Source organism: Halomonas elongata (assembly GCF_029081005.1).
In the GTDB taxonomy this organism is placed as follows: domain Bacteria; phylum Pseudomonadota; class Gammaproteobacteria; order Pseudomonadales; family Halomonadaceae; genus Halomonas; species Halomonas elongata_B.
Genome location: NZ_JAJQTQ010000021.1, coordinates 1 through 57671, shown reverse-complemented (window position 1 = coordinate 57671; position 57671 = coordinate 1). Strand labels below are relative to the sequence as shown.

General features: G+C 62.3%; 24 protein-coding genes (1 of these 24 running past the window's edge). 16 read left to right on the top strand and 8 right to left on the bottom strand.

Annotated elements, in window-relative coordinates:
• Positions 1-480, bottom strand: partial view of a LysR family transcriptional regulator ArgP gene (locus tag LU493_RS14635; protein WP_275288531.1) — the 5' portion only. The gene continues 390 nt to the left of window position 1, outside the view; 480 of the gene's 870 nt are visible here — the first part of the coding sequence; its start codon is at positions 478-480; its stop codon lies beyond the left edge, outside the window.
• A 383-nt stretch (positions 481-863) separates the two neighbouring features.
• Here LU493_RS14635 and LU493_RS14630 point away from each other — a divergent pair, with 383 nt between their 5' ends.
• The 3 genes from LU493_RS14630 to LU493_RS14620 all read left to right on the top strand — a co-directional run bounded on the left by LU493_RS14630 (position 864) and on the right by LU493_RS14620 (position 5578).
• Positions 864-1481: a LysE/ArgO family amino acid transporter gene (locus LU493_RS14630; RefSeq protein ID WP_275288530.1), complete on the top strand. Its 618-nt coding sequence runs from the start codon at positions 864-866 to the stop codon at positions 1479-1481.
• A gap of 152 nt (positions 1482-1633) precedes the next feature.
• A complete protein-coding gene (locus LU493_RS14625) occupies positions 1634-4690 on the top strand; it encodes a sensor domain-containing protein (protein ID WP_275288529.1) in 3057 nt (1018 codons plus the stop codon).
• Positions 4691-4804: 114 nt separating this feature from the next.
• Positions 4805-5578: an META domain-containing protein gene (locus LU493_RS14620; RefSeq protein ID WP_275288528.1), complete on the top strand. Its 774-nt coding sequence runs from the start codon at positions 4805-4807 to the stop codon at positions 5576-5578.
• Positions 5579-5727: 149 nt separating this feature from the next.
• On the opposite strand, the gene LU493_RS14615 is transcribed toward LU493_RS14620, so the two are convergent.
• Positions 5728-6447, bottom strand: coding sequence for a YebC/PmpR family DNA-binding transcriptional regulator (locus tag LU493_RS14615; protein WP_275288527.1), 720 nt, complete (start codon positions 6445-6447; stop codon positions 5728-5730).
• Positions 6448-6604: 157 nt separating this feature from the next.
• Between LU493_RS14615 and LU493_RS14610 the strand changes: the two genes are divergently transcribed.
• From LU493_RS14610 to LU493_RS14595, 4 genes are all read left to right on the top strand, one after another.
• Entirely contained in the window at positions 6605-7795 is a 1191-nt protein-coding gene (locus LU493_RS14610) for a M24 family metallopeptidase (protein WP_275288526.1), read from the top strand.
• Positions 7796-7910: 115 nt separating this feature from the next.
• Positions 7911-9809: an ABC transporter ATP-binding protein gene (locus tag LU493_RS14605; protein ID WP_275288525.1), complete on the top strand. Its 1899-nt coding sequence runs from the start codon at positions 7911-7913 to the stop codon at positions 9807-9809.
• 107 nt (positions 9810-9916) lie between these two features.
• The gene (locus tag LU493_RS14600) at positions 9917-10195 is read left to right on the top strand and encodes a YrhK family protein (RefSeq protein WP_275288524.1); all 279 of its coding nucleotides are present in this window, start codon (positions 9917-9919) and stop codon (positions 10193-10195) included.
• A gap of 221 nt (positions 10196-10416) precedes the next feature.
• A complete protein-coding gene (locus LU493_RS14595) occupies positions 10417-11100 on the top strand; it encodes an outer membrane protein assembly factor BamE (protein ID WP_275288523.1) in 684 nt (227 codons plus the stop codon).
• 17 nt (positions 11101-11117) lie between these two features.
• On the opposite strand, the gene LU493_RS14590 is transcribed toward LU493_RS14595, so the two are convergent.
• Both LU493_RS14590 and LU493_RS14585 read right to left on the bottom strand, forming a co-directional pair.
• Positions 11118-13460 (bottom strand): CHASE2 and HATPase_c domain-containing protein, encoded by a 2343-nt coding sequence (locus LU493_RS14590; RefSeq protein WP_275288522.1) that lies wholly within the window; start codon positions 13458-13460, stop codon positions 11118-11120.
• Positions 13441-14706, bottom strand: coding sequence for a FecR domain-containing protein (locus LU493_RS14585; RefSeq protein WP_275288521.1), 1266 nt, complete (start codon positions 14704-14706; stop codon positions 13441-13443). Before LU493_RS14585 ends, LU493_RS14590 begins: the two co-directional genes overlap by 20 nt.
• A gap of 519 nt (positions 14707-15225) precedes the next feature.
• Between LU493_RS14585 and LU493_RS14580 the strand changes: the two genes are divergently transcribed.
• Both LU493_RS14580 and bamE read left to right on the top strand, forming a co-directional pair.
• On the top strand, positions 15226-28383 hold the full coding sequence (locus LU493_RS14580; RefSeq protein WP_343076095.1) for a YadA-like family protein: 13158 nt from the start codon (positions 15226-15228) through the stop codon (positions 28381-28383).
• Positions 28384-28401: 18 nt separating this feature from the next.
• Positions 28402-29214: an OmpA family protein gene (gene bamE / locus LU493_RS14575; RefSeq protein WP_275288519.1), complete on the top strand. Its 813-nt coding sequence runs from the start codon at positions 28402-28404 to the stop codon at positions 29212-29214.
• A gap of 106 nt (positions 29215-29320) precedes the next feature.
• Here the strand turns inward: bamE and LU493_RS14570 are convergent, their stop codons facing one another.
• A complete protein-coding gene (locus LU493_RS14570; protein ID WP_275288518.1) occupies positions 29321-30064 on the bottom strand; it encodes an EAL domain-containing protein in 744 nt (247 codons plus the stop codon).
• 402 nt (positions 30065-30466) lie between these two features.
• Between LU493_RS14570 and LU493_RS14565 the strand changes: the two genes are divergently transcribed.
• From LU493_RS14565 to LU493_RS14555, 3 genes are all read left to right on the top strand, one after another.
• Positions 30467-31210: a response regulator transcription factor gene (locus tag LU493_RS14565; protein ID WP_275288517.1), complete on the top strand. Its 744-nt coding sequence runs from the start codon at positions 30467-30469 to the stop codon at positions 31208-31210.
• Positions 31211-31926: 716 nt separating this feature from the next.
• The gene (locus LU493_RS14560) at positions 31927-42321 is read left to right on the top strand and encodes a YadA-like family protein (protein ID WP_275288516.1); all 10395 of its coding nucleotides are present in this window, start codon (positions 31927-31929) and stop codon (positions 42319-42321) included.
• Positions 42322-42338: 17 nt separating this feature from the next.
• The gene (locus tag LU493_RS14555; protein WP_275288515.1) at positions 42339-43157 is read left to right on the top strand and encodes an OmpA family protein; all 819 of its coding nucleotides are present in this window, start codon (positions 42339-42341) and stop codon (positions 43155-43157) included.
• 84 nt (positions 43158-43241) lie between these two features.
• Here the strand turns inward: LU493_RS14555 and LU493_RS14550 are convergent, their stop codons facing one another.
• From LU493_RS14550 to LU493_RS14540, 3 genes are all read right to left on the bottom strand, one after another.
• Positions 43242-44156: an SH3 domain-containing protein gene (locus tag LU493_RS14550; RefSeq protein ID WP_275288514.1), complete on the bottom strand. Its 915-nt coding sequence runs from the start codon at positions 44154-44156 to the stop codon at positions 43242-43244.
• 126 nt (positions 44157-44282) lie between these two features.
• Positions 44283-44690, bottom strand: a complete 408-nt coding sequence (locus LU493_RS14545; RefSeq protein ID WP_275288513.1) for a hypothetical protein — start codon at positions 44688-44690, stop codon at positions 44283-44285.
• 457 nt (positions 44691-45147) lie between these two features.
• A complete protein-coding gene (locus LU493_RS14540; protein ID WP_275288512.1) occupies positions 45148-45531 on the bottom strand; it encodes a hypothetical protein in 384 nt (127 codons plus the stop codon).
• Here LU493_RS14540 and LU493_RS14535 point away from each other — a divergent pair.
• The 4 genes from LU493_RS14535 to LU493_RS14520 all read left to right on the top strand — a co-directional run.
• Positions 45518-46849 (top strand): TolC family outer membrane protein, encoded by a 1332-nt coding sequence (locus tag LU493_RS14535; RefSeq protein ID WP_275288511.1) that lies wholly within the window; start codon positions 45518-45520, stop codon positions 46847-46849. The genes LU493_RS14540 and LU493_RS14535 overlap by 14 nt on opposite strands.
• A gap of 260 nt (positions 46850-47109) precedes the next feature.
• Entirely contained in the window at positions 47110-49287 is a 2178-nt protein-coding gene (locus LU493_RS14530) for a type I secretion system permease/ATPase (protein WP_275288510.1), read from the top strand.
• The gene (locus LU493_RS14525) at positions 49284-50708 is read left to right on the top strand and encodes an HlyD family type I secretion periplasmic adaptor subunit (RefSeq protein ID WP_275288509.1); all 1425 of its coding nucleotides are present in this window, start codon (positions 49284-49286) and stop codon (positions 50706-50708) included. The genes LU493_RS14530 and LU493_RS14525 overlap by 4 nt, the downstream gene beginning before the upstream one ends.
• 94 nt (positions 50709-50802) lie before the next feature.
• On the top strand, positions 50803-57671 hold a 6869-nt coding region (locus LU493_RS14520; RefSeq protein ID WP_275288508.1), incomplete at its 3' end, for a VCBS domain-containing protein.

Below are 57671 nucleotides of genomic sequence, written 5' to 3'. Positions count from 1 at the left end.
CGTGCCCAGTGGCACGCAGCGCGCTCCGGCGATCGGCTGGTCGCTGGCACACAGGCAGGCGGCCACGTCGCCATCGCGTAGTCGCTTGAGCCCGACGTCCTGATCCTCGACCACCAGGTCCAGCAGCACATCCTCGCGCCGGCAGAAGTCGCTGACCGCCGATGCCCACCAGGTCACCAGGCTGTCGGCGTTCAACGCGATTCTCAGGCGTGGCGAGGCGACCTCCAGGGTCGGCAGGGCACTGCCCAGTTCGCGCTCCAGCAGGCACACCCGTTGATAGTGATTGAGCAGCCGCTGGCCGGCCGGTGTCGCCGCCAGGCGGGGATGGCGGACCAGCACGGGCTGGCCGAGCCGCACTTCCAGTGCCTTGATGCGTTGCGAGATTGCCGATTGCGATAGCCCCAGCACGTCGCCGGCACGTTCGAAGCCCCCGGATTCCAGCACCGTGGCCAGGGCCTCGAGCAGTTTATAGTCGAGCATAAGCTCTGCTGATGCAGTATTAGTAGAATGATTTTTTAGTATAACAGCATATCGTTAATCTGGCGTCGCTATGGAAGCGCTGCACAAATCGACGAGCGGAGCGAAGCGCAAGGCGCACGGAGCACAGCACCGAGCGGAGCGACAAACATCCGAAGGATGGCCCCGAAGGGGCGAGAAACCGGAGGTTTCGAGTCAACCGGAGCCTATGGGGTATAGGTGAGGATTCCGAGCACCGCGCACAAATTCGCCGGGAGCGAATTTGAACCGCCTTTAGGCGGGCCCGCAGGGTAGCCGCCAGGGATGGCGGCTATAGCGAAGTGATTTGCCCGCGCAGGCATTTGTGCAGTGTTTCCCTATTCGCAAGCCAGTGAAGGACGATATCAATGTTCGAGAGTTATTTGACCGGGCTGTTGGTGAGCGGTGGCATCATTATCGCCATCGGCGCCCAGAATGCTTACGTACTGGGACTGGCCGTACGGCGTGAATACCACTGGTGGTCGGCTGGGCTGTGCATGAGCACCGATCTGTTGCTGGTGACCGCTGGCATGTTCGGGGTCAGTGCCATGCTGCTGGCGGTGCCGGATGCCTTGACGATAATGCGCTGGCTGGGCGTGACCTTTCTCGCCTGGCTGGCACTGCAGGGGCTCTATCGTGCCATCACCGGACGCCAGGGGCTGGTGCGTGCCGAGGCCGAAAAGCGAGGCCTGGTCCAGGTACTGCTGGCCACGCTAGGGGTGACGGTGCTCAACCCTCAGGTGTATCTGGATACCCTGCTGCTGATTCCTTCGGTGGGGGCTCAGCAGGAAAGTGCCACCGCCTTCGTCGTCGGCGCCGGTAGCGCCTCGGTATTGTGGTTCAGCCTGCTGGCCTGGGGGGGAGCCCTGCTGTCGCCCTGGTTATCTCGGCCCCTGGCCTGGCGCCTGATCGACGGTGGTATCGGCGTGATGATGGCTGCGATTGCCCTTCAACTGGCGGGGAAGGGGCTGGGGCATGTCGCCTGAGGGAAAAAAGCTGCTACAACACTCATTCAACGTTGAGTTTGTTGCTTTTTTTATCAGCACTATCTTAACTCTGGAGGGGGAGCGAACAGACAGGTAACCGACATGGGAGGACCGACGGATGCAGGCGGGAGATATGGAGCATCGAGTCGCGCATGAAGGATAGCCGAGTGCGTAGCTGGCGTTTTTCCAGTGCGGTGCTGGTTCTCGGGGTTGCGTTCTTGACGTTGACCTCCGCCATTTTGCTGACAGCGGCCTACATGGGGTCGGAGAAGGCGTTGCATGAGGCGATGGCGCGAACCCAGGAGCGTGATCAGCGCCGGCTCGATGAGGTGTTGGCCGAGCGTTTTCGTGCCATCCGCTGGCAGGGTCTCGAAGTAAGTGGTGATCCCGGTCTGCACCGAGCATTGCGTACCCAGGACATGCCAGCCGTGTCGCTGGCATTGAGTGAGCAGTTGGAGGGGACGCACCGGCACCCTGTCGAGGCACTCGTCGTCGAGCAAGGCGACGAGTTTGCCGCCGCATCCCGAGAGACCGATGCCGATGTCCTGCGCGAGATGGTGTCTGATGATGCATCGCCTCAAGGTGTCTGGCGTACCGTTTCCCGATCGGGGCGAGAAGGCCTGGATGACTGGTTGACGCTGGCGCTGCGCATCTCCGATACGACGTCGACCGCCCCGATCGGGCGCCTGCATGTTTTCGTCAGGCTCAACGACAATGCCTGGCTGGCGGATACCCTGCGCCGGATCTTCGGTGCCTTGGCGGTGTCGATGGGGCGTGACGGCGAGCCGCTGTTGGGTAGCCAGCAGGCCGAGGGACAGCTGGCGGCCATGAGAGACATGGATGATCCGTCGCCCCGGCCCCATGCCACCGAGGCCGGGGTGTGGCGCGAGCATCGCTGGCGAATCGACGATAGCGCCGACTACCATGTCCGCTCCCTGCTGCCCGATACCGCCACGCCGGCGCTTCGCGAGACCTACTTATCCACCTTGCTGATCGCCGGCCTTCTGGTGATCGTGCTCGGCGTGGTCTGGATGCTGGTCATGCGCCACCTGGCCGGCCGTGCCCTGAACAATCTGGTGAGTTATGCCAAGCGAGTCTCGGAGCCGGGGGAGCCGCCTGCTTTCCGGGGTGGTCCCTTTCAGGAATTCAATCGCGTGGGCCGAGCCTTCGAGTCGATGCTGCAGCAGGCTCGCGAGCAGGAGAAATACCTTTCCGGCATCATCGAGCATTCGCCTGATCTGATCTTCGCCAAGGATACCGATGGCTATCACCGTCTCGCCAACCGGCAATACGCGCGTGCCTTGTGGACGACGCCGGAGGCATTGACCGGCAAGTGCGACGAGGCGTTGTTGCCGGAGGCGGTGCTGGGCCAGGCGAGGGCGTCCGACCATGAGGTGTTCGAGGGTGGCGAAGCGGTCAAGTATGAAACGACCCTGCGAACGCCGGACGGCGAGCAGAGTTTTCTGGTGACCAAGTTTCCTATCGGCGATGATCCGGAGTCGCCTCGCTTGGTGGGGGGCATCGCGACCGACATCACCGATCTCAAGGAGACCCAGGAGCGGCTCGGACTGGTACAGCGGGTCTTCGCCGAAACCGGGGAGGCGATCATCGTGCTCGACGAGCAGCGTCGTGCCCTGATTGCCAATCGTGCCTTCAGCGAGATGAGCGGCTATGACCAGGTGCATACCACCGAGGCGATTCGGGCTTTCCTGTTCGAGCATCCGGAAGTTGCCAATCAACTCGGCAGGGAACGTCGCTGGCAGGGGCAGTGTATCTTCGCGCATCGCGAGGGTGGCTCCTTGCCGGTGCTGGTGTCGGTGACCTGCCTGCGACAATCCTCGGGGGTCGCGTACCATGTGCTGCTGTTCAACGACATCACCGAGCTCAAGCTGGCCGAGCATCGTCTCGAACATCTGGCCTGGTACGATCAATTGACCGGCTTGCCCAATCGCAGCCTTTTCGCACTGCGCCTCGACGAGGCCCTGCAAGGGGTGAGCACGATGACGGCCGTGCTGTTCATCGATCTCGATCACTTCAAGGACATCAACGATACGCATGGCCATTCCCTGGGCGACCAGTTGCTGTGTCAGGTGGGGGAACGGCTGCGTACCTGCATTCAGGCCAAGGATCTCGTCTCGAGGTTCGGTGGCGACGAGTTCACGGTGTTGTTGCGTGATATCGATAGCGAGACGCAGGTGATGTCGATCGCCAACCGGATCATGCATACCCTGGGATGCCCGTATGAGCTGGGTGAAGTGGAATGTGGCAGCACCGCCAGCATCGGCATCACGCTGTCCATGCGTCATGGCGGGACCGCCGAGACGCTGCTGCGTAACGCCGATCAGGCCATGTACGAGGCCAAGGCGCAGGGTCGCCAGCGTATCGTGCTCTTCGAGCCGGACATCGATGCCCGACACCAGCAGCGCTTGAGTTATGAGACGGGACTGCGCGAGGCGATCGACAAGCGGGAGCTGTTCGTGCGTTACCAGCCGCGTTTCGATATTTCGGGACGGCGGGTCGTGGGTGCCGAGGCGCTGGTGCGCTGGCAGAGCCACGAGCACGGGCTGGTGCCACCCGATACCTTCATCCCCATTGCCGAGGGCACTCGGCTGATCGTCGAGATCGGTCGCTTCGTGCTCGGCGAAGCCTGCCGGCAGGCCGCAGCCTGGGCCGAAGCGGGTCATGCGGTACCGGTATCGGTCAATCTTTCGCCGCGCCAGCTTCGCGAGGAGAGCCTGTGGCGCGATATCCGTCAGGTATTGCGAGAGACCGGGCTATCCCCGCGGATGCTGGAGCTGGAGCTGACGGAGACCATGCTGGTGGACAACATCGACAGGGTGTTACCGCTGCTTCAGCGTATTCGTGCCATGGGCGTGCGCGTGGCAATCGATGATTTCGGCACGGGCTATTCGTCGTTGACCTACCTGAAGCGCCTGCCCATCGATGTGGTCAAGATCGACCGGACCTTCATCGTCGATGTGCCAGGCGATCGCGACGACGAGACGCTTCTCGAAGCCATCGTCGGCATGGCGCGCAGCCTGAATTACCGGGTCGTGGCGGAAGGCGTGGAAAGCGAGGAGCAGCGCGTCTTTCTGGAGACGCTGGGCTGCGACGAGCTGCAAGGCTTCCTGCTGGGGCGGCCGGAGCCTCCCGACAAGTTGTTGACCCGACTCGGTCGATCCTTGCGAGTTGCCTGGGGAGGAAGGTAGAAGGCTGTCCCGGTGGGGCCTGACCCCATGCCTTTTCTCGTCAGCCTGTGTTCGAACCTTTTGCTGCCTTGAGGTCCAAGGGGCGTCACATCACCATTACTAGGATGATCTACCATGAAACGGATGTTTCTTTTTTGCTATTTCCTGCTGGCTGCCGTATTTCTGGTCGGGTGTGCTGCGGCGGAACGCTCGGGGACAGAGAAGGCCGAGGCGACGCTTGGTGAGTTGCCGGCCAGTTTCCGGGGGGAATTGCCATGCGCCGATTGTGCCGGCATTCGCTACCATCTATCGCTGTTCGAGGATGGCGTCTACACCCTGGAGACGGTCTATCTGGGCAATGATGAGGGAGGTCGCTTCCACGAGAAGGGCGAGTGGTCGCTGGATGGCTCAGGCGATACCCTGATGCTGACGGACGATGAGGGCCCTCGCCTGTGGCGGGTGCGTGATGCATCCACCCTGGAGGCGCTCGATCTGGAAGGCAATGAGATCGAATCGTCCTTGAACTACACCCTGAAGCGCACCGATGGCTTCGTCACCGAGACACTGGAGAACCGCTACTGGCGGCTCACCGAGTTGAAGGGCGAGCCCATCGAGGTGGCACAAGGACAACGCGAGGCGCACCTGGTACTGCACACCGAAGAGAATCGGGTGGCCGGTGCCACGGGGTGCAATCGGCTATCGGGCAGCTATCGACTGGAAGGGGATCGGCTGAGTTTCGGCCCTCTGGCGACCACGCGAATGGCCTGCATGAACGAGGCCAATGTGGAGCCGCGTTTCCTGGCGGCGCTGGAAGAAACGGTGTCCTATCGCGTGCTGGCCGACCGGCTGGAACTCTACGATGACAAGGGTGAGCTGCTGGCGCGGTTTGTGGTGCAGCACCTGACTTGAAAGCTACGCGTTGCCTGAAAACTGGCCACGCTTGCCCGTCCCGTTTTCAGACAAGACTGACCTGTCGATTTCGACCCGGCCGGCCCAGGTGGCCGGCCATCCTGTGTCGGCAGCCCGGGACCCAGGCGTAGACACGGTGCGGGCAATATCTACGGCAACTCGCCGCCATGATAAACGTTCTGCACATCGTCCAGATCGTTGAGCATGTCGAGCAGCTTCTCGAACAGAGCGACATCGTCGCCTTCCACCGGAGTGGTGGTCTGGGGCACGAACTGAATCTCGTCGACTTCGAGTTCCAGTTCGCCGAAGGCGTCGAGCAGTGCCTGCTTGGCCTTGGCATATTCGGTGTGAGGCGCGAAGACGGTGACGCGACCTTCCTCGTTCTCGATGTCGGTGACATCGACGTCGGCGTCCATCAGCGCTTCGAGGGTGCCTTCCTCGTCGTCGCCGTCGAAGGCGAGAATCGCGCAGTGATCGAACATGTGGCTGACGCTGCCGGGCGTTCCGATCTTGCCCTTGCACTTGGTGAAACAGGTGCGGACATCGCCGATGGTGCGGTTGGGGTTATCGGTCAGGCACTCGACGATGACCATGACGTTGCCCGGGCCGAATCCCTCGTAGCGTGCCGGCGAATAGTCCTCGCCACCCACGCCATTGGCCTTGTCCAGCGCCTTGTCGATGACATGGCCCGGAACCTGGGCTTTCTTGGCACGCTCGATCAGGCCGCGTAGCGCCAGGTTGGCGTGAGGGTCGCTTCCCCCCTGCTTGGCGCAGACATAGAGCTCGCGCCCGAACTTGCTGTACACCTTGGTTTTCGCGTCGGCCGTCTTGGCCATGGATTCCTTGCGGTTCTGGAAGGCCCTGCCCATTGCGTTGTCCTGTTACCTGGATTCTCGTGCAGGATTCTACGAAACCGCAGGAAGTGGGAACAGTCTTATTTCGGCTTCCTGAAACGACCGCCTACACTGGGAAAGCTCGTGTGCCTCTCGGCACACAATGCCTAGGCACCATCTCAGGAGCGTTGCCATGGACTATCAGGCCTACCGTCATGCCCTCGCCGCGACCCAGAAGGGAAGCGAGTTGCCATTCGCTCCGGAGGAGTTCGAGACGCGTCGCCGCGAGGTGCGTCGGCGAATGCGCGAGACGGGCTTCGATGCCCTGTTGCTCACCGATCCGGCCGATCTGTACTACCTGACCGGTTATCACACCTTCGAGGTCTCGGTGCATGCCTGCCTGGTGGTGACCGATGACCGCCTGGTGCTGCAGGTGCCGTCGATCGAGACCGGGCCGGCGGTAGTCACTGCCATGGTCGATGAGATTCTCGGCTACCGCTGGGAGAGCATCGACGAGGTCGTCGAGCCGTTGGTCGAGACATTGGCGCCGCATGGTGTCATCGGTCTGGACGCTTTCAACGCGGGGCTGCGCTTCGGAGTGATCAGCGAGCTTCAGGCTAGATTGGGGAGGGCGCGTTTTCGCAACGACGGTGGTGATCTCCTCGATCGGGTGCGGATCGTCAAGAGTGCGGCGGAGCTATCGTGCTTGCGCGAAAGCGCTCGGCTGACCTCCCTGGGGCTGCACGCGGCGGAGGCGATCATCGAGCCGGGTGTCACCGACAATCAGGTAGCAGCCGAGGGTGCCAGGGCCATGCTGGCGGCGGGCAGCGAGTTCATGAGCCTGCAGCCCATCGTCACCAGCGGGCGGCGCATCGGCACCATCCACGTCAACCACAAGCGCCAGACGATCGGAGCGGGCGAGCCGGTGTTTCTGGAATTCGGGGCGGCCTTCCAGCGTTATACTGCGCCGATGATGCGGACCGCGGTAGTGGGAGAGCCAAGCCGCGAGATGCGCGAACTCGGCGAGCTATGTCGGACGCTCGGCGATACCCTGTGCACGGCCATGCGGCCGGGCAATACCTTCGATGATGCGGCGCGTGCCGCCGAGACGGTGCTGGCCCCCCATGCCGAGCGGGTGTTCTTTTCCGGGGTGTTCGGTTACGCCGTGGGGGCTCAATTCCCGCCAAGCTGGGTCGAGGGAACGGGGTTCATCGCGCGAGGACAGACTCGCATGTTCGAGCGCGACATGGTCTTCCATCTACCGCTTTGCCTTCGCCTGCCGGGGGAATGGGGCATCGGACTGAGCGATACCGTCAGGGTCACGCCCGAAGGAGGCGTGGCCTTGACCGATAATAGCTGGAGGATCGCGACGTCGTCGTCCTGAGCGGGCGAGGATGGATCATGACGGAGTCTGGTGAAGCCCTTGACCTAAAGTTAAGTTGAGGAATTATCTTGCAGGCTCGCCTTGTCCATCCTGTCCTTCTTTCAAGAGTGTCGCCATGTTCCGTTACTTCGAAAATCTGGTGAATCCCTACCCCGAGGACGAACCTCGGGTACCACCACGGGGGCTGCTGCCCTTCATCGTGCATTTCTCTCGCCCGGTGGCCGGCCTGTTGTTGGCCATGTCGCTGGCCACCGCCCTGGTATCGGCCGCCGAAGTGGTGTTCTTCCACACTATGGGCGAGCTGGTCGACTGGCTGTCCAGCGCCGAGCGCGACGGCTTTCTCGCCGAGCACGGCTGGCGCCTGGCCGGCATGGGGCTGCTGGTCGTCGTGGGGCTGCCCTTGCTGGTGCTGTTGCAGTCGCTGCTGACCCATCAGGGCATCTTCGGCAATTATCCGATGCTCGGCCGCTGGCTATCGCATCGCCATATGCTGCGCCAGAGCATGGCGTTCTTCCAGGACGAGTTTGCCGGACGTGTGTCGCAGAAGGTCATGCAGACGGCACTGGCGATACGCGAGACGGTCATGAAGCTGATGGACCTGCTGGTCTATGTGGCCGTCTACTTCACCGGGGCCATGCTGTTGCTGGGTAACGCCGAGCCCTGGCTCATGGCGCCCCTGGTGGTATGGCTGGCGGGGTACGTCGGCATCATGGCGTACTTCGTGCCCCGGTTGCGCAATGTCTCCATGGCCCAGGCCGATGCCCGCGCGCGCATGACGGGCCGAGTGGTGGACAGCTACAGCAATATCCAGACCATCAAGCTGTTCGCCGACACACGCCGCGAGCAGGCGTATGCACGTGATGCCATGGAGACTTTCATGGTCACCGTGCATCGACAGATGCGTCTGGCCACCCGGCTGTCGGTGAGTCTGACGCTGCTCAACTCGCTGCTGCTCGTGGGTATCGCCGCGATGGCAGTAGGTGCCTGGTATCTGGAGGCGGTGTCACTGGGCGTGATCGCGGTAGCCATCGGGCTGGTGATGCGTATTCGCTTCATGTCCGACTGGATCCTGTGGGAGGTGGCCAGCCTGTTCGAGAATATCGGCACCGTGCAGGACGGCATCAATACCATCGCGCGGACACCGGCAGTGCTGGATGCGCCGGATGCCGGCGAACTCGATGTGCCCCGGGGTGAGATTCGTTTCGAGGCGCTGCGGTTCGGTTATGATCTGCCCGATGGCGAGGCGCGTCGCGTCTTCGACGGCCTGGACCTGGCCATCGCACCCGGCGAGAAGGTCGGCATCATCGGCCGTTCCGGCGCCGGCAAGTCGACGCTGGCCAACCTGTTGTTGCGTTTCTACGACCTGGAGAGCGGGGCGATCCGTATCGATGGTCAGGACATTGCCGGCGTGACCCAGGAGTCGCTGCGCCGTCGTATTGGCATGGTGACCCAGGATACGTCGCTGCTGCACCGCTCGGTGCGTGACAACATCCGTTACGGCAGCCCGGAAGCCAGCGAGGACGCCATTCAGCAAGCGGTGCGTCAGGCCCATGCCGACAGTTTCCTCGATGACCTGATTGACCCTCAGGGGCGCCGGGGGCTGGATGCGCATGTCGGCGAACGTGGCGTGAAGCTGTCGGGTGGACAGCGGCAGCGCATCGCGATCGCTCGGGTATTGCTCAAGAACGCCCCGATCCTGGTACTCGACGAGGCGACTTCGGCGCTGGACTCCGAGGTCGAGGCGGCCATTCAGGAACAGCTCTATGCGTTGATGGAAGGCAAGACGGTCATTGCGATCGCACATCGCCTGTCGACCATCGCCATGCTCGATCGCCTGGTGGTGATCGACGACGGACGCATCGTCGAGACCGGTAGCCACGAGCAGCTACTGGCCCAGGATGGGCTCTATGCCGCGCTATGGCAGCGGCAGTCGGGCGGCTTCCTGGGACTCGATGCCGCCTCGAGGGCCGCCGAGCGGGATGATCGTCAGCCCATGGAGACGGCGACGTCATGATACGCGAGTCGAGCCACTCGATTTGCTGTCGCCGGGCACCCACCAGCCAGGACGTCAGCCGGACGATGTCTACCATCCGTGGAGTGTGAGGAAACGAGGAGACCCACATGGAGAAGTCCCCACGCATCGATGATCCGCTGACGCTCAGGATCGGCCACGAGGAACTGGTCATTCGCAGGCGCTATGAGACACTCAGCATCGCCAATGACTTCCTGATTGCCATCTGGTTTCTCGTCGGCAGTGTGCTCTTTCTCTACCCGAGCCAGGAAACCCTGGCGGTCTGGATGTTCATCATCGGCAGTTTCCAGTTTCTGGTGCGCCCGGCCATTCGCTTGGCCAGCCATCTTCACTTGCAGCGCATCCCCGATAGCGATTGGCAGAAGTAAAACATTCTGACCTGGAAAGAGGCTGGGTAGGGGAAAGAGGTTGTGTGGAGTACCCTGAAGCTAAAAGGTGGAGACGAGTTGAAGTGAGCACCATGAAAGCTATCAGGGAAACGCTTGATGACTTGCCCGGCACAACGCATTCCAGCGACCGAAACGCGCGGGGAGTGCCTCTGTGCTCGATCAGGGTAGTGCCACTTGGTATCGCTCTCTCGATGTTACTGATGTTGAACGGCTGTTCGGGGATGGGAGGTGGCGATCGTTTCCCCGATCCCCATGACGCCTACATGCAGGGCGGAACCCTCGAAGCATCCCGCGCGATCCAGACGGTCCACTCCGGCATGACCAAGGATCAGGTGCGGGACCTGCTGGGCAATCCCCATTTCTCCGAGGGGCTGATCAACGTCCGGACTTGGGACTACCTGTTCGATCTCAGTGACCACGGTCGTCTGGGCAGCATGATGTGCCAATTCCAGTTGTTGTTCGATGAGTCAATGCGCGTCGAGAGTATGCAGTGGCGAACGGCCAGGTGTGCCACGCGCTTTTCGGCCATTGAGGCCGAGCCGATCGAGGGCAAGAGCGTGCTTCAGCATTACCGCCTGCCTATCGCCGGCGTATTTTCGGCGGAGGGCGACTTGACCGATGAAGGCCGGCGGTTGCTGGATGAGTTCGCGAGTCTCCTGCAGCGTGACTTCCGGACCCCGTCACTGTCCCTGGCCAGTTATCCAGATCCGGGGCGGTACCGGATGCAGCGCCAGGCCGTTCGGCGTTTTCTGCTGGCTCGAGATGGTGCATCTGCCGAGGACGTGACACTGACCTCGGAGTCGACTTCGCCCTGCCGAGAGGATGACGGCGTCGATCAATGTCGGCGAATGGAGCAAATCGTCATCGAGGTTCGCGAGTCCTGAGCCGCGAGTGATGTTACCTATCGGGTCTGGTGCTCGGTCTCCAGGCCATTCAGGTTTTCTTCATCCAGCCGGTCCGTCTGGGTGGGGAAGGTGAGCTGGAATCGGGTACCGAGATTCTCGGTACTTCGACATTCGATAGTCCCGCCATGTCGTTCCACTACCGACTTCACCAGCGACAGACCCAGGCCATAGCCCGATGACAGGCTGGCACCGGAGCTGCGCTGATAGCTGTCGAAGATATACGGCAGATCCTGTTCGGGAATGCCGACGCCCTGATCCTGGATGACGACGCGAATGTCTTCCGGTGTCTCCCGAGCCTCGATCGATACCCGGGTATCGGGCGGGCTGTACTTGATGGCGTTATCCAGCAGGTTGTAGACGGCTCTCAGCAGATAGGCACGATCGCCCTCCATGGGGCACTCATCCTCGGCGTCGCATTCGATGCCGATGGACCGTTGCTGTGCCGCCGGCCAGGCTTGGTCGATGGCTTCCAGAATCACGTCGGAGAGCAGCACGAAGTTCTTCTCCATGGCGCCGAACTCGACCTTGGTCAACTGCATGAAGCTGTCGGTGAGCGTCAACGCATTGCGAGCCTGCTGTGCGACACGATCGAGAAGATCCTGCTCGGACAATCGTGAAGATGAGGTGCGCTGAAGCTGGGTCAGGGCCAGGATACTGGACTGGGGGGCCTTCAAGTCATGGGACAGGAAGCGCAGCAGGCTGGCACGTTGCTCTTCCGCCTGTCGTTCGCTGGTCACATCCACCAGGCCGACCAGCCAGCCAACCTCGAAGGCATCGACAGCGGTCACCAAAGGCGAGACCTTGAGATGATAGTGGCGTTCGTCGTTGCCCTTGTAGAGCGTATCGTCGAGTTCGCCAAGCCCGTCGTTATTGGTCTGCCTGCTTTTCTTGGCGACGGTCTGCCCTTCAGGGATCATGACATCCAGCAATTCCTTGAGCGTACTCCTGTCGTCGATACGATAGCGCCGAAGCAGTTGCCTGGCCTGGTCACTGGAGAGAATGATATGACCCTGCATATCCACCACCAGGGTAGCGATGGGCATGGAATCCATCGAATCGGCAATGAACTGACGGGTATTGTGGATACGTGTGATGGCTCGCTCGAGTGAGAGGAGTCGTCGATGCAGCATGAGCCCCCATTCCCTCGTCCGGTCGGGGGCGGGTTCCGGAATGAGACTGGGCTCCTTCTCGAGGCGTGTGATTTCCCGTTGGAACCAGAGCAGGGCCGTGGCCTGGCAGCGCCAGCTGATGAGCACGCAGGCTGCGATGACCGAGCACAGGCTGACCGTAACCGGCCACCACCACCCCATGGCCAGCAAACCCCAGGCGCCCAGCAACGCCATGGCCAGCACGACCAGGGTCAGCTTGGCCATATGGCGGAACTTGAATGCCCAGACAAGCGCCATGAATCCCAGCAAGGGAAGTATGGAGAGTATCGAAGCGATCCAGTCGGGCACTTCCTGAATGGTGTCGCCCTGCAGGAGACCGTCCAGCAAGTTGGCCTGAATCTCGATGCCGGGCATGCCTCCCGCGGAGCCACCGAAAGGTGTCGGATGGCGGTCTCCCAGCCCCTTGGCCGTGGCGCCGATCATGATGATGCGATTTTCCAGCAAGGAGCGGGGAAGTCGTCCTTCGAGGATGTCGACATAGGAAACGCGCGGATAGTGGTATGTCGGGCCTCGGTAGGGAATGCGGACGTCGATATCGGGGTTGTTGCTGGCCAGGAGGCGTTGCGTGGTACCGGAAGGCGTCGTGTCGTTCCACGCCGCCAGGTCCTGATAGAGCCGCAGCGTCAGTTGGGGGATGTGGTTGTCCCGCAACTTGATGTGGCGCACGACGCCGTCGAAATCCGTCCGGATATCGATATGCCCGATACCGCGGGCCGCGTCGCGAAGGGGAGCAACCGGCGGCAAGCGGCGAGAATCCGCCGAGAGGCCATTCGTCTCGACATGGATCACGGGCAGGAAGACATGACCATGGCGCTCGATGGCCCGGGCGAGATGCTGGTCGTCATGGGCCTCTCGTGCGGGCTCGGCAAATACCACATCGAAGAGCACGGCGCTGGTGCCGGCATCGGCAAGGCGGTCCAGCAGGTCAGCGTGCACATCGCGCGGCCAGGGCCATTGGCCCAGGGTTTTCAAGCTTCGTTCATCGATGGCCGCGATCAGGATATCGTCGCTTGGCGGTAGCGTCTGGGTCGTCAGCAATCGATCATAGATGTAGGCATCGGTGAACCAGGAACGCTGCCCGGCCCACCAGGTAAGCACCACCAGCAGGATGCCGATCAACAGCCAGGTTCTGGTCAGACCACGAAGCAGGCTATGGCTGGCGTGCGGCACCTTGCCTCCCGGAGGCCACTATGGTCGGGGACGCGAGTTCACCATTCGCGCTGGACACCTGCAAACGCCAATGGAAGTCGTCCGTGGGCAGGTTGCGCAAGGTGACGCCCTGGCTTCCCGAAAATGACCGGTTCATGAAAGGGTCGCTGAACGAACTATCTTCGGACAACTGTAGGCGATATTCCAGGCGGGGGATATCGGTCCAGTGGAAAACGTAGCCGTCATCGATGGCTTCCAGGCTTGCCTCGATCGGGCGGTGCAGGATCAACCGGCGATCATATCGGCCCTCGATGCCGAGGGCGTCGAAGGCCGATCCTCGCGCATAGTAGAAGCCTTGCGGTACCGAGTCGAAGGTAATGGAGCTCGAGTCATCCCGTTTGTCACGGAAGATGGTCTGGAAGTTGGGGTCCCGCGCCAGTTGCACGCGATAGGCTTCGGCCTCCGGTACGGTCGCAAGATCAATTTTCAGGGGTTGGTCGAAGGCTTTATCGCGTCCCTGCAGGAGCGGCGCGGGCAGCAGGCGGGTCAGCCGGAGGTCCGATGTCGAGCTCGCGAGAGCCCCCCGGCCGGCGGGCACGCTGGTGGTGCTTGCGTCCTGGCTCAAGGCCACTTCCCCTTCCAGGGTGCTGATGCGGGTTTCCGTCTCGGCTTGCGTTACCCGGAAGTGCGTGCCGCGCACGCCGACGATGCCCGTCGGGGTATCGATACTCAGCACTTCCCGGTGATCGCGCTGGGCCGGTACTCGAGCTTCCAGTTCTCCTTGTTCAAGATAAAGCCGGGTACTGCGACGATCCTGCCGCTTCAGGATCACCCGGGTGCTGGAAGGCAGTACCACGTCTTCGCCATGCGGGAGGCGGAGCGACACGAAAGCCTGGCTCGAGGTTTCCACGGCATCGCCGGGGAGCAGTTCCATGTCCGTGCGCAGGGGAAGCCGCTCGCCACCCTCCCTGATCAGCCAGGCGCTGCCTTCACGATGGCGAACCTCGGCGGACAGATCGGGCAGGGGCGGTAGGTCCAGAACGTCACCGGGCTGTATATGGCGGGGCTCTTCCACCCGATTGGCCTTCCGGACAATCGGCCACTCCTTGGCTTCGCCGCGGTAACGCTCCGTGATGTCCCAGAGCGTATCGCCCGGTTGCACACGATAGCGCTCGGTCGAGACGGGCTCATCGGCAGGCACCGCCGAACTCAGCAGCAAGGCGGTGCAGCATAGGCCAGTCAGGCCGTATCGATACCATCCATTCATCTGTTCACTCCTGCGCTCGACATCACCTGAAAGAGACAGGCCATTCACTGGATGGACCCAGCATACGCGAAAGCACGATTCGGTACGGCCTGTCAGTGACATTTGTTCATTATAGTACCGTGGCCTCGAGCATGTTCATATTCTTTTGGTAGTCGGGAGTGCTCTGTTTCTATCTGTGGTGTGAGTTAAGGGAGGTTTCGATATGTGCTGAAGTTCTGTTTTTTAGCTATGTGGATTATTTGTTTTGTATCAATGAGTTGTGGGTTCGTGGGTATTAATTTTTGTTGTTTTTTACACGGGCGTTTGTTTGTGAGGTTTTCTGGTGTTCATGTTTTTTTATGGTTTGTTTGGCGAAATGTTAACTCCCCTGGTGAAGTTTTAAATAAAGTGAAGTGTTGGTCGCTGATGTGGTGGGTGAACTTTTGTTAATCCCGGTAGTTAAGTGTTGCCGCTGTGGTAATTTCTCCTCGCAACTTAATTCTATTGTTTTCTCATAAAATCAGGGCAAGGCCTGATCTGATGTCTTGTTCGTCCTGTCAAGCAGGTCGATTCCAGGCGACCAGGCCCGGTGTCCTCAATGGCAACCTTTTTCAGCGCCGATATGCCCGCAGGCGCTGGAGAGCGGGGAGAGCTGTAATGAACAACGTGTTTCGCCTGATCTGGAATCGTACTCTTGGTCGTCTGATCGTCGCGTCTGAAACGGCCCGCAGCCGTGACAAAGCCGCGACACGGCAACAGGTGGTCGGCCGGCTGTCGGCGCCAGGAGCCACCACTACCGGCGGTCCTGTTCTGCTTCGCCCAATGACGGTAGCCATCGCGTTGGCCGCTGGCTCGCTGGTACTGATTGCGCCAGACGTGGGCGCCAACGCCTTAATGGATGCCGATGATTGCGCCAATAACGGCAATAATAATACCCGGGTGGGCATTGGGTTTAATGCTAAGGCTTGTCAGGATGGAGCTATCTCCATTGGCTGGGGGAGTGAGGCAGCTAATGCTGAAATTACTGGTGCGCCTGTGCCATCCCAGCCGTTCCAGAGTGGGGTGGCAATCGGCCGTATAGCCTCAGCAAATGGCGGTGTGGCTGTTGGGCATGAGGCCAGGGCCGGTGGAGTTAATGCGGATGGAACCAACCGGATTGGTACAGCGTTAGGTGCTGGTGCTTGGGCGGATGCGCATCGTTCTATCGCTATTGGCACTGCCCGTAACAGGATAACCAAGGCTGGAGGGTTCCAGTCTATCGCTATCGGTAATGATAGCCTGGCGTCCGGGAATCGATCAGTTGTCTTAGGCAATTACTCCGCGGTATCAGGTAAAAGGGCGATTATCCTGGGTGATGACTCTACGGTGTCAGGTGAAAGGGCGCTTGCAATCGGTTCTGATACCGCGGTCTCGTCTCTTGCTGGCATCGCGATCGGAAACCAGGCCGAGTCGACAGGCACGAGCGCGCTGGCCATGGGCGATACCGCCCAGGCGGGCGGTCCCAATGCCGTCGCCTTGGGGAGCGAGGCCACGGCAGCGGCAGAAGGCATGGTCTCCATCGGCCATGGTGCCGGAGTAGGGGCGTCGGGCGATCGCAATATCTATATCGGGAGAGACGCAGGGCAGGCCGTGTCGGGCGTCGACAATGCCTTTATCGGTTTCGATGCGGGCATGGGCTCGGCGGGGCGTGACAATACCGGCATGGGGCATTTCGCCTCGCAAAACGTGCAAGGAGACCTGAACACGGGCTTCGGTGCCTGGGCGGGCCATGATGTTGTGGGCAACTCCAACACCGGGGTCGGTCAAGACGCTGGTCGACAAGTCGAAGGGGATTCCAACTTTGCCGGAGGGAATAGCGCGGGCTCGAACGTTACCGGTAGCTACAACGTTGGCGTCGGTTATTTCGCGGGAAGCGCGATTACCGGCAGTGATAACATTGCGATTGGTCGCAATGCCGGTAACAACGCCACTGACAGAACCGTGTCCGTCGGCTATCAAGCCCAAGCGACGGGGCAAGATGCCCTGGCCATTGGGAGTAATGCCACGGCGACCGGCGACCAATCGATCAGCATCGGTACGGGCAACCAGGTCAGTGGTGTCGGTTCCGGTGCCATCGGCGACCCGACCACCATCACGGGGGATGGATCCTACTCGGTAGGGAACGACAACACCATCGACGCCGATGAGGCGGGAGTGTTCGGTAACCGTAACGTACTGGACGCGGCGGCCACCAGCAGCCGGATCATCGGCAACGACAACGACGTGGACGTGCCCGATGCCTTCGTGATGGGCAACGGGGCGGACGTCACCGTGGCCGAAGGGGTGGCGTTGGGCAACAGCTCCCTCGCCGATACCGGCGCGGGCGTGGCGGGCCATAACCCCACCACCGGCGCCGCCGATGGGCTGGATGCGGATATCGCCGCCACCCAGAGCAGCACGGGTGCTGTGGCCGTGGGCGATGCCGGCAATGACGTCTATCGCCAGATCACCGGCGTGGCCGCGGGCACCGAGGACAGCGACGCGGTCAACGTCGCCCAGCTGAAGGCCGGCGAGACCCATTACTACAGCGTCAACGATGGCGGCACCCAGGGCGGCAACTACGCCAACGATGGTGCCACCGGCGTGAATGCGCTCGCAGCCGGGGTCGGGGCCAGCGCAACCGACGATAGCGCCGTTGCCGTCGGCGATAGCGCGACAGCTTCGGGAGTCGGTGATGTGGCGATCGGGCACGGTGCCTATGTTGGGATTGGCGATGCGACGGAAGGCCTCAGCGATAACGTGGGTGTCTCGATCGGTGCGGGAACCCAGGTGTCCTGGGGGGTGGCGATTGGCGATCAGGCCAAGACACTGAGCGGCAGCTACGGCATTTCGATGGGCCGGAAGACCAGCGCTGGATTGCGCAGCACGGCGCTTGGCTTTCAGGCAAACGCAAGTGGCGTGGGCTCCATCGCCATCGGCGATGTGATCAATTCAGGCGCGACGGCCTCGGGCGATGCGTCGGTCGCGCTCAATGGCATCGTATCGGCAGATGATGGTGTGGCGATCGGCTCCTCGGCGAATGCTTCTCAAGAAGGGGGGGTTGCGCTTGGTGCCGATTCGAGAGCCGATACCGGCGCGGGCGTGGCAGGCTATAACCCCACCACCGGCGCCGCCGATGGGCTGGATGCGGATATCGCCGCCACTCAGAGCACCACCGGAGCGGTGGCCGTGGGCGACGCCGGCAATGATGTCTATCGCCAGATCACCGGCGTGGCTGCGGGCACCGAGGATAGCGACGCGGTCAATGTCGCGCAGTTGAAGGCCGGCGAGACCCATTACTACAGCGTCAACGATGGCGGGACCCAGGGCGGCAACTACGCCAACGATGGCGCCACCGCGCAGAACGCGCTGGCGGCGGGTGTCGGGTCGCAAGCCACGGGGGAGTCTGCCGTGGCCATCGGGGGAGAGTCGTCGGCCGATGGGCCGACCCAGGCGCTGGCCCATTCCGCGATTTCTGTCGGAACGGCGGCGGTCGCGGATGCCGATAACGCAACCGCCATTGGCTTGAGATCATCGGCAAGCAATACGTTTGCGGTCGCACTGGGCAGCGATACGGAGGCGACCGGCACCCAATCAGTGGCAATCGGCAGTGTGGCCCGCGCATTGGCGGATAATGCCTATTCACTGGGAACGAACAGTACTGCCTCCGGCGTGAGTGCGGCGGCCCTGGGGCACGATGCCGTTGCCGGTGGCGACAACGCCACTGCTGTCGGACATCTCGCCCGGGCGAACGCCGAGAATGCTACGGCCCTGGGCGAGAGCGCCTTGGCTGCGTCCATCGCCAGCGTCGCGATCGGCAACCAGTCCGAGTCGGCGGGCACGAGCTCGCTGGCCATGGGCGATACCGCCCGGGCGAGTGGCCCCAATGCCATCGCGATCGGTACCGGGGCGGTGGCCTCGGTCGAGGACAGTATCAGCATCGGTACGGGTAACCAGGTCGACGGCGTCGGTTCCGGGGCCATCGGCGATCCGACCACCATCACGGGGGCGGGTTCCTATTCGGTGGGTAACGACAACACCATCGATGCCGACGAGGCGGGAACCTTTGGCAACCGCAACGTACTGGCCGACACTGCCGACGGTAGCCGTATCATCGGTAACGACAACGATGTCGATGTCCCCGATGCCTTTGTGATGGGTAACGGGGCGGATGCCACCGTGGCCGAAGGGGTGGCGCTGGGCAACGGCTCCATCGCCGACACCGGTGCGGGTATCCAGGGTTATAACCCGGCCACTGGTGCCGCCGATGGTCTGGATGCGGCCATCGCCGCGACTCAGAGCACCACCGGCGCGGTGGCCGTCGGAGATGCCGGCAGTGACGTCTATCGCCAGATCACCGGCGTAGCCGCGGGTACCGAGGACAGCGATGCGGTGAACGTTGCCCAGCTCAAGGGCGTCAGCGACGTGGCCAACACCGGCTGGGATCTGACCGCCCAGGGCGCCGATCCCACCAATGTGGCGCCGGGCGACACGGTGGATCTGTCCAACACCGACGGCAACCTGGTGATCGGCAAGAACGCCACCGACGGTGCCCAGGAAGACGTGACCTTCGAACTGGCCGATGACATCACGGTGAATAGCGTCACGGCAGGTGACAGCGTGATGGATACCACCGGCCTGACCGTGGACGATGGCGCGGGCAACGTGACCACTACCACGGCCACCGGCACCACGGTGACCGACGGCACCACCACCACGGCGATGACCGCCGGTGGGGTGACCAGCGGCAACATCAACATGGACGGCACCGCCGACGAGATCACCGGGCTGTCCAACACCGATCTCAGTGCCGGGGACTTCGCCACCGTGGGCCGGGCGGCCACCGAGGAGCAACTGGATCTGGTCAATCAGGACCTGACGGCTCAGGGCCTGGACTTCGCCGGCGACAGCGGCACCGACGTGCATCGCGACCTGGGGCAGACACTGAACGTGGTCGGTGGCGCGGATGCCAGCGGCAACACCAACATCAGCACGGTGGCCAATGGCACCGATGCCCTCGAGATCGTGATGACCGATCAGCCGCAATTCGGCAACGTGACGGTCAACACCGGGGGCGGCGACACCATCAATGGCCTCTCCAACCTGACCTTCGACCCGGATAACTTCACCTCCGGCCAGGCGGCCACCGAGGACCAGTTGGCCGAGGTCAGCGACGTGGCCACCACCGGCTGGGACCTGACCGCCCAGGGCACCGATGGCACCAACGTGGCCCCGGGTGACACGGTGGACCTGAGCAACACCGACGGCAACCTGGTGATCGGCAAGAACGCCACCGACGGTGCCCAGGAAGACGTGACCTTCGAACTGGCCGATGACATCACGGTGAATAGCGTCACGGCAGGTGACAGCGTGATGGATACCACCGGCCTGACCGTGGACGATGGCGCGGGTAACGTGACCACCACCACGGCCACCGGTACCACGGTGACCGACGGCACCACCACCACGGCGATGACCGCGGGCGGAGTGACCAGCGGCAACATCAACATGGACGGCACCGTCGACGAGATCACCGGGCTGTCCAACACCGATCTCAGTGCCGGGGACTTCGCCACCGTGGGTCGGGCGGCCACCGAGGAGCAGCTGGACCTGGTCAGTCAGGACCTGACCAGTCAGGGCCTGGACTTCGCCGGCGACAGCGGCACCCCGGTGCATCGTGATCTCGGCCAGCAACTGAACGTGGTCGGCGGCGCGGATGCCAGCGGCAACACCAACATCAGCACGGTGGCCAATGGCACCGATGCCCTCGAGATCGTGATGACCGACCAGCCGCAATTCGGCAACGTGACGGTCAACACCGGGGGCGGGGACACCATCAATGGTCTCTCCAACCTGACCTTCGACCCGGATAACTTCACCTCCGGCCAGGCGGCCACCGAGGACCAGCTGGCCGAGGTCAGCGACGTGGCCACCACCGGCTGGAACGTTCAGACCAACGGCGATACCGCCACCAATGTGGCGCCGGGAGATACGGTGCAGTTCCTCGATGGCCAGAACATCGAGATCGAACGTACCGGCACCGATGTGACGGTCGCGACCAGCGCCGATCTGACAGCCGATAGTTTGACGGTCAACAACGGCCCGACGCTCAACGACAACGGCATCGACATGGGCGGTGACACCATCACCAATGTCGGCGGACCGGTGAACGGCGGCGATGCGGTCAATCTCGATTACTTCAACGAGAACAAGGCGCACTACTACAGCGTCAATGACGGTGGCACCCAGGGCGGTAACTACGATAACGACGGCGCTACCGGGGTGAACGCCCTGGCCGCCGGAGTGGATGCCACCGCCGGTGGGGACGGCGCCGTGGCCATGGGGTATGGGGCCAGTACCGATCAGGCCGACAGTGTGGCCATCGGTACCGATGCCTTATCGCGTGGGATCTCTTCCGTTGCTCTGGGACATGGTGCCAGCAACGACGTGTTCGGCGATCGGCAGATCGCCATCGGCAATAATGCGGCCACCTTTGGCTCGGATGATCTGGCCATCGGTACGGGCGCTCAGGCGCAAGGACAGCGTAATATTGTCCTGGGCTCTTCGGCGTCAACCGGAGCGGGCCAACTGGATGGTATTGCGATCGGTTCGAGTGCGAGCGTGACGAACGATGAAAGTGTCGCGCTGGGCGCGGGATCGATTGCCGATGGCAGCACTCTGGGGTCTGCCGCCTATCAGCCGCTGGATGCGGATGGCAACCCGATTGCGGTGGCCGCACCGACGGCAACCAGCGAGGTCTCGGTGGGTAGCGCCGGTAACGAGCGACGCATCATCAATGTGGCGGCCGGTGCCGAAGACACCGATGCCGTCAATGTCAGCCAGCTCAAGGCCGTTGAACAGGTAGCCGCCACCGGCTGGGACCTGACCGCCCAGGGCGCCGATGGCACCAATGTGGCGCCGGGTGACACGGTGGATCTGTCCAACACCGACGGCAACCTGGTGATCGGCAAGAACGCCACCGACGGTGCCCAGGAAGACGTGACCTTCGAGTTGGCCGACGATATCACGGTGAACAGCGTCACCGCGGGCGACAGCGTACTGGGCACCACGGGGCTGACCGTGGATGATGGCGCGGGCAACGTGACCACCACCACGGCCACCGGCACCACGGTGACCGACGGCACCACGACCACGGCGATGACCGCCGGCGGGGTGACCAGCGGCAACATCAACATGGACGGCACCACCGACGATATCACCGGTCTGTCCAATACCGATCTCAGCGGTGGGGACTTCGCCACGGTCGGTCGGGCGGCCACCGAGGAGCAACTGGACCTGGTCAATCAGGATCTGACCAGCCAGGGCCTGGACTTCGCCGGGGACAGCGGCACCGACGTGCACCGCGACCTGGGGCAGACGCTCAACATCAACGGCGGCGCGGACGCCAGTGGCAACACCAACATCAGCACGGTGGCCAATGGCACGGACTCGCTCGAGATCGTGATGACCGACCAGCCGACCTTTGGCAATGTGACGGTCAACACCGGGGGCGGGGACACCATCAACGGGCTGTCCAACCTGACCTTCGACCCGGATAACTTCACCTCCGGCCAGGCGGCCACCGAGGACCAGCTGGCCCAGGTCAGCGACGTGGCCACCACCGGCTGGGACCTCACCGCCCAGGGTGTCGATGGCACCAATGTGGCGCCGGGCGACACGGTGGACCTGAGCAACACCGACGGCAACCTGGTGATCGGCAAGAACGCCACCGACGGCGCCCAGGAAGACGTGACCTTCGACCTGAATGATGACGTGATGGTCAACAACAGCGTTACCGTGGGTAGCGTGGTGACGGACGCCACCACCAACGACATCACGGGGCTGTCCAACACCGATCTCAGTGGCGGGGACTTCGCTACTGTGGGCCGGGCGGCCACTGAGGAGCAACTGGACCTGGTCAATCAGGACCTGACCGGCCAGGGCCTGGACTTCGCCGGGGACAGCGGCACCGCCGTGCATCGCGACCTGGGGCAGACGCTGAACGTGGTCGGTGGCGCGGATGCCAGCGGCAACACCAACATCAGCACGGTGGCCAATGGCACCGATGCCCTCGAGATCGTGATGACCGATCAGCCGACCTTTGGCAATGTGACGGTCAACACCGGGGGCGGGGACACTATCAACGGGCTGTCCAACCTGACCTTCGACCCGGATAACTTCATCTCCGGCCAGGCGGCCACCGAGGACCAGCTGGCCCAGGTCAGCGACGTGGCCACCACCGGCTGGGACCTCACCGCCCAGGGCGCCGATGGCACCAATGTGGCGCCGGGCGACACGGTGGATCTGTCCAACACCGACGGCAACCTGGTAATCGGCAAGAACGCCACCGATGGCGCCCAGGAAGACGTGACCTTCGACCTGAATGATGACGTGATGGTCAACAACAGCGTCACCGTGGGCAGCGTGGTGACGGACGGCACCACCAACGACATCACGGGGCTGTCCAACACCGATCTCAGTGCCGGGGACTTCGCCACGGCCGGTCGGGCGGCCACCGAGGAACAGTTGGACCTGGTCAATCAGGATCTGACCAGCCAGGGCCTGGACTTCGCCGGGGATAGCGGTACCGACGTGCACCGCGACCTGGGGCTGACGCTGAACGTGGTCGGTGGCGCGGACGCCAGCGGCAACACCAATATCAGCACGGTGGCCAATGGCACGGACTCGCTCGAGATCGTGATGACCGACCAGCCGACCTTCGGCAACGTGACGGTCAACACTGGGGGCGGGGACACTATCAATGGGCTGTCCAACCTGACCTTCGACCCGGATAACTTCATCTCCGGCCAGGCGGCCACCGAGGATCAGCTGGCCCAGGTCAGCGATGTGGCTACCACCGGCTGGGACCTGACCGCCGAGAGTGCCGATGGCACCAATGTGGCGCCGGGCGACACGGTGGATCTGAGCAACACCGACGGCAACCTGGTGATCGGCAAGAACGCCACCGATGGCGCCCTGGAGGAGGTCACCTTCGACCTCTCCGACGAGGTGACGATCGGCGACACGACGATCAATGACGACGGCATCGACATGGGCGGTGACACCATCACCAATGTTGGCGGACCGGTGAACGGCGGTGATGCGGTCAATCTCGACTACTTCAACGAGAACAAGGCGCACTACTACAGCGTCAACGACGGTGGCGTTCAGCAGGATAACTATGCCAACGACGGCGCTGCGGGCGTGGATTCCCTGGCCGCCGGGGTGGCGGCATCCACCGGCGCTGGTGCCGAACGTGCCATATCGCTGGGCTATGATGTCACCGCGAATGGTGTCGATAGCATTGCCATTGGACAGGGTACGTTGGCCGACACCGAGGGGGCCGTCGCCATCGGCCGCAACGCAACGGCCAATGGTGGGCGTTCCACGTCGATCGGTGACGGCAATACTGCGACAGGTGATGGTGCCGTGGCCATCGGCGATCCGAGTACCGCCATCGGCGATGGTGCCGTGGTGATGGGCAAGGACAACTATGCCGAAGGTACCGGGGCGGTGTCCCTGGGGAACAACAACACCTCCGAGGGCGATGGTGCCCTGGCGATCGGCGACACCAATACCTCCGATGGCAATGGCGCGATCACCATGGGCGTCAACAACCAGGCTACCGGCAATGGCGCCGTGGCCATGGGTAACGACAACGTGGTGACCGGCGACGGGGCCTTCGCGGTGGGCAACAACGCGACGAGCAATGCCTTCGATACCCTGGCCCTGGGCACCCAGGCTGCGGCCACGGCGGATCATGCCATGGCGCTGGGCAATAGCTCTGAGGCGTCCGGGTTGGCAGCCTTCGCCGCCGGTAATACGGCGGTGGCCTCGGGGGATGGGGCCATGGCGCTCGGCCAGATTTCCACGGCGTCGGGGCTGCGCTCGTCAGCGATCGGTCTTGCCTCTCAGGCCATTGCAGAAGATGCCTTGGCGGTGGGAACGGAAACGGAGGCCAGCGGCCTGCGTAGCACGGCGCTTGGTAACTACAGCTCTGCTGGTGGTCAGGGTGCCATGGCATTGGGTTCGAACGCTCAGGCCAACGTCGAAGGCAGTGTCGCCCTGGGGGCACGTTCCGATGTCCTGCACGAGCAGAGTGTGGCTCTGGGGGCTGCGACGGAAACCGTACGGGGTGCCCAGACCGGTTACAACGGCTATGGCAAGGACATCACCGAAGACTCGATAGGTGAAATCGCGATCGCTCAGGTGGCCCGCTTCGATGATGATGGCAATCAATTGACGGTGCCGGGCAATCGCCAGATTACCGGGTTGGCGGCCGGTGTCGAGGATACCGATGCGGTGAACGTCTCACAGCTCAAGGCGGTGGATGAAACGGCCAATGCCGGCTGGAATCTGAGTGCTCAGGATGATGCGGCCAGCAATGTGGCGCCTGACGGCGAGGTCAACCTGCGCAACGAAGATGGCAATCTGGCGATCAGCCAGGCGACCGACAATGGGCGCGAGGAAGTGACCTTTGACTTGGCCGATAATGTGACCATCGGCGATAGCCTGACGGTGGAAGGCGATACCACGGTCAACGGCGACACCCTCCTGGGCGACAATTTCACCGTCAACCAGGACGGCACCACCGAGTACGACGTCACGATCGATGACTCGACCGGCGATAAGAGCATCGTCAACAAGGAGTATGTCGATCAAGCGGGTGACGCCATCGTCGACACCGGCTTCAACATCACCGCGGACAACGCCGATCTGAACGATCCGGCAGCGACCGAGGATAATGTCAAGCTGGGCGAGACCGTGGCCTACACCAGTGAGGACGGCAGCATCGTCAGCACGGTGAAGGACAACCAGATCGACCTCGCGCTGGGCAGCGACCTGAGCGTGGGTGGTCCGGGCGAAGACGGTGCGCCTGGCGAAGACGGCTATATCGGCGTCGACGGTGCGGACGGCGAGGCCGGTGTGGGCATCGACGGCGCGGACGGCTCGATCGGCCTGACCGGGCCGGCGGGCGCCGACGGCGTCAGCCCCGAGCTGACCATGCGCCCGAGCATCGAGCCCGGTGATGTGGTCGCCGACGCCACCGACGTGACGCGTCTGACCTACCAGGATGGCGACGGCAACGACAAGACAGTCGCGACACTGGAAGACGACGGCCTGCGCTTCTCGGGCAACGACAACACCGGCACGGCCAACGGCCAGTACCTGACGCGCAACCTGAACGAAGACATGCCGATCGTCGGCGGCGCCAATGCCACGAATGCCGATGGCAGTGACTCTGCGTACTCCTCGGATAACATCCAGACCGTGGCGACCCAGGACGGTGGCATCGAAATCCAGCTCGCCGAGTCGCCGACCTTTGGCGGTGACCTGACGGTGGAAGGCGATACCACGGTCGAGGGCGACACCCACCTGGGCGACAACTTCTCGGTGGTCAACAACGAAGCCCACTACGACGGTCCGATCGACAGCGACACCAGCGTCGTCAACAAGCAGTACGTCGATGACGCCGGCGGCGAGCTGATCGACACGAACCCGCTGACCTTCGCCGGCAACACCGGCAGTGTCGAGAAGCGATTGGGCGAGACGGTCAACATTGTCGGTGAAGGCACCAAGGCCGACGGCGAATACTCCGCCGAGAACATCAAGACCTTCGTGGGTGCCGACGGCGACCTGGTGGTGGCGATGGACAAGAACCTGGCTGCCGACTCCGTCACCCTGAATGGGGACGACGGCGACGACGGTCTGACTATTCGCGGTGAAGCCGGTGCGCCTGGCGTCGATGGCCAGGACGGCATCACTCGCATCGTCTACGAAGATCCGGAAACCGGCGACTCGCAGGAAGTGGCCACGCTGAACGACGGTCTCAGGTTTGCGGGCAACACTGGGGAGCCCATCGCCAAGAAGCTCAACGAGACGCTGACCGTCTCCGGTGAGCTGGCAGAAGGTGAAGACGCCACGGGGGCCAACTTGCGGGTCGACAGTGATGGCGAGCAACTGAACCTGGTAATGGCCAAGGATCTCGAGGATCTCAGTAGCGTCACCGTGGGGGATACCGTCATCAATGAGGATGGCCTGGCGATCAATGATGGTCCAGCCATCACCAGCGACGGGGTCGATGCAGGTGGTGAGACGGTTGCCAATGTGGCCGATGGCGATGTTGCAGAAGACAGCGCCGATGCCGTGAACGGCAGCCAGCTTTGGGAAACTCAGCAGGCACTTGAAGCCGGCCAGGTCCATTACTACAGCGTCAATGACGGCGGCACCCAAGGCGGCAACTACGACAACGATGGCGCGACGGGGGTGAACGCCATCGCTGCGGGCGTGGATGCCACGGCCACGGCGGACAGCGCCATCGCCATGGGGGATGGCGCGACCGCCAGCGATGCCGATAGCGTGGCGCTGGGGGCCGGGGCGACGACCCAGGTGGCCGTCGGCACGGCTGATGTCACACTCGGCGGCCAGACCTATGCGTTCGCGGGCGCCTCGCCGATCGGCACGGTCAGTGTCGGTTCCGCCGGGGCCGAGCGGACCATCACCCATGTCGCCGCGGGTCGACTCTCGGCCGACAGCACGGACGCCATCAACGGCAGCCAGTTGCATGCCACCAACCAGGCGGTGGAAAACGTGGACGGTCGAGTGACCAACGTCGAAGGCGACGTCAATGAACTCGACGGCCGGGTGACCAACGTCGAGGGGGACGTGAGCAACATCAGCAACGACTTGGCGGATCTGGACGACCAGGCGGTGAAGTACGACACCAACGACGACGGCAGCGTCGACTACGATTCCATCACCCTGGAAGGTGATGGTGGCACGACCATCACCAACGTGGCCGATGGCGAGATCGCCGAGGACAGTTCCGATGCGGTCAATGGCGGCCAACTGTGGGAGGTGCAGGAGCAGATCAGCAATATCGAAGTGGAGGAGACGAAGTACTTCAAGGCCAATTCCGAAGCGACCGAAGCCAAGGCCGAGGGTGCCGAGAGTGTTGCCATGGGGCCGGAGAGTGTGGCCTCGGGCGATGACAGCGTGGCGACCGGCGATGGAGCGGTGGCCGAGAGCGAAGGTGGGGTGGCCCTGGGGGCCGGCTCCCAGGCGACCCGCGAGGGCATGGATGGCGCCGAGGAAGCCTTCTCCAACGAATCCGTGGCCTCGACGCAAGGCGCAGTCTCGGTGGGCAGCGAAGGCGGCGAGCGCCAGATCACCAACGTGGCGGGCGGTACCGAAGCCACGGATGCGGTCAACGTTCGCCAGTTGAAGTCGGTGCAGGAAGGCGCGGTGAACTACGACCATAACGAGGACGGCAGCGTGGACTACAGCTCGGTGACGCTCGGCAAGGAAGGCGAGCCGACGCAGATCCATAACGTGGCCCCGGGCGAGGCGCCGACCGATGCGGCGAACGTGGGGCAGCTTCAGGAACTGAATCAGCAGTTCAACCAGCAGATCGGCGGGGTGCACAACCGCATCGACGAGGTGGAGGACCAGGCCAATGCGGGAACGGCCAGCGCCATCGCTGCGGCCTCGGTACCACAGGCCTACTTGCCCGGCAAGAGCATGGTGTCCGCCGGCGCGGGAACCTACAACGGCGAATCGGCAGTGGCCGTGGGGGTATCGCGTCTCTCCGACAACGGCCGCTGGGCGGTCAAGCTCAACGCCACGGGAGATTCACAAGGCAACTTCGGCGCCGGTGTCGGTGCGGGTTTCCACTGGTAAGCGACGAGGATGCTGACCATGCATGATTATATCTATCGTGGTATGAAGCAGGCTCTTGGCATCGCCGGGCTGGCGGTGCTGGGCCTTCAGGGATGTGCCGCGACGGTCGAGGGGGATTCAGCGCCCGGCCGGTCGATGGAACGGGAAGGCGTCGCCTTCCCGGACCCGGATAGCGCCTGGATCGAGGAAGGGACCTACGTCAACATCGAGAACCTCCGCAAGATGCAGGTCGGGGTTTCCAAGGACCAGATTCGCGATCTGCTCGGGAATCCGCACTTCGATGAGGGACTCTTCAATGTGAAGGAGTGGAATTATATCTTTCACGTACCGACGGGAAAGGGAGATTATCGGACCTGTCAGTATCAGGTGCAGTTCGGTGAAGACATGCTCGCCGAAAGCCTGCACTGGCATGAGTCCGAATGTGCTGCCCTGCTCAAGCCCCGGGAAGCGTCGGAGCCCATGACGCTGGCTGCCGATACCTTGTTCGATTACGACAGCAGTGCGCTGACGAACAAAGGACGACGTGAGATCTCGAGACTGACCCAGAGAATACGCGAGGAGTTTTCCTCACCGGAAATCGTGGTCATGGGTTATACCGACCGCCTGGGCAGCGATGCCTATAATCTGATGCTCTCCGAACGGCGCGCCGCCGCGGTGCAGGCTGAGTTGATCGATCAAGGCATGGCGACGACGACGGTTCGCAGTATCGGGCTGGGCGAGCGAAATCCGCTCGTTCAATGCCCCGGATCGCGCGCCACGTCGGGCCTCAAGGCCTGTCTGAGGCCGAATCGCCGCGTGGAGGTCGAGGTGACGGAGAGAGCAGTCAACTGAGCCGGTGTGACAGTGATGGAGCGGCCTCGGCACTCGAGTGAGAGTGTCGGGGCCGTTTGCGTCATGGCAGGTGTTCCAAGGTGTCGACGGTGTCTCGATCGATGGATCAGGACGACGGTAGCGGTTGAGTCAGTGGATACCTGGAGGCTTGGTGAGGGGGCATCGGGTGTCCAAAATAATACCCTTGAAGACCGTGAGCCCCCAGGTCTCGCGCCAGTGCCAATGAAGCTTCTGATTCGATGCCCTCCAGAATGACTTTCTTCCCCAGGCCGTGCAGCAAGTTCATCAGTCCTTCCAGGAAATCTCGTTCCGAGTCCCGACCCGAGGCGGCCGTCACCAGTGCCGTATCGATCTTGACGATATCGATGGGGAGTTGACGAAGGTTCGACAGGTCCGAGTGACCGATACCGAAATCGTCCAGGGCGATCCGGAAGCCGGCCTGCCTGAGTCGAGTCAAGTGGAATGCGGCACGCTCGACGTCACGTATGACCGAAGTTTCGAGTATCTCGATCACGATACGATGTGCATGCAAGTGATGTGCGTGATGCCATTGTAGAACACGCTGTGTGAAATGAGATTGCTCCAGAAGATGACCGGGCAGGTTGAGGTTGATCGTCAATGAAGACGAGGCGCCCAGGACTTCCATGAAGCGGGTCGCGGCTTCCAGGGACCACAGAAAGTGACCGCTCGATTCCAGCTGGGCTCGCTGACGCGAGGATAATCGGGATGGAGCGATGGCTTCACCAGACGAACGTACCGAGCGAAATAACCCTTCGAAGCCAAGGAGGCGAGAGGCCTTTCCGGACAGCTTGACCTTTGGCTGGTAGAAAAGGTGGGGCGTTGAAGGCATACGCTACCCTACGTTGCTCGGTGAAGGGAGAGCCTGATGAACATCTCATGTTTACGCGCAATGTGCATGGGGCTCAAGCGCTAGAGAGTGAAGAAAAATGAGCTTTCGGGAAGGTGTGTCGTATGCGTTATTGATTGTTTTTTCTAATTTAATGTTTTCAATTCTTCATGATTGATCAGTTAACACTCTATCGTGCATTGCATATCATGGCGGCGTCATGGGCTCACCCATGGCTCCCTGCTTTTGCCTGGCTCCTGGCCAGGCTTTTTTTAACTATCTGGAAGCATGTGACTTTCTGGGAAACGTTGAAGTGTGTCAAAGTGTGACGGGTTGGCTATACTGCGTGAGACGTTCATGATGTATGAAGAATCGTGAAATTCATGCTTGAGGAGCTGCATCCTGATGTTCATAGCCATTCTTGAGGATGATCCCGTATGTCTCGGTCAGCTATCGAGCCTGCTGCAAACGGCGTCGGAGCAAAGTTCGAAGGACTGGCGCGTCGATGGCGGAGAAATGGGGTGGCAGATCGACAGCTACCAGAATGCCAGGGCCTTCATTCGCGGGATCAAGCGCAATACCTATAACCTCGTGCTCCTCGACTGGATGTTGCCGGACATGAACGGGCCAGAGATCCTGCACTGGATGGATGAGTACTTCCAGTCACCTCCCCCCGTGATCATGGTGACCAACCGAGATTCGGAGCAGGACGTTGTCGAGGCCTTGAAGGCTGGTGCCGAAGACTTCGTCAGCAAACCTTTTCGTTCCGAAGAATTGATCGCGCGCGTCTTGACGACACTGCGCCGCCATCATGTGGGGGGCAAGCACCGTGATGAGCCTTTCAGCCATGGTGATATCACCGTGACTCCCAGGGAAGAGACCATTTCGGTCGATGGTGAGCCCGTCAAGTTGACCCACCAGGAATTTCGCCTGGCGCTGTTTCTGCTGCGTAACCTGAATCATCCGCTGAGCCGCTCCTACCTCTATGAGACGATCTGGGGGCAGGAGGAAAGCCCGATGTCCCGGACACTGGATGTCCATATCTATCGTCTGAGAAGAAAGCTGGGCTTGAACGCCGAACGTGGCTGGAAACTTTCTTCCGTCTATCGTTATGGCTATCGACTCCAGAGGTTATCCGAAGACAGGTAAGGCGGTAGGGCCGAGATGGTGATCTTGTGTTTTCCTGAAGGCCCGCTTGAGGCTTCGAAGCTCAGCAGCGCCAGTTCTTGCGCCATGCCGCCCCTGAGTGATGGAATACCTTTTCTCGACTGATATCTTCCCGCCTGTCCCTTGAGCGGTTGGGTGCTCGCCGCTCTTGTATCCAGACAACTTCCTTACGGTGCCGAGCAATCATGCCGCGGCATATTTCATCTTGTGCTGTCGAAAAATAAAACATACGTATGTTTTATTGAAGGCTTGTCTGCAAGTAATGGCTGATGCGTTTCACCCTACATCTTGTAGAAGAAACTGAGTGATGGATACTTCAGCTGGTATTTGTGTGATGTTGTAACAACGATCTCTTCAGCCTTTCGTGGTCTTGATTCGATAATTAAGTCATTTCTGCTTGTCAGTATGAGGCGGCTGGCACTACCTTAGAAATGGCGTATTTAAATTATTTAATATTTGGGGCGGCTTCTGCATTAGTGGTAGGGACAGTGCCTGGTAGACCGGCATGAGGCCAGTTCACGGCGGAAATACGGAAAGTGCCTGGCCTCAGCGGTTAACCATTCGGACTGAGTGAGTCTGACACTCTGTTTTCGCTTTCGGGGATGGAGCGAGGGACGTGGTGAGCTGGCCCATCGAGTAATAATGAAATTTTCTCTGACCGGAGAGACCAGAACTCTCGCACGGGAACAGGAGGGGGTATGAATACCATCTTTCGCATCGTCTGGAGCGTGTCTCGTGGACAGTCCGTCGTGGCTTCCGAGCTGGCCAAGCGACGGACCAAATCCCGGGACGGTCTGGTGCGCCGTGCCCTGTTGGCGCTTGGGTTGGTCGCCGGTGTCGGTGCGCTCTCTCCGGTTCATGCTTACGAGGCCGGCGGTGGCGACGACTGCAATGACAACAACGGCCGTATCGCCATTGGCAGCGGTGCCACCGCCTGTAACCAATGGGCCATTGCGTTGGGGAATAACGCTGAGACTGGTGGTGAGAGCTCGATTGCCATCGGACGCGGATCTTATGCCGAAACCGGGAATACAGGTGTTGGGACCGAGCAGGGGGGGGTTGCATTGGGTGGCCTCGCGGAAACCTATGGTGGTGTCGCCATCGGTTTCGGCGCGGTAGGGGGCGCCCCCGGTACGGGGAATAATGATCTAAACCCGGCAACCGCTATTGGTGGGGGCACTCAGGCGACGGCGCTGCGAGCCATTGGTATTGGCGTCACCGACGCGGCGCCGGCGATGGCGACCGGGACGGCATCGATTGCGATAGGCAATGATGCGCAGGCTTCGACCCTCGGGGCTATTGCTATCGGTCGCAATACTCAAGCATCGGTCGACGAAAGTATCGCCTTGGGCTCTGGTGTCACTGCCAGCGGCGATACTGCCCTGGCCTTTGGGCAGGGCAGCACGGCTTCCGCGGATTCCACCCTGGCGTTCGGTGATGCCGCGACGGCTTCCGGCACGTCGTCCATTGCCTTTGGCACCGATGCCGTGGCCAGTGGCATCGAGTCCATTTCCATCGGTACCGGCAACACCGTGTCCGGCGATGGTTCCGGTGCCATCGGCGACCCGACCACCATCACGGGGTCGGGCTCCTATTCCGTGGGCAACGACAACACCATCGACGCCGACGAGGCCGGTGTTTTCGGCAACCGTAACGTGCTGGATGCGGCAGCCACCGGTAGCCGTATCATCGGTAACGACAACGATGTCGATGTACCCGATGCCTTCGTGATGGGCAACGGGGCGGATGTCACCGTGGCCGAGGGCATGGCGCTGGGCAATGGCTCGATCGCCGACACCGGCGCGGGCGTGGCGGGCTACAACCCCACCACCGGCGCCGCCGATGGGCTGGATGCGGGCATTGCCGCGACCCAGAGCACCACCGGGGCGGTGGCCGTGGGTGATGCCGGTGCGGGGACCTATCGTCAGATCACCGGCGTGGCTGCGGGCACCGAAGACAGTGACGCGGTTAACGTGGCCCAGCTCAAGGCCAGCGAGACGCACTACTACAGCGTCAATGACGATGGCGTGCAGGGCGGCAACTACGCCAACGACGGGGCGACCGGCGTGAATGCCCTGGCCGGGGGGGTGGATGCCATCGCCAGTGGAACCGGTGGCGTTGCGGTCGGCAATCAATCCCAGGCGACGGGGCCGAGTTCGCTGGCTCTGGGCGATGTCGCGCAGGCGAGTGGCCCCAATGCCATTGCGATGGGCACCGGTGCGGTGGCCTCGGCCGAGGATAGCATCAGCATCGGCACGGGTAATCAGGTCAGTGGTGTCGGCTCCGGCGCCATCGGCGATCCGACCACCATTACGGGGGCGGGCTCCTATTCCGTAGGTAACAACAACACCATCGATGCCGACGAGGCCGGGGTGTTCGGTAATGACAATATCCTGCAGGCGGATGCCGATGGTAGCCGTATCATCGGTAATGGCAACGACGTGGACGTGGCCGATGCCTTCGTGATGGGCAACGGATCGGATGTCACCGTGGCCGAGGGCGTGGCGCTGGGCAACGGCTCCATTGCCGACACCGCGGGAGGCATCCAGGGCTATAACCCGACCACCGGCGCCGCCGATGGGCTGGATGCGGAGATCGCCGCTACCCAGAGCACCACCGGCGCGGTGGCCGTGGGTGATGCCGGGAATGACGTCTATCGTCAGATCACCGGCGTGGCCGCGGGTACCGAGGACAGCGATGCGGTCAATGTCGCTCAGCTCAAGGCCAGCGAGACCCATTACTACAGCGTCAATGATGATGGCGTGCAGGGCGGCAATTACGCCAATGATGGCGCGACCGGGGTCAACGCTCTGGCGGCAGGGGTGGATGCCAGTGCGGCCGGCGATGGCTCGATCGCGGTGGGCGGTGCCACTGCTGGCGGCACGAGTGCCATCTCCATGGGCACCGGAGCCAGCGTACCTGGCAATCTAGGCGTGGCCATTGGCGAGAATGCCCAATCGCTGGGTAATGGTTCTAGTGGTTGGGGTACGGTGGCCATCGGTAACGACAGCTTCGTCGATGGTGGTTCAGTGGCTGGTGTCGCACTCGGTTCGGAAGCAAGTGTCACTGGTGCTTCCGGAGTGGCTGTGGGCGGACGGACGAGCACGTCTGGCACCAATGCCGTGGCGATGGGCTACCTGACGGATGCCAGTGGTGACAACTCGGTGGCGCTGGGGAGTCTCTCGTCGAGCACGGTCGACCACGGCGTGGCCTTGGGTAACAATTCGGTAGCCAACACGGCTGCGGGTGTGGCGGGTTACGATCCGGTGACCGATGCGCCATCCACGGATACCAGCAGCACCTGGTTAAGCACTCGAGGTGCGGTCAGTGTGGGGGGTAACGGCGAAACCCGACAGATCACGAATGTGGCGGCGGGCACCGCGGGCACCGATGCGGTCAATGTCGCGCAGCTCCAGGCGGGACAGACGCACTACTACAGCGTCAACGATGATGGCGTGCAGGGCGGCAACTACGCCAACGACGGGGCCACCGGCGTGAACGCCATTGCGTCCGGCGTGGATGCCGTCGCCAGTGGCGACGGTACCGTGGCCATGGGCCATGGTGCCAATGCCGATCAGGCTGACAGCGTGGCTCTGGGTACCGATGCATCGTCACGTGGCATTTCGTCCGTTGCCCTGGGCGATGGTGCCAGTAACGATGTGTTCGGCGATCGGCAGATCGCCATCGGGAATGATGCGGCCACCTTTGGCTCGGACGATCTGGCAATCGGCAGTGGCGCCCAGGCGCAGGGGCAACGTAACGTCGTGCTGGGCACCACGGCATCTACCGGCAACGGGATACTCGATGGCATCGCGATGGGTACCAACGCCAGTGCAGGGGCCGATGATGGCGTCGCCCTGGGCTCCGGTGCCAGTGCCAGTGCTGTCGATGGCGTGGCTCTGGGTTCAGGCTCGGTAGCCGATGGCAGTACCCTGGGTAGTGCCGCCTATCAACCGTTGGATGCGGATGGCAACCCGATTCCGGTAGCCGCACCGACGGCGGCCAGTGAAGTTTCGGTGGGTAGCGCCGGTAGCGAACGGCGCATTACTAACGTCGCCGCCGGTGCCGAAGATACCGATGCGGTCAATGTGTCCCAGCTGGCTGCGGTGGAATCGGTTGCCTCGACGGGCTGGGACCTCACCGCTCAGGGCGCTGATCCCACCAATGTGGCGCCGGGTGACACCGTCGACCTGTCCAATACCGACGGCAATCTGGTGATCGCCAAGAACACCGCCGATGGTTCCCTGGAGGAGGTTACCTTCGATCTCTCCGACGAGGTGATGATCGGCGACACGACGATCAACGGCGACGGTATCGACATGGGCGGTGACACCATCACCAATGTCGGTGCACCGGTCGACGGTGGCGACGCGGTCAATCTCGACTACTTCAACGAGAACAAGGCGCACTATTACAGCGTCAATGATGGCGGCATCCAGGGTGGCAACTACGACAACGATGGTGCCACCGGCGTGAACGCCATTGCGTCCGGCGTGGATGCCACGGCCACGGCGGATGGCGGGATCGCCATGGGGTACGGCGCCACGGCAGGTAATGTCGACAGCGTGGCGCTGGGGACCGACTCGGTGACTGCCGCGCCGGTGGGCACCGCTAGTACCACCATTGCCGGTATCAACTATACCTTTGCCGGGGGAACGCCGACCGGCACGGTAAGCGTGGGTGATGCGGGCAACGAGCGTACCCTCACCAACGTGGCGGCGGGTCGCATTTCGGCGAGCAGCACCGATGCCATCAACGGCAGTCAGTTGTTCACCACCAACCAGGCGGTGGAAAACGCCAGCCAGGGCTGGGACCTCACCGCTCAGGGCGCCGATTCCACCAATGTGGCGCCGGGTGACACCGTCGATCTGTCGAACACCGACGGTAATCTGGTGATCGCCAAGAACGTGGCGGATGGTACGCAGGAAGACGTGACTTTCGATCTGGCTGATGACGTGACAGTCAACAACAGCGTTACGGTGGGCAGTGTGGTCACGGATGCGACCACTAACGACATCACCGGTCTATCCAATACCGACCTGAGCGATCCGAGCTTCGCCACGGCGGGCCGAGCGGCTACCGAGGAGCAGCTGGATCTGGTCGATCAGAACCTGACCAACCAGGGACTCGACTTCGCGGGTGATAGCGGTACTGACGTGCACCGCGATTTGGGACAGACCCTCAATGTGGTCGGTGGCGCCGATGCCAGCGGCAATACCAACATCAGCACGGTGGCCAATGGCACGGACGCCCTCGAGATCGTGATGACCGATCAGCCGCAGTTCGGCAACGTGACGGTCAACACCGGTGGTGGAAATACCATCAATGGGCTCTCCAACACGACCTTCGACCCGAATGCCTTTACCTCTGGGCAAGCGGCCACCGAGGATCAACTGGCCCAGGTCAGCGATGTGGCCAACACTGGCTGGGACCTTACCGCTGAGAGTGCAGACCCCACCAATGTGGCGCCGGGCGATACGGTCGATCTGTCCAACACCGACGGCAATCTGGTGATCGCCAAGAACGCCGCCGATGGCCCTCTGGAAGAGGTCACCTTCGATCTCTCCGACGAGGTGACGATCGGCGACACGACGATCAATGACGATGGCATCGACATGGGCGGTGACACCATCACCAATGTCGGCGCGCCGGTGAATGGTGGAGATGCCGTCAATCTCGACTACTTTAACGAGAACAAGGCGCACTATTACAGCGTCAATGACGGTGGTACCCAGGGCGGCAACTACGCTAACGATGGCGCCACCGGTGTGAACGCCATTGCGTCCGGAGTGGATGCCATGGCCACGGCGGATGGCGGTATCGCCATGGGGTACGGCGCCACGGCGGGCAATGTCGATAGCGTGGCACTGGGCACCGATGCGGTGACTGCCGCGCCGGTGGGCACCGCCAGTACCACCATTGCCGGTCTCAACTATACCTTTGCCGGGGGCACACCGACCGGTACGGTAAGCGTGGGTGACGTGGGTAACGAGCGCACCATCACCAACGTGGCGGCGGGGCGCATTTCGGCAAGCAGTACCGATGCCATTAATGGCAGCCAGCTTTTCGCTTCCAATCAGGCGATCGAGAATCTGAATACCGATCTGCAAGACAGCAAGGTGCGTTATTACAGCGTCAACGATGGCGGTACCCAGCAGGACAACTACGCCAATGATGGTGCGGAAGGCGTGGATTCCCTGGCCGCCGGGGTAGCGGCGTCCACGGATGCCGGAGCCGAGCGGGCCGTGTCACTGGGTTACACCACCAGCGCTGTCGGGGTGGATAGCGTGGCGATCGGGCAATATGCCAGCGCCGAGACGGAGGGGGCCATTGCCATCGGGCGTGATGCCACTGCCAATGGTGGCCAGTCGACCTCCATCGGTTACGGCAATACCGCCACGGGCGACGGTGCCGTGGCCATCGGCGATCCGAGTACCGCCATCGGCGACGGTGCCGTGGTGATGGGCAAGGACAACTATGCCGAAGGTACCGGGGCGGTGTCCCTGGGGAACAACAACACCTCCGAGGGCGACGGTGCCCTGGCGATCGGCGACACCAATACCTCCGATGGCAATGGCGCGATCACCATGGGCGTCAACAACCAGGCCACCGGCAATGGCGCCGTGGCCATGGGTAACGACAACGTGGTGACCGGCGACGGGGCCTTCGCGGTAGGCAATAACGCCACCAGTGGGGCTCTCGATACCCTGGCCCTGGGCACCCAGGCCACGGCGACACAGCAGCATGCCATGGCGTTGGGGAACAGCTCCGAGGCGACGGGGTTTGCGTCCTTCGCTGCGGGTAATACGGCGGTGGCCTCGGGTGAGGCGTCCATGGCGCTAGGCCAGATTGCAGAGGCGACTGGGCTGCGCTCTTCCGCCATCGGGCTGGATGCCTTGGCCAGCGCCGAAGATGCCCTGGGGGTGGGGACCGAGGTCGAGGCCAGCGGACTGCGTAGCACGGCTCTCGGTAATTTCAGTGTTGCGGGCGGCCAGGCGGCCCTGGCACTGGGCTCGAACTCTCAGGCCAACGTCGAAGGCAGTGTCGCCTTGGGGGCGCGTTCCGATGTCCTGCATGAGCAAAGCGTGGCCCTGGGGGCCGCGACGGAAACCGTGCGGGGCGCTCAGGCTGGGTACACCGGCTATGGCAAGGATGTCACCGAAGACTCGGTAGGTGAGATCGCGATCGCTCAGGTGGCTCGCATCGATGATGACGGCAATCAACTGACCGTCCCCGGCAATCGTCAGATTACCGGGGTGGCCGCTGGTGTCGAGGATACCGATGCGGTGAACGTCTCGCAGCTCAAGGGTATCGAAACGCACTACTATAGCGTCAATGACGATGGCACCCAGGATGGCAACTTCGACAACGATGGTGCCACCGGCGTGAACGCCATTGCGTCCGGCGTGGATGCCACGGCCACGGCGGATGGCGGGATCGCCATGGGGTACGGCGCCACGGCAGGTAATGTCGACAGCGTGGCGCTGGGGACCGACTCGGTGACTGCCGCGCCGGTGGGCACCGCTAGTACCACCATTGCCGGTATCAACTATACCTTTGCTGGGGGAACGCCGACCGGCACGGTAAGCGTGGGTGATGCGGGCAACGAGCGTACCCTCACCAACGTGGCGGCGGGTCGCATTTCGGCGAGCAGCACCGATGCCATCAACGGCAGTCAGTTGTTCGCCACCAACCAGGCGGTGGAAAACGCCAGCCAGGGCTGGGACCTCACCGCTCAGGGCGCCGATTCCACCAATGTGGCGCCGGGTGACACCGTCGACCTGTCCAATACCGACGGCAACCTGGTGATCGCCAAGAACGCCGCCGATGGTCCCCTGGAGGAGGTCACCTTTGATCTCTCCGACGAGGTGACGATCGGCGACACGACGATCAATGACGACGGCATCGACATGGGCGGCGACACCATTACCAATGTCGGAGCGCCGGTCGACGGTGGCGACGCGGTCAACCTCGATTACTTTGACGAGAACCGTGCCCATTACTACAGCGTCAATGATGACGGCGTGATCGGTGGCAACTACGACAACGATGGTGCCACCGGCGTGAACGCCCTGGCCGGCGGGGTGGATGCCCTGGCCTCGGCCGATGGTGCCACGTCGCTGGGCTTCGGTGCCGATGCCCGGATCCTTGGCAGCGTGGCCCTGGGGAGCGGCTCGATCTCCAACCGTGCCCTGGCGCCTGCCTCGGGCTTCATTCCGGCGAACGGTGCCACCATCGAGTACAACACCACTGACAAGGAATTGCTGGGGGCGATCTCGGTGGGTGACGATGACTCCTATCGTCAGATCACCAATGTAGCGGACGGTACCCAGGCCCAGGATGCCGTGACGGTGCGTCAGCTGCAGGGTGCCGTTGGTTCGGTGATCGATACCGGCATCAAGTACTTCCATGCCAACTCGACCCAGCCGGATTCCGCCGCGGTCGGGCAGGACAGCATCGCGGTGGGGCCAACGACGGTGGTCAACGGCGATGCCGGTATCGGCATGGGTAATGGGGCCATCGTCGGCCAGATGGCCCCCGGGGGCACCGCCATCGGTGACGGCGCCGAGGTGATGCTGTCCGACGGCATGGCCCTGGGGACGGCCTCGTTGTCCGAGGCCCAGCAAGGCATTGCGCTGGGTGCCGGGGCGACGGTCAGCCACGATCAGAGCGTGGCGTTGGGCAGTAACTCGGTGACCGCCGAGCCGGTGGCCACATCGGGTACGACCATTGCCGGCACCGACTATGACTTTGCCGGCACCGCGCCGCAGAGCACGGTAAGCGTGGGCGACGTGGGCAAAGAGCGTACCATCACCAATGTCGCGGCCGGACGTGTCAGCGAGACCAGCACCGACGCCATCAACGGCAGTCAGTTGTATGCCACCAATCAGGCGGTCGAAACCATCGGTGCAGGCTGGACGATCAGTGCGGAAGGCAGCAACGCGTCCAATGTCGGCGTCGACAGCGCCACGGGCAACGCCATGGATCTGAGCAACGCCGATGGGAATATCGTCGTCAGCAAGGCCCCCGACAGCAATGACGTGACCTTCGATCTGTCGGACGAGGTGACGGTCGGCGATACGATGATCAACGAGGACGGTATCGACATGGGCGGTGACACCATCACCAATGTCGGCGCGCCAGTGAACGAGGGTGATGCGGTCAACCTGGAGTACTTCAACGAGAACCGCTCGCACTATTACAGCGTCAACGACGGTGGTACCCAGGGTGGCAACTACGATAACGACGGTGCAACCGGAATGAACGCCATCGCTGCCGGGGTGGACGCCTCGGCCACGGCGGACGGTGCCGTGGCCATGGGCGACGGCGCCACGGCCAACGAGGCCGACAGCGTGGCGCTGGGGTCGGACAGCGTGACGGCGCCGGTCGCGGCGACCACTGAGGTGGTCATCGATGGCGAGACCTACGTGGTGGCCGGCAGCGACCCGGCGGGCAGTGTCTCGGTGGGTGACGTGGACGCCGAGCGTACCGTCACCAACGTGGCGGCGGGCCGTGTCAGCGAAACCAGCACCGATGCCGTCAATGGCAGCCAGCTACATGCCGCCACCCAGTCGATCGAGAACCTGAACGATGAGGTCGAGGCTGGCCAGGTGCACTACTACAGCGTCAACGACGCTGGCACCCAGGGCGGCAACTACGCCAACGACGGCGCCACCGGGGTGAACGCCATTGCCTCGGGTGTGGATGCTACCGCCACGGCGGACGGGGCCATCGCCATGGGCGACGGGGCCACGGCCAGCGAGACCGACAGCGTGGCGCTGGGCTCGGGTGCCACGACCGAGGCAGCGGTCGGCACGGCCGACTTCACGCTGGGCGGTCAGACCTACGCCTTTGCCGGTGCCTCGCCGATCGGTACGGTCAGCGTCGGCTCCGCCGGTGCCGAACGGACCATCACCAACGTGGCGGCGGGTCGCATCTCGGCCGACAGCACGGATGCCATCAACGGCAGCCAGCTGCACGCCACCAACCAGGCGGTGGAAAACGTGGAAGGCCGGGTCGGCGACGTCGAGGGCGACGTCAATGAACTCGGCGACCGTGTGACCAATGTCGAAGGCGATGTGGCGAATATCGGTGACGAGGTCGATCAACTGGATGATCAGGCGGTGAAGTACGACACCAACGATGACGGCAGCGTCAACTATGACTCCATCACCCTGGAAGGCGATGGTGGCACGACCATCACCAACGTGGCCGATGGCGAGATCGCCGAAGACAGTTCCGATGCGGTCAATGGCGGCCAACTGTGGGAGGTGCAGGAGCAGATCACCAACATCGACGAAGGAGGCATCAAATACTTCAAGGCCAATTCCGAGGCGGCGGATGCTCGTGCCGAGGGCGCCGAGAGCGTTGCCATGGGGCCGGAAAGCGTGGCCCAGGGGGACCAGAGCGTGGCGACCGGCGACGGCGCAGTAGCCGAGAGTGAAGGCGGGGTGGCCCTGGGGGCCGGCTCGCAGGCGACCCGCGAGGGCATGGACGGCGCCGAGGAAGCCTTTTCGGGCGAATCCGTGGCCTCGACGCAGGGCGCGGTTTCGGTGGGCAGCGACGGCGGTGAGCGCCAGATCACCCACGTGGCAGGCGGTACGGCAGCCACGGACGCGGTCAACGTTCGCCAACTGGAATCGGTGCAGGAAGGCGCAGTGAACTACGATCGTAACGACGATGGCAGCGTGGACTACAGCTCGGTGACGATGGGACAGGAAGGCACACCGACGCAGATCCACAACGTAGCGGCCGGTGAGGCGCCGACGGATGCGGCCAATGTGGGGCAGCTGGAGGAACTGAATCAGCAGTTCAACCAGCAGATCGGTGGTCTCAACAAGCGCATCGATGATGTCGAAGACGATGCCAATGCGGGCTCGGCCAGTGCCATCGCGGCGGCTTCCGTACCCCAGGCCTATCTACCCGGCAAGAGCATGGTATCCGCCGGGGCTGGGACCTACAGCGGAGAATCGGCCGTGGCCGTGGGGGTGTCACGCCTCTCCGACAATGGTCGCTGGGCGGTGAAGCTCAACGCCACGGGGGATTCGCAGGGTAACTTCGGTGCCGGTGTCGGCGCTGGCTTCCACTGGTAATCGCAGGGAGATCGATCATGGAACATAAACGCTGTTGCACAACGATACTGGCGATCGGAGTCGTCGGCATGATGTCCCTGGCGTTATCGGGGTGCGCCACCAGCGACCAGAAGGGCGAGGTAGAAGCCTCGCCTCCCGCTGGAGCCGAGGACAACGTGACGTTTCCCGAGCCAGGCGATGCCTGGCTCGGGGAGGGAACCTACGTCAATGTCGAAAATTTGCGCAAGATGCAGGCGGGGGTCTCCAAGGATCAGATCTATGATCTGCTCGGGCGACCGCATTTTTCCGAGGGCCTGTTCGGTGTGCGTGAGTGGAACTATATCTTCCATCTTCCCACGGGGGATGGTGGCTACATGACCTGCCAGTACCAGGTGCAGTTCGATGATGAGATGCTGGCCGAGAGCCTGCATTGGCGTGAGTCGCATTGTGCCGCCTTGCTCGAGCCTCGGGAAGACGAGCCGACACGGATGACGCTGTCCGCCGATACGCTGTTCGATTTCGATAGCGCCAAGTTATCGCAGGAGGGGCAACGGCAGGTCGCCGATCTGGCCGGGCGTATACGTGACGACTTCGTCGACTCCGAGGTCATGGTCGTGGGCCACACGGACCGGCTGGGCAGCGATGCCTACAATCAGGCCTTGTCCGAGCGGCGTGCTGCCACGGTCCGTTCCGCCTTGGTGAGCCAGGGCATCGCGCCGATGACGATCCAGAGTCGTGGTGTCGGTGAACGTCAGCCGGTGAGGCGTTGCGAAGGGAATCGAAGTACGCCGGGGCTGAAGGAGTGCCTGCGACCCAATCGGCGTGTGGATATCGAGGTGAGCGGCGAGCAGCGCTGAGTTTGCCTGCTGTTTCGATATCTCCCGTGGGTATCTGACAGGGTGTCGGAACCCACGGGTTTTTTTATGTTCGCAGGTGCGTCGTTACTCCAGCAGGCTGGAGGAAACCCAGCCGAGCCCTCCCTGTTGCGGCAGGTAGACCTGGCTCCAGCCATCGGAGCTGCCCAGGATGCGCAGGGTGTCGCCTTGCCGGACCTTAGCGATGATATCGTGGTCGGTGGAGTTGCCGGCACGAATGTTGGCGGTCTCGACCCGCACGTCCTTGGCCTGTAGATGCTCGAGGCTTGATGCGATGTTCTCGGCGGCGACGTCATTGCCTTGCTGTGCCGACATCGCGAACCAGAAGACCGCCCAGGCATGGTTGCTATCCACTCCCTTGCCCTGGGCATACATGGCACCGAGATTGTTCTGGGCATAGGCGTCGCCGGCCTGGGCCGCCTGACGATACCATTTGATGGCCTCGGCGTGGTCCTGTTCCACGCCGCGGCCATTTTCGTAGAAAGAGCCGAGGTTGTTCTGGGCCGCGACGACATCCTGCTTGGCGGCGGCCTCGAGCCACTTGGCGGCCTCGGCATCGTTCTGTTCGACGCCCTTGCCTTCCAGGTAGAGCAGGGCGAGCTGAAACTGGGCCTTGGCTTCTCCTTGTTCCGCAGCTTGCTGGTACCAACGGGCCGCCATGCCGGGGTCGGCACTGTCGCCATTGTCGGCCAGATACTGTTCGGCAAGCTTCATCTGCGCGGGGACATGACCGCCGTCAGCGGCCAGTCGATACCACTTCCGGGCTTTTTCGGGATTCTGGCGGGTACCCTGGCCACGAGCATACATTTCGGCCAGACGGAACTGAGAGGGGGCATCCCCTTGCTCGGCAGACTGACGCCATTCATAGATGGCGGAGGCGAAATTGCCGCGCTGATATTCGTCGACGCCTTTCTCGTAGTTCGCCATGGCCAGGGATGCATGGAGGCCGACGAGGCTGATCAAGGCCAGTTTCCATTTCATGGTGAGCCCTCGGGAGACATGTACCGTGAATCGAGTCTGCATTGTAAAGCACATGGCGCCGGGCATTGCCCGGCGCCATGTCATGAAGGTATCACTCTGGCCCCGAATTGACACCGGGGTGTGGGGCTACTGGCTGTCGGCATCGGTCGCCTGTTCGTCCTGGGAGGTGTCCTGCTGACCCTGTTGTTCCGCTTCCATCCCCGTGGCGGCAGAATCACTGCCCGTAAGCATGTCGACGCGCTGGTGGGTCATGACACACATGACGCCGGCATCGTTCTCGAAGATGGGGTAGTTGGTATCACAGTAGAGGGCGGCGGTATTCAAGGAATTGAAGGCACGGATATCCCGGTTCGGCTGTGTCAGTCGAGCCATGAAGAGTTCGCCTTCCGGACATTCCATGGCCTGTTCGTCGGTGGTGGCGATACAGAGTTGAGACTGATCGACCGTCTGGAACTGCGGGTAATCGGAGAGGCAACCACTCAACAGGAGAGGAGCGCCAAGGAACAATGCTGAGAACTTCAGAATGCGGGTCATGTGTCGTCACCTCGAATATTGACTCTCATCAGAAAGCCGGAAGCGAGTATGGGGAGACTGGTGCTCCACACGATTGGCTTGTCTGCGCAGAGCCAGCTTATCGACAAAACTTGTGCATGGCCAGTGAGTTGTGATCCATCGGTGCATGAAATTGTTTAAACGTCGAAACTGGTTCGACAAGGGCGATGGCACATTCTTCTTCGCGGCATTGAGGGAGAGTCGAGAGAAGAAGTGTTCCCTGCATTGCTGTTAACAAATGTTAACATTTTGATTCTGTGACACTTCTCCTTTCGTGGCATATCTGCGCATCATGGCATATTTTATTAGCTTGCTATTTTTTATTGCTCAGTCGGACCTATATCGCCGTAACTACGGGCTCTGCGTGGAATTGTGCAGAAATGACGATGTAAACTTTTCGTTAATTAAAGGTTTTCAGGTCAGCTGTAATAGATTGAGTCTATTGGGTTGATAATGTTTTTAAAATAAGCAGAGTTGCATTAGTTAACATTTCTGCTATCTTCCAGCCCGGTGAAATAAAGGAGTCCCGCTGGTTGGTCGGCAACTTGGCGAGTGACTCAGGATTCCCCGTCGCCGCGTTTTTATCGCTAAACGCTCGCGATTTTGTCATTCGCACACGCATCGCAAAGGGATAGGCATCAACGATGAACGCCAACTGTCGCCGTATCCTCGCTTTCCGGGTATCGAAATGCTGGAAACGAGTCGCTTTTCTTGGTTCTACCGCTCTACTGTTTCCCCTTCCCGTCGCTGCCCAGGACGCTTTGCCTCCTGATACCGCATCACCGGGTTCTTCGAATCTCAAGGCGGTAGTGGAACGGGCCATCACGACGAATCCCGAAGTTCAAGCGGCCTGGAATGGATTCCAGGCGGCTGGCCATGATGTCGATGTCGCTCGCGGCGGTTACTTGCCGCAAGTCGATGTGACTGCCGGTGTGGGGATCGAGGATCGCGAGAACGATTTTCAGGGCAGTTATGACACCGACTACGCCGAGCTGTCCCTGCGACAGATGATCTATGATGGTTTCGCGACCAGTAGTCAGGTGGAGAACCTGAGTCGTGCCGAGCTGGTGCGTTATTACGAGCTGCTGGGAGCCAGCGAGAATACGGCGCTGGAAGCCACTCGCGCCTATCTCGACGTGCAGCGTCGACGTGAACTGGTGGAACTGGCTCGCAGCAACTATCAGCAGCACCAGCGCGTCTACGAACAGATCGAGGAGCGGACCCGCTCCGGTGCCGGCCGTGGCGTTGATCTGCAGCAGATCCAGGGCCGCCTGGCGCTGGCCGAATCCAATCTGCTGACCGAGGCATCCAACCTGCATGATGTGTCGGCACGGTATCAACGTCTGATCGGCGGCCTGCCGCCGGCCTCGCTGGCCGAGGCGCCGTCCTTCGAAGCACAGCTTCCGTCCGATGTTTCCCGGGCACTGACGATGGCCTATGAAGGTAATCCGGATTTCCATGCGGCGATCGAGGACATTGCCGCCAAGCGGGCCGAGCGGGATGCGAGTGAATCGGGCTTTCATCCACAGCTCGAACTGGTGGCGCGTACCGGTACCTACAAGGGCAGCGACGCCAGTGGCAGCTATATCGGCGGTGGTCACGAGTCACGCAGTAGTGTCGAGCTGGTCGCCAGCATGAATCTCTATCGCGGCGGCAGTGACCTGGCCTCCTTCCGCGCCGCCAGTGAGCGTGTCGAGCAGGCCGTCAGCCTGCGTCGCAAGGCTTGCGTGGATGTGCGCCAGACGACGCAGATTGCCTACAACGACACCCAGCGCCTGCGGGATCAGCTGGACTATCTGAACGAGCATCGCCAGTCTACCGACCGGGTGCGGGGTGCCTACCGTCAGCAGTTCGATATTGGTCAGCGCTCGCTGCTCGACCTGCTCGACATCGAGAATGAACATTTTGAAGCCAGCCGCGCCTACGTCAACGCCGAGTATGACGTGATGCTGGCCGATGCCCGTACCTTGGCCTCCATGGGCAAGCTGCTGCAGGTGCTCGACGTGCGCCGCGACAAGATGCCGACCCTGGCCGATCTGGGCAGCGATGGCGTCGAGATCGATCCCGACACCGTCTGCCCGGCGGAAGGCGCTCGGCAGTATACCCTGGATGAGCTGACAAGCGCCTCGGCTTCCTACTAGGTGAGGCGGCGTCGATAATGATGACCCGGTGAAAATGGCTCATGCGCCGATCCCGGGTCTTTCCTGTTGTCCCCCGTATGGTTCTTGCCGTGTGACGGAATGTGATGCTCCGGTCCAGGCCGGTGCGCAGACATAAGGGGGCGAAAGGGCTAAGTTTTCTGAACCGTTGCCGCTCCCTCAGGCCGTTTCCGCACCTGGGGGGGCTACCGCCGGCCGAGAAAAGAAAAGGATGGGCCAGGCGATGCATCAAGGAGTACTTCTTGTCAGACACGGAACTGGAGAGTGAACAGGCGTCGCATGCCGAATCGGCGGTGCGCGATGAACTGCTCGAATCCTTGCTGACGGTCGCGCGGGCGCATGGCCATGAAACCAATGCCACATCGCTCGTCGCCGGCTTGCCACTCGATGAGGCAGGACGCCTGACGCCGAGTGTCTTCGCGCGCGCGGCTACTCGCGCCGGGATGACGGCAAAGATCGTCAAGTGTCGGCTGACTCAACTCAACCGCTCTCTGCTCCCCGCCGTCTTGTTGCTTGAGCCCGGTCGGTCCTGCGTGGTTGTGGATCTGGATCTCGAGTCGGGCACGGCGCGCGTAGTGTTTCCCGAGCTGGGCGAAGCCGAAACACGGGTCGATCTGGAAGTGCTGACGGCGCGTTACAGCGGACAGGCCATTTACGTTCGGCCGCGCTTTCGCTTCGATGCGCGCAGCGAGCAGGTCAAGCATCGCAAGGGGCGGAACTGGTTCTGGAGCGTGATCCGCGAGAATCGGCGCCTGTATCGAGATGTGGTGCTCGGCTCGGTGATGATCAACCTCTTTGCACTCGCCATGCCGCTGTTCGTGCTCAATATCTATGACCGCGTGGTGCCCAATCATGCGACCGAGACGCTCTGGGTGCTGGCGGTGGGCATTTTCGTGGTGCTGTGCTTCGACCTGGGCATGCGCCTGGTGCGGAGCAGCTTCGTCGATCTGGCGGCCAGTCGCGCGGATGTGAAGCTATCGTCAGCGCTCATGTCCAAGGTAATGGGGCTGCGCCTCGAGGCACGCCCGCCGTCGACGGGGTCCTTCGTTTCGACTCTGCAGTCTTTCGAGTCGGTGCGCGCTTTCATCGGCTCGGCGACCGTCGTGGCGCTGGTCGACCTGCCGTTCGTGCTGCTGTTCCTGGCCATCGTGGCAATCATCGGTCCTGCCCTGGTGATTCCACTGGTGGTGGCGGTCGTGGTGATTCTGCTGTATGCCCTGGCCGCCCAGAGCAAATTGCACGACCTTTCCGAAACGTCCCAGCGTGTCAGCGCGCAGCGCAACGCGACCCTGGTCGAATCGGTCTCCCAGCTGGAAACCGTCAAGTCCCTGCGGGGAGAAAGCCGGGTTCAGGATACCTGGGAGAAGGCCACGGCCTTCCTGGCACGTACCACTGCCCAGCTACGCATGATTGGCACCTCCGTCACCAGCGTCGCGCAATGGACGCAACAGACGGCGTCGGTCTGCGTCATCATCATCGGCGTCTACCTGATCATCGATGGCAACCTGACCCAGGGCGGGCTGATTGCGGCCTACATGCTGACCACTCGGGCCCTGGCGCCGGTCAGCCAGGCGGCGGCACTGCTGTCGCAGTATCATCAGTCCGCCACGGCCCTGTCATCACTCGATGAGTTAATGGCACAGCCCGAGGAGCGGCCGGATGACAAGGCCTTCATCGACCGGCCCGTGGTTCAGGGCAAGGTGCGCTTCGACAAACTGTCGTTCCGTTACCCGGGGGCCGAGCAGGACAGCCTCAACGGTGTGTCGCTCACCTTGAAACCCGGTGAAAAGGTGGCCCTGCTGGGGCGTGTGGGATGCGGCAAGACCACGTTGCAGAAGCTGTTGCTGGGACTCTATCAGCCGACCGAGGGGGCGGTGATGGTCGATGGTGTCGACATCCGTCAGTTCGATCCGCTCCAGTTGCGTCGCCATATCGGTCATGTGCCGCAGGACGTGCGACTGTTCTACGGCAGTCTGAAAGACAACATCCTGGCCGGCGCGGGTAGCGATGGCGTCGATGACGATGACCTCCTGCGTGCCATTCGCATCAGCGGGCTCGAGGAGCTGGTCAATGCGAATCCCCAGGGGCTGGATCTTTCCGTGGGGGAAGGCGGACAGATGCTCTCGGGCGGACAACGTCAGGCGGTGGCCATTGCCCGTGCCGTCGTTCACGATCCGAGCATCCTGCTGCTGGATGAGCCCTCGAGCGCCATGGATCATGCCAGCGAGGAAACCTTGAAATCGCGTCTGCAGGCTTATAGCGAGGGCAAGACACTGGTCCTCGTCACTCACCGAACCTCCTTGTTGTCACTGGTGGACCGTATCGTGGTCATGGATGCCGGTCGCGTGATGGCGGACGGTCCTCCCGAGAATATCTTGAAGGCCCTGCGTGAAGGACGAATCGGGAGGGCTGTGCGATGACCTCGAAGAAAACCGCGGAACAACAGGGATTCGAAGCGGTGGGGCATGTCTCGCGTGCCGGCGGAAGGCCATTTCGTCCGTTCATCGATCGGCTCTTCGCACGCCGCGTCACGTCATCTCATTTGAATCGCGATTGGGCCAGCGACGCCGATTGGGCACGCATGCAGCAGGAGCCGATGCGCGCTCGGTTGCTGCTGTATCTCGTCGTGCTGGTCATTGTGGCGTTGATCGTCTGGGCCTGTTTCGCGCCCATCGATGAAGTTACGCGGGGAACGGGCCGCGTCATTCCTTCCAGTCAGCTGCAGAAGGTGGAGTCCTTCGACGGCGGGGTCGTGCAGGAAATCCTGGTCGAGGAGGGCGACAAGGTCGAGAAGGGGCAATTGCTGATGCGCATCGACCCCACGCGATTTCTTTCCAACCTGCAGGAAAACCGCGCCTCGGCGCAGTCGCTGGAAGCCAAGGCGGAACGCCTCAGGGCGCTGTCGACCGGCTCCGCGTTCACGCCTTCGGCTGAACTGAGGGAAAAGGCGCCCCAGGTGGTGGAACGTGAGCAGGAGCTCTATCAGCGGGGCCGCGAGGCGCTGGAGGAGAAGGAGGCGATTCTTGAAGACCGTCTCGCCCAGCGTCGCGCCGAGCTGGAAGAGGCGCAGTCTCGGCGTGACACGGCCAGCCGGGAGCTGGGCATGGCCAGCGAAGAATTGCGCTTGACGCGGCCGCTGCTGCAGTCGGGGGCGGTATCGGAGGTCGAGGTCCTGCGCCTGGAGCGAGAAGTGTCCCAGGCGCGGGGCGAACGCGAGCAGGCCGCCGCTCAGGTGGAGCGCCTGAAATCGGCGATCGAGGAAGCTCAGGGGGAGCTGCGCGAAGCCAGGTTGCAGGCACGTAACGACTGGGGCGTGGAGCTCTCGACGACACTCGGTGAACTGGCGGCCCTCAACGAGGCCAGCAGTGGCCTGCAGGACCGGGTGCAAATGGCCGAAGTGCGCTCGCCGGTGGATGGCATCGTGCAACGGCTGGCCATCAATACCCTGGGCGGCGTGGCCAAGCCGGGAGAGGAAGTCGTCGATATCGTGCCGACCGATGACACCCTGCTGGTGGAGGCGCGCATCGCCCCGCAGGACATCGCCTTCCTGAAGCCCGGCCAGCCGGCCACGATCAAGCTCACGGCCTACGACTTTGCAATCTACGGCGGGTTGGAGGCCGAGTTGTCGAACATCAGCGCCGATACCATCACGGACAAGGACGACAACACCTTCTATCTGGTCAAGGTGCGTACGAAAGAGGACACCGAGACGGTCTCCGACCTGGACGTGATGCCGGGGATGACGGCCCAGGTGGACATTCTGACCGGCAAGCGAACGGTCATGCAGTACCTGCTCAAGCCCATTCTGCGGGCGTGGGGCAATGCCCTGGGTGAGCGCTAACAGTTTCGACGGCCCGAGTGTCGGGTTCGACAAGGATGAAGGCCTTTCTGCACATGCAAGGCGGTAAGGCAAGACACAATCAGCGAGGTGGCTTATGAGTGACATGACGGTGGTCGAGCTTTCAGGTCAAGCCTGGGTTCGCGACGAGAACGGTAACCTTCGAGAACTTGAGCGGGGTGACGTCATCGCGTCGGACGAGACCGTCGTGACCGCCGACAATGCCTCGCTCGTATTGGCGCCGGCTAGTGGAGAGCCGGTGCAGGTTCCTCCCGGGGCGGAGTTGCGTCCTGAATCCCTGATGGCGGCCGATGATGATGATCGTCCCGAAGCGCCGGGGGACGAGGAGTCGTCCGAGGACTCTCGGGATGGCGATGCAAGTCCTTCTAGTGCTGACCAGAACCCTCAGAATAATTCGACGGCAGGTGAGAACAGCGGCCCGAGCGACAGGCACGGTTCCACCCCCACGATTCATGAAGGCCAGACTTTCGTCCGCGTGAACCGTATCGAGGAGCCTGTCGATCCGCTGGAATACCAGTACGGACTCGAGATGGGCGATTGGCTCGAGACGCGTCGAGGTGGTGCGCAGGATGACAACGAAGAGGATGAGGATAGTGCTACCTCATCACGGACGCTGGACGAGACGCCCGCAGCGCGCGTCGAGCTGCTCGGTGCCGGTGATGACGGTATCTACAACCAGGACGAGATCGGTAGCGATGGCAGCGTGACGGCCCGAGTCACCCTGAACAGCAATACCGAACCAGGCGACCAGCTAGTGGTGACCGACGGTCATGGCAATGTGCTGATCGATCGGCCTGTCACGCAGGAGGATCTGGATAATGGCGTGACTGTCGAGGTGCCGGTCGAACCGGGGGATACCGAGGTCGGCGTGCATGCTTCGGTGACGGACGAAGCGGGCCGCGGTGGTGGCGATACGGATCGCAAGCCCATCGAGGAGAGTGACGACACCTCGCCGGCGGTCAGCGTCGAGCTGACCGGCAGTGGTGACGACGGCACCTACAATCAGGACGAGATCGGCGACGACGGCAGTGTTACCGCCCAGGTCACCCTGGAAGACGGCACCGAAGTTGGCGACACCCTGGTCGTGACCGACAAGGACGGCAATGTCCTCGATGAGCGCGAAGTCACCCAGGACGATCTGGACAACGGCGTCAGCGTCGAGGTGCCGGTCGAACCGGGCGATCCCGACGTTAGCGTGACCGCCGAGGTTACCGACCCGGCGGGCAATGCCAGCAGCGACGATGACCAAAAGCCGATTGACAACGTGCCGCCGGCGGTCAGTGTCGAGCTGACCGGCAGCGGTGATGACGGCATCTACAACCAGGACGAGATCGGCGACGACGGCACCGTGACTGCCCAGGTCACTCTGGAAGACGGCACCGAAGTTGGCGACACCCTGGTCGTGACCGACAAGGACGGCAATGTCCTCGACGAGCGCGAAGTCACCCAGGACGACCTGGACAACGGCGTCAGCGTCGAGGTGCCGGTTGAACCGGGCGATCCCGAGACCAGTGTGTCCGCCACGGTCACCGACCCGACGGGCAATACCGCCAGCGATGATGACCAGAAGCCGATCGACAACGTGCCGCCGGCGGTCAGCGTCGAGCTGACCGGCAGCGGTGACGACGGCACCTACAGCCAGGACGAGATCGGCGACGACGGCAGTGTTACCGCCCAGGTCACCCTGGAAGACGGCACCGAGGTCGGCGACACCCTGGTCGTGACTGATAAGGACGGTAATGTCCTCGACGAGCGTGAAGTCACCCAGGACGATCTGGACAACGGCGTCAGCGTCGAGGTGCCGGTCGAACCGGGCGATCCCGAGACCAGTGTGTCCGCCACGGTCACCGATCCGGCCGGCAACTCCAGCAGCGACGATGACCAGAAGCCGATCGACAACGTGCCGCCGGCGGTCAGCGTCGAGCTGCAGGGCGCCGGCGACGATGGCACCTACAACCAGGACGAGATCGGCGACGACGGCAGTGTTATCGCCCAGGTCACCCTGGAAGACGGCACCGAGGTCGGCGACACCCTGGTCGTGACCGACAAGGACGGCAATGTCCTCGACGAGCGCGAAGTCACCCAGGACGACCTGGACAACGGCGTCAGCGTCGAGGTGCCGGTTGAACCGGGCGATCCCGATGTCAGCGTGACCGCCAAGATCACCGATCCGGTCGGCAACAGCGACAGCGACGATGACAGTAAGCCGATCGACTGGGATGTTGCCGTCGATGTGCCCAACGAGCATGGCAGCACCACGCCGGATGGCAATATCGCCGACCAGGTGGTGTTCGAAAGTGGGCTGGCGGATGGTTCCGCGACGAATGAAAACGATACCAAGGTCGAGTCGAGCTTTACCCTGACCGCTCTGGATGGCCTGCAGGAAGCGGGCGCGGTGACGTTGGATTACACCGATGAAAATGGCGAGTCGGCCACGCTCTCGCTGAGCAAGGCCGAGGTGGAAGCGCTGGGCAGCGATTCACAAACCCTCTCCACGCAGTACGGCGAGCTGACCCTCAACGGCTACAGCCAGGCCGATGACGGCACCATTACCCTCGACTATGACTACCTCCTGACCAATGCGCCGGACGCGGACGTCGACGACCTGATGGACAGCGTCACGGTCACGGCCACCGATGAGGACGGCTCGACCGACAGCGGCGATCTGAACATCAAGATCGTCGACGATGCGCCGACGGCCGAGGATGACACCAATAGCGTCACCGAAGGCGACGATACCGCCAGCACCGTCGAGACCAGCGGCAATGTGATCGGTGGTGATACGGCGTCCACTGGTGATGTCGCCGATACCGAGGGCGCCGATGGTGCCACGGTCACGGCGGCCGAAAGTGTCAATGTCTCCGGCAACAGTGCCAGCGGTAGCGGTCCCCTGGTGATAGAGGGCGAGTACGGCACCCTGACGCTTGAGGCGGATGGCAGCTACATCTACGCGCTGGACAATACCAATCTGGAGGTCCAGGGACTCAGCGACGGCGAGACGCTGGAGGAAGCGTTCACCTATACGCTGACCGATGGCGATACCGATTCAGACGACGCCACCCTGACCATTACCATCGATGGCAGCGACGACGGGGTGACCGTCAATGTGCCCAACGAGCATGGCAGCACCACCCCGGACGGTGAGATCGGCGATCAGGTGGTGTTCGAGAGTGGCCTTTCCGATGGCTCCGCGCTGAATGAAAATGACACCAAGGTCGAGTCGAGCTTTACCCTGACCGCTCTGGATGGCCTGCAGGAAACGGGCGCGGTGACGCTGGATTACACCGACGAGAATGGCGATCCGGCCACGCTCTCGCTGAGCAAGGCCGAGGTGGAAGCGCTGGGCAGCGATTCGCAAACCCTCTCTACGCAGTACGGCGAACTGACCCTCAACGGCTACAGCCAGGCCGACGACGGCACCATCACTCTCGACTATGACTACCTCCTGACCAAGGCGCCGGAGGAAGACGTCGATAACCTGATGGACAACGTCACCGTGATGGCCACCGACGAGGACGGCTCGACCGACAGCGGCGACCTGAATATCCAGATCGTCGATGACGCGCCGACCGCCGAGGATGACACCAATAGCGTCACCGAAGGTGATGATACTGCCAGCATTGTCGAGACCAGCGGCAATGTGCTGGGTGACAGTGGTGCGTCCGATGGCGATGTTGCCGATACCGAAGGCGCCGATGGCGCCACGGTCACGGCGGTGGAAAGCACCAACGTTCCCGACAACAGTGCCACCGGCACCGATACCCTGGTGATCGAGGGCGAGTACGGCACCCTGACGCTTAATGCCGATGGCAGCTATACCTACGCGCTGGACAATACCAATCTGGAGGTCCAGGGACTCAGCGAGGGTGACACGCTGGAGGAAGCGTTCACTTATACGCTGACCGATGGCGATACCGATCAGGACGATGCCACCCTGACCATTACCATCGATGGCAGCGACGACGGGGTGACCGTCAATGTGCCGAACGACCATGACGCCACCACCCCGGACGGTGAGATCGGCGATCAGGTGGTGTTCGAAAGTGGTCTGGCGGACGGCTCCAACCCGAACGCCGACGATACCCGGGTCGAGGCCAGCTTTACCCTGACCGCCCTGGATGGTCTGCAGGAAACGGGGGCGGTGACGCTGGGTTACACCGACGAGAATGGCGAGTCGGCCACGCTCTCGCTGAGCAAGGCCGAGGTGGAAGCGCTGGGCAGCGATTCACAAACCCTCTCCACGCAGTACGGCGAGCTGACCCTCAACGGCTACAGCCAGGCCGATGACGGCACCATTACCCTCGACTATGACTACCTCCTGACCAATGCGCCGGAGGAAGACGTCGACGACCTGATGGACAGCGTCACGGTCATGGCCACCGATGAGGATGGTTCAACCGACAGCGGCGACCTGAATATCCAGATCGTCGATGACGCGCCGACCGCCGAGGATGACACCAATAGCGTTACCGAAGGCGACGATACTGCCAGCAGCGTCGAGACCAGCGGCAATGTGATCGGTGGTGGTGATGCCTCGCCTGGCGATGCCGAAGATACCGAGGGCGCCGACGGTGCCACGGTGACGGCGGCCGAAAGTGTCAATGTCTCCGGCAACAGTGCCAGCGGCACCGATACCCTGGTGATCGAGGGCGAGTACGGCACCCTGACGCTCGACGCCGATGGCAGCTACAGCTATACGCTGGACAATACCAACCTGGACGTTCAGGGACTGAGCGACGGCGAGACGCTGGAGGAAGCGTTCACCTATACGCTGACCGATGGCGACAACGACGCGGACGACGCCACCCTGACGATCACCATCGACGGCAGCGACGATGGCGTGACCGTCAATGTGCCCAACGAGCATGACAGCACCACGCCGGATGGCGAGATCGGCGATCAGGTGGTGTTCGAGAGTGGCCTGCCGAACGGCTCCGCGCCGAATGAAAACGACACCAAGGTCGAGTCGAGCTTTACCCTGACCGCTCTGGATGGCCTGCAGGAAGCGGGCGCGGTGACGTTGGATTACACCGATGAAAATGGCGAGTCGGCCACGCTCTCGCTGAGCAAGGCTCAGGTGGAAGCGCTGGGCGATACCCCGCAGAGCCTGACCACCCAGTACGGCGAGCTGACCCTCAACGGCTACAGCCAGGCCGATGACGGCACCATCACCCTCGACTACAGCTATGAGCTGACCAATGCGCCGAGCGAGGACGTCGAGGACCTGCTGGACAGCATCGCCGTCACGGCCAACGACGAGGATGGCTCGACCGACAGCGGTGACCTGAATATCAAGATCGTCGACGATGCGCCGACGGCCAAGGACGACACCAATAGCGTCACCGAAGGCGATGATACTGCCAGCAGCGTCGAGACCAGCGGCAATGTGCTGGGTGACAGTGGTGCGTCCGATGGCGATGTTGCCGATACCGAAGGCGCCGATGGTGCCACGGTGACGGCGGTGGAAAGCACCAATGTGCCCGCCAACGATGCCGATGAGACCGGTGGCACCCTGACGATCGACGGTGAATACGGCACGCTGACGCTCGAGGCCGATGGCAGCTATACCTACGCGCTGGACAATACCAACCTGGAGGTCCAGGGCCTGGGCGACGATGACACGCTGACCGAGGCGTTCACCTATACGCTGACCGACGGCGATACCGATGCTGACGACGCCACCCTGACCATCACCATCGACGGCAGCGACGATGGCGTGACCGTCGATGTGCCCAACGAGCATGGCAGTACTGAGCCGGATGGCAACATCAATGACCAGGTGGTGTTCGAGAGTGGTCTGTCCGATGGCTCTGAGCCGAACACCGCCGATACCCGGGTCGAGTCGAGCTTTACCCTGACCGCCCTGGATGGCTTGCAGGAAACGGGCGCGGTGACGCTGGCTTACACCGACGAGAATGGCGAGTCGGCCACGCTCTCGCTGAGCAAGGCCGAGGTGGAAGCGCTGGGCGATACGCCGCAGAGCCTGAGCACCCAGTATGGCGAGCTGACCCTTAACGGCTATAGCCAGGCCGATGACGGCACCATCACCCTCGACTATGACTACCTCCTGACCAACGCGCCGGAGGAAGACGTCGATAACCTGATGGACAGCTTTACCGTCACGGCCACCGATGAGGATGGCTCGACCGACAACGGCGATCTGAATATCCAGATCGTCGACGACGCGCCAGTGGCCGAGGACGACGCCAATAGCGTCACCGAGGACTCGGCGACGACCACGACCGGCAATGTGCTGGGCGACAGTGGTGCCTCCGATGGCGATGTCACCGATACCGAAGGCGCCGATGGCGCCACGGTCACCGCGGTGGAAAGCACCAATGTCCCCGGCAACAGTGCCACCGACACCGACGGCACCCTGGTGATCGAAGGCGAGTACGGTACCCTGACCCTCGAGGCAGATGGCAGCTACAGCTATGCGCTGGATAACGATAACCTGGAGGTCCAGGGACTGAGCGAGGGTGACACGCTGGAGGAAGCGTTCACCTATACGCTGACCGATGGCGATAGCGATGCCGATGACGCCACCCTGACCATCACCATCGATGGCAGCGACGACGGCGTGACCGTCGATGTGCCGAACGACCATGGCAGCACCGAGCCGGATGGCAACATCAATGACCAGGTGGTGTTCGAAAGTGGCCTGGCGGATGGTTCCAACCCGAACGCCGACGACATCCGAGTTGCGTCCAGCTTTACCCTCAAGGCCCCGGATGGCCTGCAGGATACGGGTGCCGTGACGCTGGGTTACACCGACGAGAACGGTGACCCGGCCACGCTCTCGCTGAGCAAGGCTCAGGTGGAAGCGCTGGGCAGCGATTCACAAACCCTCTCCACGCAGTACGGCGAGCTGACCCTCAACGGCTACAGCCAGGCCGATGACGGCACCATCACGCTCGACTACAGCTATGAGCTGACCAATGCACC

Bases quoted from the DNA above. Each gene is read 5' to 3' on its own strand.
- LU493_RS14540 (WP_275288512.1), bottom strand. From the start codon at position 45,531: ATGGCCCGTTCCACTACCGCCTTGAGATTCGAAGAACCCGGTGATGCG.
- LU493_RS14570 (WP_275288518.1), bottom strand. From the start codon at position 30,064: ATGCCTTCAACGCCCCACCTTTTCTACCAGCCAAAGGTCAAGCTGTCC.
- LU493_RS14615 (WP_275288527.1), bottom strand. From the start codon at position 6,447: ATGGGCAGGGCCTTCCAGAACCGCAAGGAATCCATGGCCAAGACGGCC.
- LU493_RS14605 (WP_275288525.1), top strand. From the start codon at position 7,911: ATGTTCCGTTACTTCGAAAATCTGGTGAATCCCTACCCCGAGGACGAA.
- LU493_RS14620 (WP_275288528.1), top strand. From the start codon at position 4,805: ATGAAACGGATGTTTCTTTTTTGCTATTTCCTGCTGGCTGCCGTATTT.
- LU493_RS14555 (WP_275288515.1), top strand. From the start codon at position 42,339: ATGGAACATAAACGCTGTTGCACAACGATACTGGCGATCGGAGTCGTC.
- bamE (WP_275288519.1), top strand. From the start codon at position 28,402: ATGCATGATTATATCTATCGTGGTATGAAGCAGGCTCTTGGCATCGCC.
- LU493_RS14545 (WP_275288513.1), bottom strand. From the start codon at position 44,690: ATGACCCGCATTCTGAAGTTCTCAGCATTGTTCCTTGGCGCTCCTCTC.
- LU493_RS14565 (WP_275288517.1), top strand. From the start codon at position 30,467: ATGTTCATAGCCATTCTTGAGGATGATCCCGTATGTCTCGGTCAGCTA.
- LU493_RS14600 (WP_275288524.1), top strand. From the start codon at position 9,917: ATGGAGAAGTCCCCACGCATCGATGATCCGCTGACGCTCAGGATCGGC.
- LU493_RS14550 (WP_275288514.1), bottom strand. From the start codon at position 44,156: ATGAAATGGAAACTGGCCTTGATCAGCCTCGTCGGCCTCCATGCATCC.
- LU493_RS14560 (WP_275288516.1), top strand. From the start codon at position 31,927: ATGAATACCATCTTTCGCATCGTCTGGAGCGTGTCTCGTGGACAGTCC.
- LU493_RS14595 (WP_275288523.1), top strand. From the start codon at position 10,417: ATGTTGAACGGCTGTTCGGGGATGGGAGGTGGCGATCGTTTCCCCGAT.
- LU493_RS14585 (WP_275288521.1), bottom strand. From the start codon at position 14,706: ATGAATGGATGGTATCGATACGGCCTGACTGGCCTATGCTGCACCGCC.
- LU493_RS14610 (WP_275288526.1), top strand. From the start codon at position 6,605: ATGGACTATCAGGCCTACCGTCATGCCCTCGCCGCGACCCAGAAGGGA.
- LU493_RS14580 (WP_343076095.1), top strand. From the start codon at position 15,226: ATGTCTTGTTCGTCCTGTCAAGCAGGTCGATTCCAGGCGACCAGGCCC.
- LU493_RS14625 (WP_275288529.1), top strand. From the start codon at position 1,634: ATGAAGGATAGCCGAGTGCGTAGCTGGCGTTTTTCCAGTGCGGTGCTG.
- LU493_RS14630 (WP_275288530.1), top strand. From the start codon at position 864: ATGTTCGAGAGTTATTTGACCGGGCTGTTGGTGAGCGGTGGCATCATT.
- LU493_RS14525 (WP_275288509.1), top strand. From the start codon at position 49,284: ATGACCTCGAAGAAAACCGCGGAACAACAGGGATTCGAAGCGGTGGGG.